Origin of the sequence: Comamonas sp. AG1104, from assembly GCF_003350425.1 — a bacterium.
Taxonomy (GTDB): Bacteria; Pseudomonadota; Gammaproteobacteria; order Burkholderiales; family Burkholderiaceae_C; genus Comamonas; species Comamonas testosteroni.
In genome coordinates, this window is the sequence record NZ_QQAS01000007.1 from 113,949 (window position 1) to 156,679 (window position 42,731).

Here is a 42,731-nt window from a genome sequence, read left to right on the forward strand (position 1 = left end):
AAAGGAAGGCACTCCCGGCTGGGTCATGTCCACCGTGGGCGCTGAGAAGGGCGTGACCACCGGCCGCTCGCGCCGCTGCGGCTGGTTCGATGCTGCGCTGCTCAAGCGTTCGGCCCAGATCAACGGTCTGTCCGGTCTGTGCATCACCAAGCTGGACGTGCTGGACGGCATCGAAGAGCTGCAACTGTGCGTGGGCTATGAGCTCGACGGCGAGAAGATCGATCTGCTGCCTCTGGGTGCGGACGATATCGAGCGCTGCAAGCCCATCTACGAATCCATCCCCGGCTGGACAGACTCCACCGTGGGTGTGACCGAGTACGACAAGCTGCCCGTGAATGCTCGCCGTTATCTGGACCGTATCGCTGAAGTGACTGGTGTGCCCATTGCCATGGTGTCCACCAGCCCCGACCGCGATCACACCATCCTGATGCACAACCCGTACAGCGCCGCCTGATCGGGCCGGGTTTTACTGAACTTTCAAAGGAACTGTGCCCATGCTGACAGAAGACGGTAAGCACCTGTATGTGAGCTACGACGAGTACCACGGTCTCATCGAAAAGCTCGCCATCAAGATCCACCAGTCCGGCTGGGAATTCGACACCATCCTGTGCCTGGCACGCGGTGGTCTGCGTCCCGGCGACATCCTGAGCCGCATTTTCGACAAGCCCCTGGCCATCATGTCCACCAGCTCCTACCGCGCCGAAGCCGGCACGGTGCAGGGCCATCTGGACATCGGCCGCTTCATCGCGACGCCCAAGGGCGACATTTCCGGCCGCGTGCTGCTGGTGGACGATCTGGCGGACTCGGGCGCCACGCTCAAGGCCGTGATCGCCATGCTCAAGACCAACTACGCACCCATTACGGAGCTGCGCAGCGCCGTGATCTGGACCAAGGGCGTGTCGACCTTCGAGCCTGACTATTCGGTGGACTTCCTGGCCACCAACCCCTGGATTCACCAGCCTTTCGAAGGCTATGACACGCTGAATCCCGAAAAGCTGGCGGAGAAGTGGAAGGTCTGAGGACCCGTCACCGACGTTGGCAAAGGAGCCCTTTTGGGGCTCCTTTTTTTATAGAGCAATGATGTTCATCAATAAATGAGCGTCATGTGCCTTTATTCCAACGGATTCAAGCTTTTTTAAAGCTGTACCGTAATAAAAACAGGAGCTAGCTGCTCCTGTTTTTGAATTGTTGTCATGATGCGGCCTGCGCCGATCAGGCAAGGTTGGCGTGGCATTTCAACAAGCTTTGTAAACCAGAAGGCTTGTGTTGGCAGCGGCTGCATTGACGCAGCTACACTGCATGGATTCTGAGAAGGTGGTGGTTGTGGGACGTCTTTCTATTGGGCGCACTGGCGCTGCTGTGGCATTGGTCGTGGGTGTGGGCGCTGCGGCGTGGTTGGGGGCTTCGGCATTGCCCGGTTTCAAGTCTGCCAAGGCAGCCGCACCGGCGGCCGCTGCCGCTTCTGCGGTTGCTCCTGCGGCCACGCCCGCAGCGCCGCCTGCAAGCAGCGCTGCGCCTGCGTCGCCTGCTGCCGTCAAGCCGGCACAGGCAGCGCGTGCCGTTCAAGGCCCCACGCCCATCTTTGTGCTGAACTCTCTGGATGCGTCCATCAGCGTGATCGATCCGCTCGGCTGGAAGGAGCAGTCGCGCATTCCCACGGGCAAGGAGCCTCATCACCTGTACCTGACGCCGGACGAGAGGTCGCTGGTGGTGGCCAATGCACTGGGCGATTCACTGACCCTGGTTGATCCGCGCACGGGTGCCGTGCAGCGTGTGATCCGCGATATCGTGGACCCGTACCATCTGCGCTTTTCGCCGGACATGAAGTGGTTCGTCACGGCAGCCAACCGCCTCAATCACATCGATTTTTACCGCTGGGATGCGGCCACGCAGACGCCGACCCTTGTCAAGCGTGTCTCCACCGGCAAGACGCCCAGCCATTTGTTCATCGACGCGCAGAGCAAGACGCTGTACTCCACCATGCAGGACAGCGATGCCCTGGTGGCCATCGATATCGCCACCCAGACCATCAAGGCTCGCGTGCCCACCGGCCCCATGCCTGCGGACGTCTACGGCAGCCCTGACGGCAAGAAGCTGTTTGTCGGCCTGACCGGCGGCGATGGCGTCGAGGTGTTCGACATCACCGGCGCTGAGCCCCGCAGCCTGGGCCAGATCAAGACGGCTGCCGGTGCACACGCCTTCCGCGCCGCTGGCGATGACCGCCATCTGTACGTGAGCAACCGCGTGGCCAATACCATCAGCAAGATCGATATGGTCAGCAGCCAGGTCGTAGCTAATTACCCGGCCCCTGGCGGCCCCGACTGCATGGATGTCTCGGCCGACGGCCGCTACATCTTCGTGGCCTCGCGCTGGGCACGCAAGCTGTCGGTGATCGACACGGTGGAGAAGAAGGTGGTCAATCAGGTCAATGTGGGCAAGTCGCCCCACGGGGTCTGGACGCTGTCCCACGCTGCGCGCTAAGGTGCTTGTCCCTGCTGCATCGAAGCGGCAGGTGCGGCTTGGTCTCCGTGTTGACCACCTCAAGGAGGGTGGATGCAAAGACGTTGTTTCATGCTCGGCTCGCTGGCCGGCGGCCTGTCTGCCGCACCTGCCTTCGCTGCCGAAACTTCAAAAAAGATAGCTTCAGGCACATGCTCCAAGGCGGTTTACCTGACCTTCGACACCGGGCATATGGGCATAGCCCAGTGGGTCGCCCAGGTTCTGCAAAAGCACAAGGTTCCCGTCACATTCTTTGCGGCCAATGAGGCCACGAAGGAGGGGGGCAGCAGTCTGGGCGACTTCTGGGTCCCCTGGTGGAAGGCCCGTGCCGACGAAGGTCACCAGCTCGCATCCCATACCTTTGACCATATGTACTGGCTGGCCGATATTCGTGACAAGGCCACGGGCCAGGTCACACATTTCAAGGTCAAGCCCTCGGCCGGACCCAGAGCCGGTCAGAGCTATGTGGTGTCTGCTGATGAATACCGCCAGGAGATTGCCCGCTCCGCTCAGCGGCTGGCGCAGATCACGGGCCGCAAGACCTTGCCGCTGTATCGTGCGCCCGGCGGCAAGACATCGCCCGCGCTGATTGCCGCAGCGCAGCAGGGCGGCTTTCAGCATGTGGGCTGGGCGCCGGCAGGCTTTCTGGGCGATGAGCTGCCCAGCGACAAATATCCGAATGAACGCTTGCTGGCCCAGGCACTCAAAAACATAGGCAGCGGCGATATCTTGCTGGCCCACCTCGGCATCTGGTCGCGCCAGGATCCCTGGGCTCCGGCGGTGCTGGAGCCGCTGATCGTCGGTCTGCTGGATAAGGGTTTTTGCTTTCGTACGCTGGCCGAGCATCCGGCGTATCAGGGCTGGATTGCGCAGCACCGCTGAGTGCTGCAAGAGGAGTGAGTTGTGGATTGGTTGGTTCAGATGTTTGGTGAGGCGCAGCAACGTCTGTTCGAAGGCGTGGTGCAGCCGTTTCTGTTTCATTTCGGCATGGCGAACCTGCTTGAAGATGGCTACACGGCCACCGGCTGGCTGTTGGTGGGGCTGCTGCAGATAGCGGTCATGGTCGCGGTGATCGTGCCGCTGCAGCGCTGGCGGCCGGTCGAGCCTGTGGTGGACCGCCAGGCGATTCGTGTGGACATCCTCTACACGCTGATTCACCGGCTGGGAATTTTCCGGCTGGCATTGTTCTTCACGATCGATCCCTTGTGGGATGCCCTCATGGGCAGGCTTCATGTTTGGGGCATGCCTGGCTTTCATCTAGACGATATCTGGCCGGGCGTGACGGACAATGCCTGGGTCAGTCTGTTGATGTATCTGGTCGTCTTCGATCTGGTCGAGTACTGGATTCATCGCGGTCAGCACGGTTTTACCTGGTGGTGGAAGCTGCATGCCGTGCACCACTCGCAGCGCCAGATGACGGTGTGGAGCGACAACCGCAATCACCTGCTCGACGACGTGATCCATGACGCCATCATCGTGCTGGTAGCACAGCTGATTGGCGTGGCTCCGGGGCAGTTCGTGGCCATCGTGGCCCTGACCCAGCTCAGCGAGAGCTTTCAGCATGCCAATGTGCGCATCTGGTTTGGCCAACTGGGCGAGCGCCTGTGGATCAGTCCGCGCTTTCACCGCCGTCATCACGCCATCGGTATCGGTCACGAACCCATGGCGCCTGTGCGCAACAAGAAGGTGCACGGCAATAACTTCGGCGTATTGTTGCCCTGGTGGGACATATTGTTTGGTACGGCCAACTTTGATCTGCGCTATGACCCCACTGGCATTCGCGATCAGGTGCAAGCGAATGCAAAAGGACAATTGCGCGACTATGGCCGTGGCTTCTGGGCGCAGCAGTGGCTGGCAGTCCTGCGATTGATGGGTCGCGCATAAGTCAATCCTTGAGTATGCTTGCCAGCATGAGCTTGCTACTCGACTCTTTTTGGCGTGCCCTGGCGTATTGCCTGCATAAGCGGGTCATTGTCTGGTCACTCTTGCCGCTTCTGGCCATGGCCTTGATGGCCTGGCTTTTGGGTTACTTCTTCTGGGCCGATGCGGTTCTCAAGGTGCAAAGCCTGCTGGACGGGGTTGGCTGGCTGCATTCCCTGTGGCTATGGCTGCAAGGGCTGGGCCTTGGGTATGCCTCGGAGGTGGTGGCTTCCATTTTTGTGGTGTTGGGAGCAATGCCGGTACTCGTGGTACTGGTATTGCTGCTGGTGGGCCTGTTCATGGCACCAGTGCTCACGCAACTGGTGGCCGAGAAGCGCTTTGTCGGGCTGGAGAAAAAGCATGGCGGCTCTACCGTGGCCAGCCTGGTCTGGTCGGGCGGCTCCACGCTGATTGCGCTGCTGGCCTTGTTTGTCACTTTGCCGCTATGGGTGTTCCCGCCGCTGATGCTGGTGGTGGCGCCCCTGATCTGGGGATGGCTCACCTACAGGGTCATGGCATTTGACGCCTTGTCCGAGCATGCCAGCAAGGATGAGCGCCGGGCCCTGTTTGCCCGTCACCGCATGTCGCTCATTCTGATGGGGGTGATCTGCGGCTATCTGGGCGCAGCACCCGGTGTGGTCTGGATTTCCGGGCTGCTGTTCCTGGCTGCTTTCTGGATTCTGGTTCCGATTGCGATCTGGATTTATGCGCTGGTGTTTGCCTTCTCTGCACTGTGGTTTGCCCACTTCTGTCTGGCGGCGCTGGAGCAGATGAGGGCGCAGACCCTGCCGAGTGCTGCCGACCCACAGGTCCCGTTTGCACCTGGTGCAGATGATTCGGATGGTGCAGCTTCGGTGGCTCGCTGAAAAGCGTCTGCAGCAGGTTGGATCAGGTGTCATGCACCAAAAACAATCCCATTTCAGAATTGCACCATCTTGGTGCAAGTAAATTCACCAAGATGGTGCAATTGTGCTGCGTGCTCTGGCAGTGCGACAATGCGCGTCTGTTTGGTGCAGTTTGCAGATGCAGCTCTGGTAAGTGCTTATGTCTTGTGCCGAATGTCTTTACACCAAGGCTCGGTTTCGGTGCGCAGATGTTGTTGTGAGGCGCCAAGGTCGAGTTGGCACGCAAACTGCTAGATACTATTCATTCTTTATTTGATCAGCCAAAGTTGGCAGGAGAGATCTAATGGCGAAGACCGTTGCAGACGTGATGCAGATGGTGCAGGATAACGAGGTCAAGTTCGTGGACCTGCGCTTTACCGATACCCGCGGCAAGGAACAGCACGTGACCGTGCCCGTGTCGCACTTCGACGAGGACAAGTTCACCTCGGGCCATGCTTTCGACGGTTCTTCCGTTGCCGGCTGGAAGGGTATCGAAGCCTCGGACATGCAGCTGGTTCCCGATCCCAACACTGCCAATATCGATCCCTTCTTCGAAGAAACCACACTGATTCTGCAGTGCGATGTGATCGAACCCGGTGATGGCAAGGCCTATGATCGCGATCCCCGCTCCATCGCCAAGCGTGCCGAAGCCTACCTGAAGGCCTCCGGCCTGGGCGATACCGCTTACTTCGGTCCCGAACCCGAATTCTTCATCTTCGACGGCGTGCGTTGGGGCACGGAGCCTCACAACCCCTTCTTCGAAATCGAAGAATACGAGGCTCCCTGGAACACCGGCACCAAGTTCGAGACCGGTAACCGTGGTCACCGTCCTCGCGTCAAGGGTGGCTACTTCCCCGTGCCTCCCGTTGACAGCACCCAGGACATGCGTGCAGAGATGTCGCTGCTGCTGGAAGCGGTCGGTATTCCCGTCGAAGTGTTCCACCATGAAGTGGCTGGTGCCGGTCAGAACGAAATCGGCACACGCTTCTCGACCCTGGTCGAGCGTGCCGACTGGACACAGCTGCAGAAGTACATCATCTGGAACGTGGCCAACACCTACGGCAAGACGGCAACCTTCATGCCCAAGCCCTACGCTGGCGATAACGGCTCCGGCATGCACGTGCACCAGTCCGTGTGGAAGGATGGCAAGAACCTGTTCGCCGGCGACGGCTATGCCGGTCTGTCCGACTTCGCCCTGTACTACATTGGCGGCATCATCAAGCACGCTCGTGCGCTGAATGCCATCACCAACCCCGGCACCAACAGCTACAAGCGTCTGGTTCCCGGCTTCGAAGCGCCCGTGAAGCTGGCTTACTCGGCCAAGAACCGCTCGGCCTCCATCCGTATTCCTTACGTCAGCAACCCCAAGGCTCGCCGCGTGGAAGCCCGCTTCCCCGATCCTCTGATGAACCCCTACCTGGGTTTCGCAGCTCTGCTGATGGCCGGCCTGGACGGCGTGGAAAACAAGATCCATCCCGGCGAAGCCGCGACCAAGGATCTCTACCACCTGCCTCCCGAGGAAGACAAGCTGGTGCCTACCGTCTGCCACAGCCTGGATCAGGCTCTGGAAGCTCTGGACGCCGACCGTGCGTTCCTGACCAAGGGCGGTGTGTTCTCCGACAGCATGCTGGATGCCTACATCGAGCTGAAGATGGGCGAAGTGACTCGCTATCGCCAGTCGGTGCACCCTGTCGAATACGATATGTACTTCTCGCTGTAAAGCAGAGGTCAAAAAAGGCGGCGCAAGCCGCCTTTTTTATTGAGCGCCCGCTACGGCGGGCGTGGGAGCAAAGGAACCAAACGGGTTGGTGGCGGTCAAGTAGTCAATAAAAGCCGCAGGCTTGGAGCGATACTCAGGGTATTGCGGACTTGCGGCCGCCGTCTGCCTGAGAGGACCGAATGAAGAAGTTTTATGTGTTGTCGTTGCTGTGTCTTGCATCCGGGCTGGTTTCTGCCCAGGATGTGATCTACCGCTGCGGCAATGAGTACACCAACAATGTTTCGCAGGCCAAGGCCAAAGGGTGCAAGCCGGTCGATGGCAGTGGCGTGACGGTGATTCACGGCACCAGACCCTCGGGTAGCAATGCCGCAGCGGCACCGGCCAAGCCCAAGCCGGCAAGTGGCTCTGCATCGAGCGCACCGGCCCCGGCCCGCAGCGACAGTGCCGCTCAGAAAGCGCGTGACTCCGATGCGCGAGCCATCCTGCAAGGCGAGCTGAACAAGGCCCAGGCCAGACTGGCCGAGCTGAAGGCAGAGTACAACGGTGGCAACCCCGTGCGTACGGCGCTGGAGTTGCGCAATCCTCAGGGCTACCCGGAGCGGGTGGCCAAGCTGAAAGCCGATATCACACGCCAGGAAAGTGATATCGCAGGCATCAAGCGAGAGCTGGACCGGCTGCCTGCGGTCAATTAATCCGCCCCCTGGGGCTGGTCATTTTTGGTCTATCGCATGAGTTCCACTGCAGCCCCGCTCCCTGATATCTCCAGGCCTGATACGGATCAGGCCAATGCTCACGGCTACCAATCGCTGGACTGGCTTTGCACCTTGATTGCCGTGCTTGACGAGTACGGCATGGTGCGCTTTGTCAATGCGGCGCTGGAAAACGCCCTGGGTCAGTCGCGCCGCATCATGGTGGGCAGTGACTTCGCTACCTGCTTTGCCGAGCCTGCCTTGCTGGACAAGGCGCTCAGCGGCGCCCGTTCCAACGACTTTGCTGCGCTGCGCTTCGAGGCCAGCCTGCTGCGCCTGGGGCAGGAGCCCTTGCCGATTCACGCGGCCGTTTCGCTGGCCGAGAAGGCCGGCCATGTCATGGTGGAGATGTGGCCGTTGGAGCAGCAGGCCCGTCAGGACCGCGAGGAACGCATCCGAGAGCAGGCGCTGGCGAACAAGGAGCTGATTCGCAATCTGGCGCACGAGATCAAGAATCCGCTGGGCGGCATCCGCGGCGCAGCCCAGCTGCTGCAGATGGATCTGGTCACGCCCGAGCTGCTGGAATACACCACGGTCATCATTCACGAGGCCGATCGCCTGCAGGCGCTGGTGGACAGGTTGCTGGCCCCGCATCGCCACCCGCATGAGGTGGGCGACGTCAACATCCACGAGGTCTGCGAGCGCGTGCGTTCGCTGGTGCTGGTCGAGCACCCCCAGGGACTCAAGATCACGCGTGACTATGACATCTCCATTCCCGAGTTCAGAGGCGACAGCGCACAGCTGATACAGGCACTGCTCAATATCGTTCAGAACGCGGCCCAGGCGCTGGGGCGGCGCATTGCAGAGGGCGATGCCGAGATCATTCTGAGGACGCGTGTGGCCAGACAGGTCACTCTGGGGCGCGAGCGCTACAGATTGGCACTGGAATTGCATGTAATCGACAACGGGTCAGGCGTGCCAGATGCCATCAAGGAACGGATTTTCTATCCTTTGGTCTCGGGCAGAGACGGCGGATCCGGCCTGGGGTTGACGCTGGCTCAGACCTTTGTGCAGCGTCACCATGGCCTGATCGAATGCGAGAGCCAGCCGGGGAGGACGGATTTCCGAATCCTGATACCGCTGCCATAAAGCCTGACATTATCAATATGCAGAAGAAGGGAAGGATGTTGCACGAATGAAGCCAATCTGGATTGTGGACGACGACCCTTCCATCCGCTTTGTGCTTGAAAAAGCATTGGGGCGTGAAGGCTGGCCCATTCGCAGCTTTACCCAGCCGCGCGATGTGCTCAAGGCCCTGGCTGATGTGGACAACAGCGATCCCGAGCGTCAGGCTCCACAGGTGCTGGTCAGCGATATACGCATGCCTGGCGGCTCGGGCCTTGAGCTGCTGGAGCAGGTCAGGGCGCAGCAGCCCGGGCTGCCGATGATCATCATGACGGCCTATTCCGATCTGGACAGTGCAGTCTCGGCATTCCAGCGTGGGGCTTTCGAGTATCTGCCCAAGCCATTTGATGTACCCAAGGCCGTGGAGCTGATCCGGCGCGCTGTGGAGGAAAGCCAGCGCGAGGAGGTGGCCGATGTGCAGGCACCGGTGCAGGCGGAAATGCTGGGCCAGGCACCTGCCATGCAGGACGTGTTTCGTGCCATCGGCAGACTGAGCCAGAGTCATGTCACGGTGCTGATCACCGGGGAGTCCGGTGCCGGCAAGGAGCTGGTGGCACGAGCGCTGCACAAGCATTCTCCCGTTGCTGGTGGACCGTTTGTGGCCATCAATACCGCCGCCATTCCGAAAGACCTGCTGGAGTCCGAACTGTTCGGTCACGAGCGCGGCGCCTTTACCGGCGCGCAGACCCAGCGCAGGGGGCGTTTCGAGCAGGCCGAAGGCGGTACGCTGTTTCTCGATGAAATTGGCGACATGCCGTTCGAGCTGCAGACGCGTCTGCTGCGGGTGCTCTCCGACGGTCATTTCTACCGGGTTGGCGGACATCAGGCCGTCAAGGCCCATGTTCGCGTGATTGCCGCGACCCACCAGGATCTGGAGCTGCGCGTCAAGGACGGCGCTTTCCGCGAGGACTTGTTCCATCGTCTGAATGTGATCCGTCTGCGCCTGCCCGCGCTGCGCGAGCGCAAGGAGGACGTGCCCATGCTGACCCAGCATTTCCTGCAGCAAAGCGCGCGTCAGCTGGGGGTGGAGCCCAAGCGCATGAGCACGGCCGCCATGAGCCGTCTGCAGGCCTTCAACTTTCCGGGCAATGTGCGCCAGCTGGAAAACATCTGTCACTGGTTGACCGTCATGGCGCCGGCCCAGCAGATTGCACTCAAGGACTTGCCGCCCGAAGTGCTGGGCAGCCCTGCATCGGTGAACACGGCAGTCTTTGCCGGCGCATTGAGCAGTGGTGTGGGCCTGGACCAGTCCAGGGCAAACCTGCCTGAGGCGGCGGCCATGTCCGTGCCAGGCGCTGCGGCAACGCCGTTGGCCGAAGCTCCGGCATTGACCGAGGGCTGGCTGCAAGGGCTTGGCAAGCAGGCTGAGGAACTGTTGTCGCAGGGCCACCACGATGTATGGGATCAGCTGTCCCATCAGTTCGAGGCGCAGTTGCTGCGAACGGCTCTGGCCGCCACGCATGGCCGCAGAGTGGAGGCTGCCAGCCGACTGGGGATTGGTCGCAACACCATTACCCGAAAGCTGCAGGAGCTGGGGCTGGAAAACGAGAATTTCGACTGAAACAGTGCAGTGGCCACTCGCTCTCGCGGTGAGAATTATCCGTCCTACATGGTGCAATCACGGTTGACGACATGAGGCAGATGGCGCAGGGATAACAATCAACAGGCCTTTTGTTGATTGGACTGTTTGCGTTGTCTGCCTTGCCTTTATCCATCTCTTTCCCGCCTGCACCGGGGTCTTTCCCGCAGGATGCGAGCGCCTTGTCGCCGTTGCTGCAGATGCCGGAGGCCGAGGAGGCCTTCTGGCACGAGCGCTATACGTGCGAGCCTTACTTCGTTCCGGGGCGTGGCTTTGACCAGTATTACCCCGCCTATCTGCTGGGCTGGCAGGCCGGCAGATATCGGGCTCGGCAGACGGCTTCGGGGGGGAGAAGGAGTTTCGAATCCCTGGAGGCCGAGTTGCGCCAGCAGTGGTCGCTGCATTGCGGGGGCAGTCTGCTGGACTGGTCTCAGGTCAGAGCAGCCGTCAAGGCAGCCTGGCGCCGCGCGATTGTTTCACCCGCGTCCAAGCCTTGCGCGGAGGCCGTATTGGGCCAGATGGCGAAGAACAGTCTTGCTCTGGCGTTACAGGCAGGACTGCGCTTTGCGCAAAGCTCCAGGCTGTTTCTGACGACCGCGGACTCCAGCATGGCTGTCGATGCCCTGCGCCGTTTCTCGCAGGATTCACGCAAGCTGGTTTCCGAGCTGGAGGAGCTGCTTGATGGTGTTGCGGCGGCCCCGCTATCCATGGCCTTGGATGAGGGCGGTCTGCTGCAGCGAGTGCGCAAGACCTGGCTCGACTACCTGGGAGAGGCGGCGGCCGAGACCTGGCTGGATGTGCTGCGTCGCTTGCAGACCTGGCTGGAGCGCACCGAGCACACTGTTCAGCTGGATTTGCCGGTCAAAGTCGCCAAGCTGCTCAAGCGCCATGTGATGCTGCTGCGCGGCCAGTTGCAGGCCTTGCAGTGGCTCAGCCACGGCGCGGCCTGAGCCGTCCGGCTTCACTCAGTCCAGTGTGACAACCACGGGGGCGTGGTCGCTGGGCTGCTTGTTCTTGCGCGGAGCGCGGTCCACGCTGCAGGCGCTGACCTTGCTCTTGAGAGCCTCGCTGACCAGAATGTGGTCGATGCGCAGGCCGCGATTCTTCTGAAAGCCCAGCATGCGGTAATCCCACCAGGAGTAGCTTTTCTCCGGTTGCTCGAACATGCGGAAGGCATCGCTCAGGCCCAGTTGCAGCAGACGCTGGAAATGCTCGCGCTCTTGCACCGTGTGGTGGATCGTGTCCTTGAGGCCGACGGGGTCGTAGGAGTCGCGATCTTCGGGAGCCACGTTGAAGTCCCCCACCAGCACCAGGCGCGGATGCTGGGCCATCTGGTTCTGGATCCAATCGTGCAGTGCCTGCAACCAGCGCATCTTGTAGGCAAATTTTTCCGAGCCAGGTTCCTGGCCGTTGACGAAGTAGCCGTTGATCAGACGAATCTCGCCGTTTGGCGAGTCTATGGTCGTGGCAATGATGCGGGCCTGTTCGTCGTCAAGCCCCGGAATGTTGCGCACCACATCACGGCCCGTCTCGCGCGTGATCCAGGCCACGCCGTTATAGGTCTTCTGGCCGTGGCTGACGGCCTTGTAGCCGGCTTCCTCGAACGCCATGTGCGGGAACTTGTCATCGGTGAGCTTGAGCTCCTGCAGTCCCAGTGCATCGACGGGGTTGGCGGCAAGCCAGTCCAGTACCTGCGGCAGCCGTACGGACAGTGAGTTCACATTCCAGGTGGCAATTTTCATCTTCTTGAACTTTCCTTATTTCATGCGGGTTCCAAGGGGGCGGCTGCCGGTAAAAGGCCTCCAGCTACCAGCCTGGCTACCCAAACAGAGCCCTTGGCGGGCATCTTTCTCGCAGTGGCTGACAGCATAGCAAGCCTGGCCTTCTCTGAAGCCGGCAAGGCTGTGTGTCACGATCCATTCAGTGGCGGCCCCTGGCATTTGCGTCTTTGAAGCCCCATGCGCATGGGCCGGCGTGCAGGGGTTTGCTACATTGAGCCCATGAAACATGCTTCAAGCCTGGCAGGGATGATGATCGTCGTGGCGGCAGTCAGCGGCTGCGCGCAATCGGTTTCCGTCAATTTTGGCAATCCTTCTGAGGCCAACTGCAAGAAACAGGGCGGCGTGCTGCGCACCGAGAAGGGGGCGGATGCTGATCGAAATACCTGCGTGCTGCCTGACGGCTCTGCTTTTGAGGAGTGGGTGCAGCACGCGCGGCAGTCGCCCGCGAAATAGGTCTAGGCCCAGGCCTGGATTCAGGCAGTGGCAAGGCGCTGCTCAGGCCGCAGCTGTCTTGATGCCGCGAGGGCCGGCAGGCGTGGAGGATGGCTTCAATCGCGCAGCGCCACGGAGTGCTCGAAATTTTCCGATATGGCCTGTGTGCCGTCGTCAAAGACCAGTACGCGCTCGGGCCAGCGCATGGCGGCGAGCTTGCTGCGCTGCACGGGGTTGTGGCCGCGCAGGCGGTCCAGCCAGCGCGCTCCTACCGAATAGTCCACACAGAACACATTGCCGCGCAGGCCGTGCCATGAAAGCGGGGGCGTTGCGCCAAACAGGTTTTCAAACTGCGAGCCATGCGCCGGGGCGTCGGCCGGACGCAGGCGGCGCCAGTAGTGGCCGACGATGACGGCGGGCGCTTCTTCATATTCATTCCACCAGCCCACGCGTTCGACAAAACGCCATTTGCCGCCTGCGTAAAAGGGGTTGCGGCATTCGCGCTCCACGCCGGCCGTCAGCACCTTCAGAGGGTTGACCATGGCCTTGTTGAGTTCGTTTTCGCTATGGGCCGGCAGAAACGGCGGCTCATGGCGATAGTCTTCGAGGCTGTAAGGCCAGCTCTGCTCTTCCTGGCGCATGCGCTCGGCCACGCATTGGGCGATGGACTGTTCTTCGGCAATCGTCTCGAAGTGGTCGTAGGCGGCGCGTGCGCTGCCGCTGGGCAGCTGGCGAATCATGGCGATCTGTTCGGGTCGCCAGGCGGCATGAACAATGCGCAGATCCTCGCGCTCCAGCGCAATCGGCAATTGGCCGAGCTGCTCGAGCATGGCGGGAATCTGCTCGGCCGGCATGCGCGCGAAAGGCGCGTACTTGGGCTGATCGGAGTCGATGCGGCTGTCGAAGAACCAGCCCGATCCATCCTTGGCATCTTCGCGCAGCAGATTGATTTCGTGGTTGCCCAGCACCGCATGGGCCGTGCCCGAGGCCAGCATGGCGCCGACCAGCGCGAGCACCGAAGGGCTGTCCGGTCCGCGGTCGCAGAAGTCGCCGACAAACACCAGTCGCCGCCCTTCAGGGTGATGGCCCTGCAGGTCATAACCCAGGTGACCCAGCAATTGCACCAGCGCGGCGTATTCGCCATGGATATCGCCAACGATATCGAGGGCGCCAGGAGGCAGGGGCTGGACTAGGCTCATGATGAAAGGGCGATAGGCTTGCGGGGGTGGAGGGCTCAGGCTGCAGCAGGCTGCCTTGCCATTGTCATACGGCAGTCATGCAGTGAAGCTGACAATTGTTGCAATGCAACACCGCGAGGGCAAGAGAGTTTTGTCTCATGCCGGACTGCCGGCCGATGCCGATGCGATACCGCATGGCATGAGCCCGGAGCAAGGGTCAGCCCTGGCGCTCGAAGCGCACAAAGCTGTAGGGCAGGCCATTGGCAGAGACATGCTCGCTGCGGCTCACGGCCTGCCACTGCTTGCCCAGTTCGGGGGCAAAGGCATCGCCTTCGAAGTCGCGGCCGATTTCGGTCACTTCCACGGCATCGGCCAGCGGCAGGGCCTGGGCATAGATCTGCGCGCCGCCGATGACCCAGACGTCTTGCGAGAGCTTGCGACCCAGCTCCAGTGCTTCGGGCAGGCTGGCGGCGCGCAGGATCTGTTCGGATGCCGGCTCGGCTTGCCAGTCGGCCTGGCGAGTGACGACGATATTGCTGCGGCCCGGCAGGGGGCGGAAGCGCACAGGCAGCGAGTCCCAGGTCTTGCGGCCCATGATGACGGCGCAGCCCCGGGTCAGCTCCTTGAAGTGCGCCATGTCTTCCGGCAGGTGCCAGGGCATGGTGTTGTCCTTGCCGATGACGCCGTTGGCTGCGCGAGCGTAGATGAGTTGAATGGCCATAGCTATCAATAAAGAAGCTGCTGGCGCCTGTCAGTTATGGATTTCAGGTATGAAAATACTTGAAATCGTTTGCAGTCAAACGATGGCAGCTTTGATTTTTATAGTGATCCGAGAGGCAGTAGTCAGACCGCCACAGGCGCCTTGATGCCGGCATGGTGCTGATAGTCCAGCACTTCGAAGTCTTCGTACTCGTAGCCGAAGATGGAGTCGGGCTTGCGCTTGATGTTCAGCGTCGGATAGGCGAAGGGCTGTCGAGACAGCTGGGTCTGCACCTGTTCGAAGTGGTTGTTGTAGATGTGGCAGTCGCCGCCAGTCCAGATGAAGTCGCCCACTTCCAGGCCGCATTGCTGGGCCAGCATATGGGTCAGCAGCGCGTAGCTGGCGATGTTGAAGGGTACGCCCAGGAAGATGTCGGCGCTGCGCTGATAGAGCTGGCAGCTGAGCTTGCCGTCGGCCACATAGAACTGGAAGAAGGAGTGGCAGGGCATGAGGGCCATCTGGTCCAGCTCGGCCACGTTCCAGGCGCTGACGATGATGCGGCGGCTGTCGGGATTGCTCTGGAGCTGTTTGACGACTTCGGCAATCTGGTCGACATGCGTGCCGTCGGCCTTGGGCCAGCTGCGCCATTGCACGCCATACACCGGGCCCAGGTCGCCGGTTTGCTTGTCGGCCCATTCGTCCCAGATGGTGCAGCCGCGCTCCTGCAGCCACTTCACATTGCTGTCGCCGCGCAGAAACCACAGCAGCTCCAGAATGATGGACTTCAGGTGCACCTTCTTGGTGGTGACCAGGGGGAAGCCTTCATTGAGGTTGAAGCGCATCTGATAGCCGAACACGCTGCGCGTTCCCGTGCCCGTGCGGTCGGTTTTGGACGCGCCGTGCTCGAACACATGGCGCATAAAGGTTTCGTACTGGCAGCGCACGGGGCGCAGGGTGCAGGTGCTGGAGTTCATGGTGCAAAAAGCGGTCAAAGACTTGCAAAGACTGGCTGTGCTGGCAGCGTACACAAGGTGCCGCTGCTCTTGAAGAGGGTGGGCCCGCAGGGCCGCGATAGCCCGAGTGTGCCACGGGCCGGGGTATGCCGAGCCGCCTGCAGTCAATGACCCGCTCTGTCGCCCTGTAAGCCTCGAATACTGCCGCAGCTGGATTCACAATGTCATGGAAAACAACCGAGCCGAACAAGGAGAGTGAGTTCATGTCACGCAATTTTGTGAGCACCGCGGCGGTTGCGCTGGCCGCTGCGGCCTTGCTGGTCGCCTGCGACAAGACCAAGGCCCCGTCTCCCACCGCCGCTGCAGAGGATGTCCGGGCAGCGGCTGCTGCGGCGGCGGCTCCGCCCGCTGCCACGGCGCAGATCGAGGAGGCGGCTACGGCCCCCGTCGAGGAAGTGCGCGTTCCCCATGTGGCCAAGGACGGCGAGCCAGGCCTGGACAGCCTCAAGCCGCTGCAGGGCAAGTACCGCTGGGATGGAGTGGACTATGTGAAGGATGGCGTGCTGGCCCAGCGGCTGAAGACGCTGATGGGCCCTCAGTACGACACGCTGCTCAAGAACCTGCAGGCCCTGGGTCCGCTGGAGCCTTCCGCAGCTCTGCTGTACGTGATGGGCAACCGCCAGCATCAGGGCGGCGAGGAAATGGCCGCCGTGGTGATCGACCCGGTGCGCAACGGCCTGCGCGTCTGGCTGCTCAGCGAGGGCAGGCAGACCGTGTTCACCGATGTGGACGGCGCAGATATCCCCTGGCCCAGTGCGGTGCAGAGCATGCTGCGCAATATCGTGGCCACCCAATGAAGCCCTGGCTGCGGCCAGAAAAAAAGCCCTGCCGATCATGGCAGGGCTTTTTTTATCGGCGGCGGCGGGATCAGCCGCGCGTCAGCACCACGCCGGGGTTCATGATGCCCTGCGGGTCCAGTGCCTGCTTGATGGCGCGCATCATCTGCAGGGCAACGGGAGACTGGTATTTTTCGAGCTTGTCGGTCTTGAGTGCCCCCACGCCATGCTCGGCCGAGAACGAGCCGCCGAAGGCGTCCACGGCCTCATAGACCAGGTGGTTGACCAGGGCCTCCTTGTCGCGCAGAAAGGCCTTGCCGTCCTCGCCTTCGGGCACCTGCACGTTGTAGTGCAGATTGCCGTCGCCCAGATGGCCGAAGTTGACCAGCCGCACGCCGGGAATCTCGCGCTTGAGCACGGTGTCGGCATGCTCGACAAAAGCGGGAATGCGCGAGGCGGCGACCGAGATGTCGTGCTTGATGTTCAGGCCTTCCTCGGCCTGGGCCAGGGGAATGCTCTCGCGGATATGCCACAGGTCGTGGGCCTGGGTCAGGTTCTCCGCCACCACGGCGTTGACCACGCAGCCGTCTTCAAAGGCCAGCTCCAGCAGGTGCTCGAAGCGCAGGCGTGCATGCTGTTCAGACTCGCTGTCGCTGTTCTCCAGCAGCACGCAGTAGGGTGCTTCGTCGCCCATGTCGGCAAATGGCACGCGCAGCTGCGGCATGTGCTTGACGACCAGGCTCAGCGCAAACTGGCCCATGACTTCAAAGCCCGTCAGTCCCGCGCCCAGATGCTGGTGCGCCAGACCCAGCAGGCGCACGGCGGCCTCCATGGAGGGCACGGCGGCAAAGGCGGTGAGCTGGGCGGCCGGCTGCGGGAACAGCTTCATGGTGGCGGCGGTGATGATGCCCAGCGTGCCTTCGCTGCCGATGAACAGGTCGCGCAGGTCGTAGCCGGTGTTGTCCTTGCGCAGGCCTTTGAGGCCGTCCCAGATCTCGCCCTGCGGCGTCACCACTTCCAGGCCCAGGCACAGGTCGCGGGTATTGCCATAGCGCACCACCTGTGTGCCGCCGGCGTTGGTGCCCAGATTGCCGCCTATCGTGCAGCTGCCTTCGGCGGCCAGCGACAGCGGAAACAGCAGGCCTTGCTGGTCAGCCAGATCCTGCAGGTTCTGCAAAATGCTGCCGGCTTCGACGGTGAAGGTCAGATTGTCCTTGTCGATGTGGCGCACGGCGTTCAGGCGCGTGAGGCTGAGCACGACCTGCTGGCCGCTGTCGTCGGGGGTGGAGCCCACGGAAAGCCCGGTATTGCCGCCCTGGGGCACGATCTGCACGCCGGCTGCGGCGCAGGCCTTGACCACGCCGGCCACTTCGGCCGTGTTGCCGGGGCGCACCACGGCCAGGGACTTGCCGTGTACGCGCTTGCGCCAGTCCTGTTCGTAGGCGCTGAGGTCGCCATCGGTCAGCACATGGGTGGCGCCCACAATCTGGCGCAGGGATTCAAGCAAAGCGGTGGAAGTCATGGCAAGCAGGCCGCGGCAGGGGCGGCAGAGAGGGAGAACAGACGGAAATCCTAAGCCAGGCACAGCGCTACGGCAGGAAAACCATGAAGCCGCAAGCGTAGAGCATGGCAGACTACGGGACAATCGAAATAAATTGCTTGGTTATGCCAGTTTTTCCGAACAATATCAGCCTGCGCCAGCTGCGTGCCTTTGCCGAGGTGGCGCGCCAGGGCGCGTTTGCCCCGGCAGCCCGCGAGCTGTGCCTGACGCAGTCGGCCCTGTCCGAATCCATTCGTCAGCTGGAAGAGGCCCTGGGCCTGCGGCTTTTTGACCGCACCACCCGAACCGTGGGGCTGACGGCCGCCGGCCAGGCCTTCTTGCTCGATGTGCGCCAGGCCTTCGAGATGCTGGAGCAGGGCTTTCAGAACCTGGGCGATCTGGCCGCGCTGCGCCGCGGCAAGGTGCGCATTGCTGCCGCACCGTCGGTGCTGGCGGTGTTGCTGCTGCCGGTGCTACCGGCCTTGCGGGCCCGGCATCCGGGCATCGAGGTGGATCTGATCGAGGACAGCGCCGAAGGCATCGCCCAGCGCGTGCAGGCCGGCAGCGTGGATTTCGGCGTGGGTGCGGCGCACCCGGCCGGCGGCGATTTGCTGACCCAGCCGCTGATCAGCGATGCCATGGGGCTGGTGGCCAGGCTCGATGAGCCTTTGCTGCAGGCCGGGCGGCTGACGGCGGCCGATCTGGCCGATCTGGCTTTTGTGGGTCTGACCACCGACACCGCCATCAGCCAGTTGCTGGCTTCGGCACCGGGCATGCCGCAGAACCTGCTGCAGACACCACTGCGCCTGTCCAATCCGCAACTGCTGTTCGAGGCCGTGAGCCTGGGTCTGGGGGTCAGCATTGTTCCAGCGCTGACGGCGCGTCACCCTTCGCTGGGCCTGCAGGGCAATCTGGGCTTTCGCCTGCTGGATGAGCCGCGCATTCTGCGCCGCACGCTGCTGATTCAGCGTCCGCGCCGTGCGCTGTCACCGGCCGCGCAGCTGCTGTTCGATGCGCTGGCGGCGCAGGTGCGGACGCTGGCGCAGTTCGAAGGCATCACGCCTGATTGAGCCGGGCTGCCTTGACGGCACGCTGGCGCAGGCGCACATGGGCTGCGCAGGCGATGAAGAGCAGCACGCACAGCGCCACCTCTGCCAGCGCCAGCCAGCGGCTGGGCGCGGCATCGCTCCAGGCCCGCACCACGCCTTCGGTGAAGTACAGCCACACCAGCAGGCTGAGCCAGCGATAGGTGTACATGCGGCGCTTGAGCAGGCCAATCACGGCGAACGCCAGTGGCAGGGCTTTGAGAAACAGCCAGGTGCCGCCTTCGCGCAGCGGGGCCAGCCACAGCTCCCAGGCCACGCACAGCAGCATCAGAGCCAGCAGACTGCCCACGGCCAGCCAGCGCGTGGCGGCCACGTCAGAGCCTGGCTGCTGGATTGGTGAAGAAGTGTTTTTGGCGGCTTGGGGCGAGAGGGCGTCGGTCATAGCAGTGGCATCATATCGGTCATGCCAGCTCTGTTTGAATCCGGTCGTTTTGTTTTGCGTTCTGCGCTTGATGTTGCGCAGCACCCGTCCTCCTTTTGCGTTCATGAAGGAGTGCCGTCATGAAGAAAAACGAGCGTGCCGGCTTCTGGGCCGCGCTGGAAGGCAAGACGCAGCAAGCCAGGCCGGTGACGGCGGATCGGGACAGGCCGATGCAGCCTGCTTCGGTGGAGGCGCCTGCAGCAGCGCAGGCAGCCAGCGCAGGGCCGCTTGATCAGCGCCAGGAACCCAGCCTCGATGGTCCGGGCATGCCGCTGGAGCCGGTGTTCGACCCCATGCCCGATCTTGGCAACGATCTGGCTCGGCCCGAACCCGTGCCAGCTCCTGCCGCATCGCCTGCGGCGGCATTCAGCACGGCAGCTCAGGGTTGGACCAGCTATTGCACGCCGAATACGACACCAGCCGAGGAACAGAAAGCGGTGCATGCTTGCGTTTCAGGAGTGACCGACAGTCCTGTCGACAGCTCGCAGCGCGTTGCCGATAGCCCGCGCAGCCGCAGACTCGACAGAGCCAGGGCGCTGGCGGCCAGCTGCAAGGATCTGGCCGGGCGTATCCCCAAGCCCCTGATGCCCAGCCAGGAGGAGCTCAAGACGGCATTGCGCCGCAGGAGCCGCCGTGCGCAGCAGCGCCTGCGTACCTTCCCCTGGCACAACACGGCCCAGGTGCTGCTGGCGCGCTTCAAGGAGGACCGGCTGGGCGTGACCGCCAGCAGTCTTACCTTCACATCGCTGCTGGCGCTGGTGCCGTTCTTTACCGTGGCTCTGGCCCTGTTCACGGCCTTCCCGATCTTTGGCAAGGCGCAGAAGGTGCTGGAGCGCTGGCTGATGGACAGCCTGATTCCCGAGACCATTGCGCGTCAGGTGCTGGGCTATCTCACGCAGTTTGCCTCCAAGGCCAGTCAGCTGGGCCTGGTCGGCTTCTCCATCCTGATGGTCACGGCCATTGCGCTGATCCTGACCATCGACCGCACGCTCAACAACATCTGGCGCGTGCGCCAGCTCAGGCCGCTGGGCCAGCGGGTGCTGATCTACTGGGCCGCCATCACGCTGGGGCCGCTGCTGCTGGGCCTGAGCCTTGTGCTGTCGTCCTATGTGATGTCGGCATCCAAGGGCCTGGTCAACGCGCTGCCCGGCAGCCTGCGCTTTGTCTTTGATTCCATAGAGTTTGTGGTGCTCGCCGCCGGCATGGCCGGGCTCTACCACTATGTGCCCAACACGCCGGTGCGCTGGCGTCATGCGCTGGTGGGGGGCGTGTTTGTGGCCGTGTTCATGGAAGTGGCCAAGAAGGTGCTGGGCCTCTATCTGTCATCCGTGCCGACTTACTCGGTGATCTACGGCGCGTTTGCCACGCTGCCCATTTTGCTGATCTGGATGTATGTGGCCTGGAGCATTGTGCTGCTGGGGGCCCTGGTCACGGCCTATCTGCCCACGGTGCTTGCCGGGGTGGAGCGGCTGACGGGACATCGGGGCTGGCAGTTCGAGCTGGCGGTGGAGGTGCTGCAATGCCTGGCCAAGGAGCGTGAGCTGCCGCACAAGGGCCTGTATGTGCACCAGCTTTCACGGCGCCTGCGCGTGGAGGCGTCCCAGATTCAGCCCGTGCTGCAGGCGCTGGCCAAGCTGGACTGGGTGGGGGCTGTACAGCCTCCCGATGCCTATGTGTCGCTTGAGAGCACCGAGCCGCGCTATGTGCTGCTGGTCGATCCGCAGGCCACGCGGGTAGAGCCTCTGGTGCAGAGCCTGTTGCTTGAGCCGTCCGAGGCGGTGCGGCCGCTGTGGCAGCGTGCCCAGCTCGATGCCATGACCGTGGCAGAGCTGATTGCTGCCCCGGGCGGAGATATTCATAGAGTTTGATGGAAGTGAGCAGATATCTATGAATATCTGCACTGAAGGCCGGACAGCTGATGGCAGGCGTCGCATGGTCCATGGGCAGCCGATCCGCTGCCCGCAAAGCAGGCCAGCGCAAGCGCTTCAGAGACGGTGTGGCGCTACATCTTGATGCGACCCAGCAAGATGTCGCGCCACATCATCCAGTCGCCCAGAAAACTGTAGAGCGGTCGCTTGAAGCTGGCGGGCTTGTTTTTTTCAAAGCCGAAATGCCCGACCCAGGCGAAGGCATAGCCGCAGATCAGGCCTGCGAGCAAGTACCACCAATCGCCTGTCAAAAACAGCGCCAGCAAGAACACCAGCGACAGGCTGGTGCCGATGAAGTGCAGCCGCCTGCAGGTGAGGTTGCTGTGCTCGCCCAGGTAGAAGGGGTAGAACTCGGCAAAGCTCTTGAACTGGCGCGGGTCCACGCTGGCCTTGGCAGCGCCGTCCGGTTCTGAGGTCGTGGTCTGTGACATGGCAAACCCCGGTGAAGGTGATGCTGTTTTTATACTGCCGACAGCATGGCCAGGCCAGCGGGTTAGCGAGTGCTGGCAAGTTGTGGTCGGAGGTCTTCGTCACCTGAACGACAGGCTATATACGGCAAGACTGCTCAAAATCGGCCAGATTCGCCATCTTTGCGGCCACTCCAGCTTCTGGCCGAGCTGCCATGAGCGCTCTCTTGCTAAGGTGGCAGCACATCTCATCGCCTTCAACCCAGATCCTGCCCATGTTTGACGACACCATGCCGCCTGTTGTGATCAGCTCCAGTGAAACCCGTGTTCAGACGCCCGACGGGCAGCTCCATGTCAAACGCTGGCAACCTCAGCGCGAGGCGGCCAGGGCGCCGCTGGTGCTGATGCACGACTCCCTGGGCAGCGTGGATCTGTGGCGCGAATTTCCCGCGCAACTGGCCGCGGCCACCGGGCGTGAAGTCATTGCCTATGACCGCCTGGGTTTCGGCCATTCAGACCCCAATCCGCATCGGCTTCAACCCAGTTTTGTGGAGAGCGAGGTCGAGGCCGGCTTCACGCCGCTTCACCGGGCGCTGGGCCTGGGTGATTTCGTGATGCTGGGACACAGCGTGGGCGGCGGCATGGCGGCCATGGTGGCGGCGGCCTATGGAAGGCAATGCCAGGCGCTGATTACCGAATCGGCCCAGAGCTTTGTCGAAGACCGCACGCTGCAGGGCATCAGTGCGGCGCGCGACAACTTTGCCCAGCCCGGCCAGCTGGAGCGCCTTGCTCGCTACCATGGCGACAAGGCGGCCTGGGTGCTGTCGGCCTGGGTGGACACCTGGCTGAGCCCGCCTTTTGCGCATTACCGGCTGGATGCAGCCCTGAAGCAGGTGCATTGCCCGGTGCTGGCCATTCACGGCGAGCTCGATGAATTCGGCTCCCTGGTGCATCCCGAGAACATCTGCACCTGGGCGCAGGGCCCTTGCGAGGCGGAAATCATTGCCGGTGGCGGCCATGTGCCGCACCGCGAGCTGCCCGAGCGCATCAGCAGCCGCATCGCGGCTTTTCTGTCAAAAATCGCCTGACTCTGTTTGAGCCAGCCGCCCACGCGCGTAGTCGACCAGATCGGCCGGGTAGTGGGGGCTGGCGCGCAAAGCGCTGTCATCCCAGCCGTAGAGCACGGCCAGGGCGGCCACCTCCAGCGCCCAGTAGCCCGTGCCCAGCCACGGGCTGCCTTTTTTCTGCTGCTTGGGCGAGAGCTTGAGAAACTCCTGGTACTGGGTTTGCAGATAGGGCAGCAGCGGGTCAGGCAGGGCTTCGAGCTGTTCAAAAAATGGCTTCATGGCGCCGTAAGGGCGTTTGTGAAAAAGCTCCTCGCTGACTTGCTGCAGCTGCAGACCGCCTGCGCACAGATAATCCAGCAACTGGTCGGTATCGAAGGCCAGCACATGCTCATCAATCGCCGGTACGTCATCCTGCGCATCCAGCAGTGTGGCCATTGACAGCAGGGTCACGGCAATAGCGTAGTCGTCAGTGCGTGTGTTGATGGGCGCAGCTACGCCGTAGTTCTCGCCAGTTTCCTGCGCCATGCTGGCGTGCGCATGCTCGGCCACCGAGGCGGCATCAATCCACAGCGCGGCCACTTCCTGGTAGATGGGGCGCAGCACATCGCCGCCCAGGCCCAGGTCGATGCCGTAGATCAGCAGCCAGCGCGCCTGCTCGCCCGCTTCCTTCCATTTCCAGTAGTTTTCCAGTGCCGCATGTGCCTTGAAATCCTGGGGTGCTTTATAGCTGTCGCTGCCGGCAAAGCGCTTGAGCGCGCTCAGTGCCTCCTTCCAGTCGGCTTTTTTGTCGCTCAGATTGAGGTTGCGCCGGGGCTGCAGACCATTCAGTGAAATCTTGGCCCATTCGGCGCAGGCGTCAGCCAGTTGGCCGTGGTGCTGGAAGGTTTGGCTCATGTCCCAAGCTTAATGGCTCATGCCGCCAGAAAATCCCGAATCGCAAACAGCGTCGCGTCGGGCGACTCCGTCATCTGGTTGTGGCCGTTGGGGATGATCTGAACCTTGGTAGTCTTGCCTGCGCCCTTGGCTGCATCGATCAGTCCCTTGGCTGCCTTGGGCGGGGTCATCTGGTCTTGCTCGCCCAGCACAAACAGAAGCGGGCAGCTGACCTGGGTCATCGCGGCTTCGCCATCCGCATAGCTGTCGCAGGCCTTGAAGCCAGCATGCAGCAGATTCGTGCCCGTGTTGCTGGCCAGCACGCGGCGGCCCAGTGCCATGCCGGCGCCAAATACCCAGCTGCCTGCACCATTGGGCGGTGCCAGCGTGGCGCGCGAGAAGGTGTTGACCATCTGTATGGCCTTCTCGGGCGTATTCAGCGCCGACTCAAGCAGCGCGGGCGAGACCTTCATGGGAAAGGCCGTGCCCACCAGGACCAGATGGCTGATGCGTTCCCGCAGTCTGGCCGCAGTCTCCATGGCAATCAGACTGCCCCAGCTATGGCCGATCAGCGCAGCTTGCTGCAGGTTTGCCGCATCCATCAGCGCGCCGATGAAGGTCGCAGCTTCTTCGACAGTTTGCGGGGCCTGGCCGCTGCTTTTGCAATGGCCGGGCAAATCGATGGCCAGGACGTTCCAGCCGTGATTGGCCATATAGCGGCTTTGCAGCGCCCAGACGCTGTGATCGCAGAGCACGCCGTGGATGAAAATGGCCGTGGGCTTGGCCGCGTCGAAAGCCTTGCCGCCGGTGTAGGCGTAGATGTCTGCGCCTTGCACATTGATTTGCATGTTTGTCTCCGGTTCTGTTCTTTGTGGTTCAGCAGTGTTCGCTCAGCCATTGCTGAGCCAGCTCGCGGATGTTGTCGCTGGCATCGTGTTCGGCGGCATGCTCAATCGCAGCTCGCTGCGCTGCGCTGGCTTTTTTCCAATACCGAAGGCCCAGCATGGCCTGATAGCGTACGCCTTCGTTGCTGTCGTGACTCAGGGCTTGTGCCAGTACAGGGGTGATGCGCCTGCCAGCGGCGGCACCAAGGCTTCGCTCTCCCATGATGCATGCAGTATGCACGCGCACCAGAGCGTGAACGGACTGCAGAGCGAAGAGGGCTTGCTCCAAATCCTCAACCCGAAGGCTGCAATAACCGGTTCCGGGTGATAGCTCTTCATTCAGCGCCCGGGTCAAGGTCGGGTGCTTGAGGTCGAGCGCTCGCTCCAGTGGCGCGTAGTCAAGGTGCAGAGCCGTGGTTCCAGGCTTGCTGTTCCAGGCGCGGTAGGGGTAGGCAATGCCTTGCGCGATTCTGTCCACAGGCACGGCCGTGTCGCCTATTTGCTGCTGCAGCCATTCCTGGTCGCCTAACGACCCCAAGGCACTGGCGCACCAGCCTCGCTCGCTTTCTTCCCTGGGACTGTGGACGGGGGCCTGAACCTGTTGACGCAGTGCAGTCAGTACCTGTTCGTCCCGGTAAGCGATCTGGGCCAGCAACATGGCCGCACGCCACTGTTTGCCAGGCCGAGTCAGCATGGGCAGCAGCGCATGAGCCACCTGGCTGTGATCCATGGCAAGCAGCGCAGTCTCGGCCTCTTCGCCCAGCAATTGCGCCTCTTTTCGGCTCAGTCCCAGCTCCGTGCACCCGACACCTTCCAGGCAGCTCAGGTGGTATTGCAGCTGTTGAGCGGGGGAGAGTGCGGCAACTCTGGCGCGTCTTTGCGCTTCCTGATCATGGCTGGGAAACAATGCAAGAAAGCGCGCCTGCCCCATGCTCTGGCGCGCCATGGCTTCGCATTCCTGCGTGTCTTCCACGTAGATCAGCACCGTAAACTCTGGAGTGAGCTGGCTGGCCCAGGGCGATTTTTGACAGGCTTTGGTCAGTTGCTTGCAGATGCGGATCAGTGCCTTGATCAGGTGCGCTTCGGTACGCAACCAGTGGGCAGGCGTGCTTTTATTGGCCTCGGCCAGCAAGGCCTGCTCCAGTTGCAGCAACTCCTGAGAGTCCGAGGTCGAATCCAGCTCTTCCCACTCCCAATCCGGCGGGTTCCAGCGCAGAGAGCCCAACTGGCCGGTGTCCAGGTCGAATTCGGACAAACGCCCTTGTGGCTCGGGGGCATTCACCATCTGTGAATAGGCCTGCTCGCTATTGGCAGATAGCGTGGGCAGGTAAATGGGGCCGTCCTCCTCACGGTACAGGCCGTTCAGTGCCAGTGCGTAGATGCTTTCCTGAGGGGTCGCGGCCAGGAACGCCTGAGCATCTTGCCAGTAGATGCTGAATAAAGTCTGTTCAAACTGCTTCCAGTCCAGCGATGCAGAAGTTGTGGCAACCATGTTTGTTCAGGTCTCTCAGGCTGCTTTCTCGGCCGCCTTCAGCGCGCGCTTGAGGTCGTCGATCAGATCGTCAGCATCTTCCAGGCCGATCGACAGGCGGATCGTGCCCTGGCCTATGCCGGCCTGGGCCAGAGCCTCGTCACTCATGCGGAAATGCGTGGTGCTGGCAGGGTGGATCACGAGAGAGCGGCAGTCGCCCACATTGGCCAGATGGCTGAAGACCTTCAGCGTTTCGATGAACTTCTTGCCCTGGTTGCGGTTGCCGGCAATGTCAAAGCTGAACACAGAGCCTGCGCCGCGCGGCAGCAGCTTACTGGCCAAGGCGTGCGAGGGGTGGGTCTCCAGCATCGGGTGGCCCACGCGACTGACCAGCGGGTGGCTGGCGAGGAACTGCACCACTTTTTCGGTATTGCGCATATGGCGCTCCATGCGCAGCGGCAGGGTTTCGATGCCTTGCAGGATCAGCCAGGCGCTGTGCGGGCTCATGCAGGCGCCGAAGTCGCGCAGGCCTTCGCGGCGGGCGCGCAGCAGGAAAGCGCCGGTGGTGGACTCCTCGCTGAACACCATATTGTGAAAGCCGTCATAGGGCTGGGTCAGCTCGGGAAAGCGCCCCGATTTTTCCCAGTCGAAGCTGCCGCCATCGACGACGATGCCACCGATCACCGTGCCGTGGCCGGACAGGAACTTGGTGGCCGAGTGATAGACGATGTCCGCGCCATGCTCGAAAGGCTTGATCAGCCAGGGCGAGGTCAGCGTCGAGTCCACCAGCAGCGGCACGCCGGCTTCGTGGGCGATCTGGCTGACCGTGGGAATGTCCAGCACATCCAGGCCGGGGTTGCCCACGGTCTCGCCGAAGAACAGCTTGGTGTTGGGGCGCACGGCAGCCTTCCAGCCATCGATGTCGCCGGGCTTGACGAAGGTCGTCTCTATGCCGAAGCGCGCCAGCGTGTAGTGCAGCAGGTTCTGCGAGCCGCCATACAGGGCCGTGCTGGCCACGATATGGCTTCCCGCGCCCATCAGCGTGGCAATCGACAGGTGCAGCGCCGCCTGGCCGCTGGCCACGGCAATCGCGCCCACGCCGCCTTCCAGGGCCGAGACGCGTTGCTCGAGCACCGCGTTGGTGGGATTGGAGATGCGGCTGTAGACATGGCCGGGCCGCTCCAGATTGAACAGGCTGGCCGCGTGGTCGCTGGATTCGAAGACAAAGGACGTGGTCAGATGGATGGGTACGGCACGTGCGCCGGTGGCAGGGTCGGGCTGGGCGCCTGCATGCAGGCTCAGGGTGTCAAAGCCGGGGTCAGAGTAGCCGGGCATGTTGTGTCTCCATGGCTGGTTTTGATCGACGCAATGTGTGATCGAGCACGCAATCAAATATCGATTTGGTCGGATAGACGAATGAATATGTAGAAATTCATATGTTTCGTCATTGCTTTAGTTTTTCTCAATGCAAGCCATTGTGGGCTATATTTGTGCACGCACCTGCATTCTGTGTAAAGCGATGCCGCATGTGCTGACACATGCAGGACAAAAGCTGCCACAGCGTGCCAAACAGATTCGGAGAACAGCAATGAAAGTTAGTGACATCCTGCGCGTCAAAGGCAATACCCTGTACACGGTGTCGCCCGACGAAAGCCTGGCCGCGGCGGTGCAGGTGATGTCGGAAAAGGACATTGGCTCGCTGGTCGTGATGGATCACGGCGATGTGGTGGGCATGCTCACCTTCCGTGAAGTGATCCAGGGTTTTGTAAAGACCGGCGGCGTGGAGAACATCTCCGTGCGCGGCGCCATGGACGACGCGCCCATGACCTGCACCATGGAAACCGATATGGACGAGGTGCGCCGCATGATGCTGGACCGCCATGCGCGCTACATGCCCGTGATGGACAAGCGCATGCTGATGGGCGTGATCTCGCTGTATGACGTGGCCAAGGCCGTGGTGGACAGCCAGAACTTCGAGAACCGCATGCTCAAGGCCTATATCCGCGACTGGCCCGAAGGCGAGCGCCAGGGCGCTGAATAAGCCAGCTTTCAAGCCCGGCGTTTTGCTGCAGACCCCGCCGAGGCGGGGTTTTTCATGTCCAGTCTGATGTGTGCTGCAGGTGGCGCAGCGCTGCCTTATGGCTGTCGGTCAGTCAGCCGATGCGGTCCCTGCGATACAGGCTACTAGCGCTGGCGGCTTTACCTTGTGCAGCCCCTTGAGCAGCAGGCCCACAAAGCACGGCAAGACTACACCCAGGCCCACCATCATGCTGATCACGGCCTTGCCGTAGCCGCAGGCATATTGGCCCGCGCAGCGCGACGGTGCAAATTTGAAGAACACCAGACCGCCGATGCCGCCGATCATTGCGGACATCAGGGCCGAGGCCAGAATAAACGCAAGTTTGAGCATGGTGAAAAGACTTTAGGCAGGACAGCGTGCAGCCGTCAATCATCACTTCAACGATAATCGGCAGCCTATGAGCGGCAATACCTTCGGCACAATTTTCACGGTCACCAATTTTGGTGAGTCCCACGGCCCGGCCATTGGCTGTGTGATTGACGGCTGCCCCCCGGGCATGGCCTTGAGCGAGGCGGACATCCAGCATGATCTGGATCGTCGTCGCCCCGGCACCAGCAAGTTCGTCACGCAGCGCAACGAGCCCGATGCGGTGGAGATTCTCTCCGGCGTCTACGAAGGCAGGACCACGGGCACGCCGATTGCCCTGTTGATCCGCAACACCGATCAGCGCAGCAAGGATTACTCCAATATCGCGCAGAGCTTTCGTCCCGGTCATGCCGACTACGCCTACTTCCAGAAGTACGGTATCCGCGATCCGCGCGGTGGCGGCCGCTCCTCGGCACGCCTGACGGCGCCTACCGTGGCCGCGGGTGCCGTGGCCAAGAAATGGCTCAAGGAAAAGTTCGGCACCGAGTTTCGCGCCTGCATGACGCAGATCGGCGAGCTGCCCATCGGTTTCGAGAGCTGGGAGCATGTGCCGCACAACCCCTTTTTCGCGCCCGTGGCCGATGTGAGCCGCTTCGAGGAATACATGGAGCAGCTGCGCAAGAGCGGCGATTCCTGCGGCGCGGCGCTGCGCGTGAACGCCAGCAATATGCCGGTTGGTCTGGGTCAGCCCCTGTATGACCGACTGGATGCCGACATCGCCTACGCGATGATGGGCCTGAACGCCGTCAAGGCCGTGGAGATCGGCGCAGGCTTTGACAGCGTGGCCCAGCGCGGCACCACGCATGGCGATTCGCTGAGCCCCGAGGGTTTCCGAAGCAATAACGCGGGCGGCATCGTGGGCGGCATCAGCACCGGCCAGGATCTGGAAGTGCGCATCGGCATCAAGCCCACCAGCTCCATCATCACGCCGCGTGAATCCATCGACGTGCACGGCCAGAGCACCGAAGTCATCACCAAGGGGCGCCACGACCCCTGCGTGGGCATTCGCGCAGCGCCGATCGCGGAGGCGCTGCTGGCGCTGGTGGTGATGGACCACGCGCTGCGCCACCGTGCGCAGAATGCCGATGTGGATTCCGGCCTGGCCCCGATTCCGGCCTCGGCCAGCTGACATCACCCAGACCGCTTTGTGCGTTAAAACCTCTGACTCAGGAGAGTCCGATGGTTGCAACTGACAAAAAACCGGATCAACGCCAGTCTCGCGCCCTGTCGCCAGGCTGGCGTTGTGCTTTTCACAAGATCTCTGCTCCCCTCTGCGCTGTGCTGCTCGCGCTGGGCTTGAGCGCATGCAGCGGTGGTGTGACAAGGCAGGCCAGCATGGAGATCACCGTGCTGGGTTTCAATGACCTGCACGGCCATCTGGAGCCGCCCGGACTGGCGGTGACGGCGCAGAATGCGCAGGGCCAGAACGTCGCCGTGCCCGCCGGCGGCGTGGCCTATATGGCCCGGGCCATCGCCCAGCGCCGCCAGGCCAGCCGCCATGTGGCGCTGGTCACGGCCGGAGACATGATCGGGGCTTCGCCCATGGTCTCGGCGCTGTTTCTCGATGAGCCGACGATAGAGGTGCTCAACCTCATGCGGGTGGACTTCGCGGCCACCGGCAATCATGAATACGACCAGGGCGTGGCCGAGCTGCTGCGCATGCAAAACGGTGGCTGCGAGAAGTTCACAAGCAAGCAGCCATGCCAGATCAGCCAGCCCTTCAAGGGGGCAGAGTTCCCGTTTCTCGCGGCCAATACGCTGCGCGGCGACGGCCGGCCGCTGTTTCCCGCGACGGGGCTGAAGTTCTTCGAGCAGGACGGTCTGCGCATAGGCGTGGGCTTTATCGGCATGACGCTCAGGAACACGCCGCATATGGTGCGCCCTAGCGGGGTCGAGGGGCTGACGTTTGCCGACGAGGCACAGACGGCCAATGCGCTGATCCCCCAGCTGCGTGCGCAGGGGGCCGATGTGATCGTGGTGCTGATCCATGAGGGCGGAGCCACCACGTCAGGCCTGCAGGACGATAGCTGCAAAGGCCTCTCCGGCGCCATCGTGCCGATTCTGGAGCAGCTCTCCGGCGAGGTCGATGTGGTGATCTCCGGTCATACCCATCGCTCCTATGTGTGCGATTACGCCAGGGTGGATGCCCGCAAGCCGTTTTTGCTGACCAGCGCGGGTCAGTACGGCACGCTGCTGACCGAAGTCAGACTGACGGTGGATGCGCGCACACGTCGCGTGATCGGCAAATCCGCGCACCAGAATATTGTGCAGGGCGAGGCCTATCGCAGCGCCAGCGGCATGGTGGGCCTGCAACCCGAATTCCCCGTCTTTGACGCCGATGCCCCCGTTGCGGCGCTGGTGGCGCGCTACAAGGCTGCGGCCCGGCCGCTGGCCGAGGCCGGAGCAGGGCGGCTGGCCGCAGCTGCCAGCCGCATGCCGCAAGCCAATGGCGAAAGCGTGATGGGGCGCATCGTGGCCGACTCCATACTCGCTGCCACGCGCGATGCCTCAGCGGGTGGGGCGCAACTGGCCTTTGTGAACCCCGGCGGCGTGCGCGCCGATCTGCTGCCTGCGGCCGACGGCAGCGTGACCTATGGACAGTTGTTCAGCGTTCAGCCGTTTGGCAATACGCTGATGGTGATGAGTCTGAGGGGCGAGCAGATTCGCCAGGCACTGGAGCAGCAATTCGACAGCGGCAGCAACACCGTGAGTGCGCCGCGCATCCTGCAGGTGTCCGAGGGCTTCAGCTACCGCTTCGACCGCAGCCAGCCCGCAGGCCGGCGCGTGAGCGAGCTGCGCCTGAACGGCCGGCTGCTCGAGATGCCGCAGCGCTACCGCGTGGGACTGCAGAGCTATCTGGGCAGCGGCGGGGACAATTTCAGCACCTTCACGCAAGGTATCGATGTGGTGGGCGGCATGCTGGATCTGGATGCCCTGGCCGAGCATGTGCGCGAGCAAAGCCGCAGCGGCCCGATGGTGCTACCTTTAAAGGAGCGAATTACGCGCGTTCATTAAGGAAATCAGATAAGAAACTATCTGATTTCTTTTGAAATCATGCGCTAGATGCTCATGAATTAATAGTGTATGCCTGCCGTCAGGCGCGCAAAACAAAAGCCACCCGAGGGTGGCTTTTGGCATGGTACGGCAGGCAGGCCTATGGTTTTTTGGCGGCCTTGGCCTTGGGACTGCGAACCTCATCCATGATGTTCTTGAAGTCGTCCACATCCTCGAAGCTGCGGTAGACGCTGGCAAAGCGGATATAGCCGACCTTGTCCAGGCCCTTGAGCTCGTCCATCACCAGCTCGCCGAGGCGGCTGGAGTCGATTTCGCGCTGGCCCAGATTGAGCAGCCTGTCCTCGATGCGCTCTATGGCTGCATCGATGAGCTCGGTGCTCACGGGGCGCTTGCGCAGCGCGATCTGAAAAGAGCCTTGCAGCTTGGCGCGCTCGTATTCGATGCGCCGGCCGTCTCTCTTGACCACGGTCGGAAAGCTGACCTCGGGGCGTTCGTAGGTCGTGAAGCGCTTGTCGCAGCCGCCACAGCGGCGGCGGCGGCGGATGAAGCCCCCGTCCTCGGACTCGCGGGTTTCAACAACTTGCGTGTCCGGGTGGTTGCAGAAGGGGCACTTCATGACAGCTCAGCGCAGCAGGAATTACTTGCTGTAGACAGGGAACTTGGCGGTCAGTGCGGCCACCTTGGCGCGCACGGCAGCCAGATTGGCTTCGTCTTCGGGCTTGTCCAGCACATCGGCCACCAGATTGGCAGTGATGCGGGCTTCTTCCTCGCCAAAACCACGGGTGGTCATGGCGGGGGTGCCGATACGGATGCCGCTGGTCACGAAGGGCTTCTCGGGGTCGTTGGGGATGGCGTTCTTGTTCACGGTGATGTGAGCCAGACCCAGGGCCGCTTCGGCAGCCTTGCCGGTAATGCCCTTGGCGCGCAGGTCCACCAGCATCACGTGGCTTTCGGTGCGGCCGGAGACGATGCGCAGACCGCGCTCGGTCAGCGTTTCGGCAAACACCTTGGCGTTGTTCACGACCTGTTCCTGGTAGGCCTTGAACTCGGGAGTCAGGGCTTCCTTGAACGCCACGGCCTTGCCGGCGATGACATGCATCAGGGGGCCGCCTTGCAGGCCGGGGAAGATGGCGCTGTTGATGGCCTTCTCGTGCTCGGCCTTCATCAGGATCACGCCGCCACGGGGGCCGCGCAGGCTCTTGTGAGTGGTGGTTGTGACCACGTCGGCGTGGGGCACGGGGTTGGGGTACACGCCTGCAGCAATCAGACCGGCATAGTGGGCCATGTCCACCCAGAAGATGGCGCCGACTTCCTTGGCAATTCTTGCAAAGCGCTCGAAGTCGATGCGCAGGGCATAGGCGGAAGCGCCGGCCACGATGATGCGGGGCTTGTGCTCACGGGCCAGCTCTTCGAGCTTGTCGTAGTCGATGGCTTCGTCGGCATTCAGGCCATAGGAGACGGCCTTGAACCATTTGCCGGACATGTTCAGCGCCATGCCGTGGGTCAGGTGACCGCCTTCGGCCAGGCTCATGCCCAGAATGGTGTCGCCGGGCTTGGCGAAAGCCATCAGCACTGCCTGGTTGGCCTGAGAGCCGGAATTGGGTTGCACGTTGGCGGCTTCGGCGCCAAAGATCTGCTTGATGCGGTCAATGGCCAGCTGCTCGACCACGTCCACATGCTCGCAGCCACCGTAGTAGCGCTTGCCGGGATAGCCTTCGGCGTACTTGTTGGTCAGCTGGGAGCCCTGGGCTTCCATCACTGCGGGCGAGCAGTAGTTCTCGCTGGCAATCAGCTCGATGTGCTCTTGCTGGCGATGGTTTTCAGCTTCAATAGCTGCAAACAGTTCGGGGTCGACTTTCGCGACGGTATCGGTGCGTTGAAACATGGCAGTCCTGTGAACTTAGAAATTCCCTTGAGGCCAAGGGCTGCCCAGGCGAACGGCTGAAACGCTTGCAGGCTGCAGTCGCTGCGACCCTGGGCGGTACGCTCCCCGGTGGTTCACAGACCTTGCAGTCTGCCGGATTCCACGTCAGCGGCAGAAAATTCTGCGCCTATCGCCAGTTGCGTACACCCGCTAGTGTAGCTGAGGCGGCATGGCTGCAGAGCCTATGTCCGTTTTTCCCGCTGGACCTGATCGGGGCATAAAAAAAGCTGGCCGCAGCCAGCTTGAGAAATGCAGGGATCTGCCGCTTAGAGGTTGGAGTTGGCCAGTGCCACTTGCTGAGCGTGAGAGACCTTGGTGGCTTCGTCGGACTTGGCCGTCATCAGCGGGCTGGCCTGCAGACCCACGCCTTGGCGCAGGCGCTGGTGTTCGGCAAGCACCTTGGCCGCATAGCCGCCGTCCGAAGGAAGATTGGCTGCGCCCACGTAATAGCGCAGGCCACCCTCGATGGAGCCGGCGCGGGCAATGCATTCCTTGAGCACCTTGACACCGACCTTGAGGTTGGTAACGGGGTCGAAGGCCGCGTGCTGGCCGCCAAAGCTTTCGTACTTGTCGGTGTGCACGGACGTCATCACCTGCATCAGGCCCTGGGCACCGACCGAACTTTGGGCAAACGGGTTGAAGCTCGACTCAATCGCCATGATGGCCAGAATCAGCGTCGGGTCCAGCTTGTTGGCCTTGCCCTGGGCATAGGCTTCGCTGACCAGGGCGGCAATCGGCTCGGGCGCCACCCGGTATTTTTTGCTGAGCCAGTAGGCGACAGCCGCCTGCTCCTTGGGCAGGTTCTTGGGGTTGACGGCCGTGGCGCGGTCGCTGGCGACGACGATGTTGGCGGAAGCAGGGGCTTCCTCCACTTCGGCGGCAGCCACAACGGTGCTGGCGGGCAGGCGTGTGTCGAGCCACTCGCGCAGTTCGGTGGCGCCGGCCAGACGCAGGTCTGGACGAGAGATCAAAATCAGGGCCGAAATGGCCACGGCCAAGCCCAGCAGGGCGAAACCGTTGTGAGTAAGAGCAAGAAAACCGTGGGCCGTCTTATGGCCCAACGTTCGCGCGGAGGCGATTAATTTTCCTGACGCTGGCATAGCTTGTCCTTTCTTGGCTATCGCCCGAGGTCGCACCGGATCAATCTCGCGGAGCAACCAGGACAACTGGCCGATGAGGTTTGCTGCGGGCCGATTAAAAGCGCCCCTTGGGGCGCCGATCGGTCTGCTCAGTCGTGAGGCAGCGGAAACAAAAAACGCTCATTTCGAGCGCTGGCGGATTCTAGAAGCGCCCTAAATATTCAGTCAACACTAACAAAAATACTTTTTAGATTTTAAAATTATATAAAAACTGTATGAATGTACAGTTTGCTCAAAAAATTACAGCAAAAAATCACGGATTCAAGAGGTGTATACGCTCACATCGTTTTATTTGTCATCAAGGCGAAATAAAGTGCAAAAAGCCTGGTAGCCCTACACGAGCACAGATATAGTGAATCTGCCTGCACGTTGCAGGTGCTTGCCAAAGGAAAGGAAAAGCAAACTCCGCCGAGGCCTTTGATTCCATGGGCTGTTGGCACTTGCTCTTTATCTTCGCTTGAGGCACAAAAGGGAGCAATCGTTGCTTCCAGCGGCAAGGACCACACCCTCCTTGAACCGCGAAAAACGGCCCGGTCTGGTACCGGCCGTAAAGCCCGGAAGTCGGTTTCGCCACTTCCGGGCTTTGTCATTTCCGGCGAGCCTTTTTCTGCGGTGCATTGTTTGCATTTTTTCGTGCTCATCTGCCTCTGGCGGGTATTTCGATAGCGCAAACTTCTCCCTGGAAACGCCTCTTGCCTCTATCTATATATAGAGCGCAATCTAGATACACCAGGGTGCGCTCAAGGTACAGTGGTGTTCCGGGCGCGTGGCGGATCCCGCCCCTGAGAGTCTTGGAAGGCTTTCAATCTCTGCATCAATAACAATTGCCCATGTCCTTGCTCACATCGAATCGCTGGCTTCGTCGGCTGATCTGGTCTGTTCTTGCTCTTTTGCTGTTATGGCTGCTGCTCTGGGCAGTAGTGCCTTGGGTCGCCAAGAGCCAGCTGGAAAAACGGGCTTTCGAGAAGCTGGGGCGTGGCGTCCATGTGGGCAAGATCGAGTTTGCGCCCTGGGCCATGTCCATCACCTTGCATGATCTGGTGATCGATAAAGCTATAAAAAAAGTAGCTGAAACTGCTGATGCAGAGGGTTCTGCGGCTCAGAAAGATCTGAAGTCTGCCGCCGAGCCACAGATACAGATCAAGCGCATCTTCATCAATGCCAGTGCACAGTCCTTGTTCAGACTCGCTCCTGTGCTGGATGCAATCGAGGTCGATGCGCCCGTGGTGCGCCTGACCCAGCATTCATTGGGCAAGCTCGATATTGACGACGTGATTGCCAGGCTCATGCAGCCCGATGACGAAGAGTCGTCCAAGCCCCTGAGCTTTGCGCTGTACAACATTGCATTGCGCGACGGCCGTATCGAGCTCAATGACGAGTTTGTGCAGCGCAGGCACGAGCTCAAGGACTTGCAGTTGAGCATTCCCTTCATCAGCAATCTGGCCTCCAAGCGCGAGATCAAGGTGCTGCCGCATCTGGCTTTCGATCTCAACGGCAGCAAGTTCGACACATCGGGCGAGAGCACGCCGTTCGCCGACACCCGCCAGACGGCGATGCAACTCAAATGGGATCGAATCGATCTGGCTCCCTATCTCGGCTATGTGCCTGCCAGCGTTCCCGTGCAGCCTCTGTCTGGTGTGCTGGACACGGATCTGCAGATCAGCTTCGAGCAAAAAGACCAGCCTGTGGTCAGCATCAGCGGCAAGCTGGCCTTGAGCAATGTCGCGGTGCAAGACCGCCAGAGTGCGCCGCTGCTGAACTTTGAGGCGCTGGAGGTGCAGCTCAAGAATGTTCAGCCTCTGCAGAACCAGATTGCGCTCGAATCGGTGCGCTGGGTCAAGCCCGAGGTTCATGCCAGCCGCAATGCGCAGGGCGTGATCAACTGGCTGGGGTTGAATGCGCCGGCCGTCGCCCCCGCAGCGCCGCTTGAGAAGGCCGTGCCTGAGCCCGCCTCCGCCGAGGCCAGCACTCCGGCCCAGGCAGATGCGAAGGCCGAAAAGCCTGGCAAGCCCCTGGTCGTCGGCGTGCAGCAGTTCGATATTGAAGACGGCATCGTGCATTGGCAGGATGCCGCAACAGGCGCGGCGCCTGCGGCGCTGACCCTGGCTCCTTTGGTGCTGCAGGCCAAGAATCTGGCCTGGCCCATGAATGCGCCTTTGCAACTGACGGCCACTGCAGGCCTGCAAACGGCTGAGCAGGCCCGGGCGGAAGGGGTGGCCAGGCTGATTGTGGACGGAGAAGCCACTGACAAGGCGGGCAAGCTCAATCTCAAGCTCGAGCAGATGCCGCTGCAATGGGTGCAGCCCTATATAGAGGCGCACTTCAAGCCGCAGCTCAGCGCCATGCTGGGCACCGATGCCCGGATCTCCTGGGGTGAGGGCGGGGTAGTGGCAGAGGTGGCCGAGCTGACTGCCGACAAGCTGCAGCTGCAGGACAAGCAGGCCCCTGTCAATATCGAGCAGATCAAGGTCAGCGGCGTTCAGGTCGATCTTGCGGCCCGGCAGGTGCAGGTGGAGGCCATTGCCGTGCAGAAGCCGCAGCTCGCGGCACTGCGTGACGCACAAGGGCACTGGATGTACGAGCGTTGGTTGCCCGTGGCAGCGCCTGCAGCCAAGCCGGCAACGCAGGGCAGCAAGGCGGAGCCGGGTAAGCCCTGGTCGGTCAAGCTGGCAGCGATTGCCGTGGATGGCGGTGCGCTGCAGTTTCGCGATGCAGCACCTGTGCAGGGCGGGAATGCGCGGCCTGTGCAGCTGGATGTGAGCGCCTTGCGCCTACGCCTGGGTGCTTTCGAGCCTCTGGCGGCCAAGGCAGCGCCGACTCCGCTGGAGGTCTCGGCTCAGCTCGCCGCCAGTCGGCGTGTGCAAGCTGGTCATATTCAGTTCAAGGGTCAGTTGGGGCTGACCCCTGTTTCGGCTCAGGGGCAGTTGCAGGCCCGTGGCGTGCCCTTGCATGCGCTGGAGCCGTATTTCGGTCACAAGCTCAATGTGGATCTGGTGCGTGCCGACGGCAACTTCCGGGGCAAGCTCAATTATCTGGCCCATGCCAAGGGGCCGCAGTTGGCGGTGTCGGGGGATGTGGAGCTCAACGACCTGCGCGTACGCTCCACGCTTGCGGCTCCTGTGCAGGAGGAGGTGGGCAAGCCCAGTACTGCCAAGGGCGCGCTGACGGCGGTGCTCAATGACTCCACGGCAGACCGTGCCAAGGCACTGGCTGCGCGCACAGGTCTGGGTCTGGGCGATGATTTGCTGGCCTGGAAAACACTGGTGGTGCGCGGTCTGGACCTGAATATGCAGCCGGCCCAGCCGCTGCGGGTGAGCGTGCGCGAAACCGCGCTGAGCGACTTTTTTGCGCGCGTCATCGTGCAGCGCAACGGCCGCATCAATCTTCAGGACATTGTGAAGACCGAAAAGTCCGAGCAGTCCGTCGCGCAGAACGAAGAGGCGAACGCCCAGGCGGCTGCCGGCGAGAAGCCCGAGCGCAGCAAGCCTGTTGCCGAGCCCGTAAAGCCCGAAGATGCCGGCCCCGCGCCCATCATCAAGGTCGGGCCCATTGTGCTGACGGGCGGCAAGGTGCAGTTCTCTGACTACTTCATTCAGCCCAACTACTCGGCCGATCTGAGTGAGCTGAACGGCCGTCTGAGCGCCTTTTCTTCGCAGGCTCCTGCAGGCCAGGTAGAGCCGCAAATGGCCGATCTTGAAATCAAGGGCAAGGCCCAGGGTACGGCGAAGCTCGATATCAGCGGCAAGGTCAACCCGCTGGCAAAGCCTCTGGCGCTGGATGTACGCGCTCAGATGAATGACCTGGAGCTGTCGCCGCTGTCTCCTTATTCCATCAAGTATGCGGGCTATGGCATAGAGCGCGGCAAGCTCTATATGGATGTGAACTACAAGGTGCAGCCTGATGGGCAGCTCACGGCATCGAACAAGCTGGTGCTGCGCCAACTGACCTTTGGCGACAAGGTGGAAGGCGCGCCCGCATCGCTGCCCGTCAAGCTGGCCGTGGCCCTGCTGTCCGATCGCAACGGCGTGATCGATCTCGATGTGCCTCTGAGCGGATCGCTCAACGACCCGCAGTTCCGTCTGGCGCCCATCATCTTCAAGGTGATCGGCAACATCATCATGAAGGCCGTGACCGCGCCGTTTGCGCTGCTGTCGGGAGCGTTCTCGGGGGGCGACGAGTCGGGTGCAGTCAACTTTGCGCCGGGCAGTGCCAGGCTCGATGGCAAGGCCCGCGAGCAACTGGCCAAGATCGTCAAGGCACTCAACGACCGTCCCGCGCTCAAGATGACGGTGGTGGGGGAGTCGCGTGAGGCCGAAGACAAGGAGGCCTGGAAGACTGAAGAGCTGGATCGTCTGCTGCTGGCCCAAAAGCGCCGCAACGTGATTCGCGAAGGCAAGAGTGGCGACGAGGTGATGGAGTTCAGCGAAGCCGAGCGCCCAGCTCTGCTCAAGGCCGTTTACGGTCGTGCCGATATCAAAAAGCCCCGCAACATGGTCGGAATGGCCAAGGATTTGCCTGCCGACCAGATGACGGCGCTGCTGGTGGCCAGCATCAAGGTGCCTGACGATGCCATGCGCGAGCTGGCTCTGGCGCGCGGCGTGGCTGTGCGGGACTATCTGGCCACGCAACAGCTGCCGCTGGAGCGTCTGTTCCTTGGGGCTCCCAAGCTGGATGTGCAGGACAAAGACTGGACGCCACGTGCCCAGTTGAGCCTGTCTGCGCAGTGATGAAAGTGCTGCAAAACACCTTGCGATTTCGCATTTTTTGGCTTGCCTTTAAATAAAGGCGAAAATACCGGTTTGCCCAGGTGCTCATGTGCCTGGGCTTGCGCTTGGAAAGTCTGCCCTCATGTGGGTTGGCACTGGCCCGTTGCAGCGTTGACTGCGCTGGCTGCCAAGCATTTTCTGACCCTTACATGACATCTATTTCTCCTAGCAGCACCATGTCTGATGCATCTGAAGTGAACCCGGCCTCTGCCAAGAATACTGAGCAACATCCGCTGGATGCATTGACGGGTGGTGCTTTCTCCGCCGAGACGTCGGGTGATCGCGCCGCTCGCATTCGCGACTGGTTGGCGACTCAGCCCACGGTCGAGCAACTCCAGGACGTTCACAAGGAACTGAGCAAGGGCGACAAGAGTGCTGCCCGTGCCGTGCGCGAACGCCTTGACGAAATCCGTCGCACCGCGAATCAGGAAAAAATTTCCGTGGAATGGGCCGAGAAGGCTCAGGCACTGCTGGCTGCAGAGCCCTTTGATGCAGCAGCTGCAGCCGCCTGGCAGCGTGATGCGGCCAAGGCCGGTGCCGCGCTGTCGCGCGAGCCTCTGTCGCAGTTCAAGGCCCGACTGGGCGAGCGCGTGAAGGCTGTGGAAGACCTGCAGCATCGCACCCAGGTGCAGCGCGAAGTGGCGCTGCTGCTGGCGCAGCGTATCGAAGTACTGTCCATCAAGTCCTGGAAGGATGCCAAGGCTGTGCTGGAGGCCCTGGGGGTCGATGTCGCGCGCTGGCAGGAGCAGGCCAAGGAGCTGACCGGCGACGCCAGCTGGAGCAGCGTGGACGGTCGTTTCCCTCCTCAGCTGGAGGCAGCCTCTGCACAACTGGCGCTGGTTTGGGATGCTTTCCAGTCTGCACTGGCACAGACCGAGGCCGCAGCCGCCGACGAAGCAGCGCCGTTGCCCACGGTCCCTGTCTGGGCCGACGAAATCCGTGTGGCCCGTGGTCTGCCTCCCGAAGCTGCTGCCGTGGAAGTGGCCAAGCCCGTTGCACCGCGCGCAGCTGCTGCCAGCCGTGGCAAGCCCACGCCCGAGCAGGTGGAAGCCGCCAAGGCTGGCCTGGGTCAGTCTCTGCAGGCGCTGAAGGCTGAAACTGCAGCTGGCAACAGCAAAGCCGGCTCCGAAGCTGTGCAAGCCATGCGCGCAGCCATCAAGGCCCATGGCCGCTTTGTGGACGAGGCTCTGGTGAGCGAAGTGCATGAGGCTCTGTTGGCCGCCGGTGAAGCCGAGGGCTGGCAGCGCCATCTGGCCGAGAAACTGCGCGAAGACCTGGTGGCCAAGGCTGAAGCCTTGCTCAACCGTCCCGAAGGTCAGGCACTGGGTGGTCGCAAGATCCAGGAAACCCTGCGCAGCCTGCGCGAACAGTGGAAGCAGGCCGACCAGGGCGCCGTGGCCAATCATGCGCTGTGGAAGAAGTTTGACGAGGCCTGCAACGCAGCCTACAAGGTGGTCGAGTCCTGGCACGACAAGATTCGTCAGGACAGCACCCAGGCCAAGGCCCAGCGTCTGGCGCTGATCGAAGAAATCAAGGCTTGGGCCGCAGAGCATTCCGCGAGCCAGGACTGGAAGAACATGCTGCGCGCACTGCGCCAGTTTGGCGAACGCTGGCGCGAAAGCGGGCATATCGGCGAAAAGCTGTTTGCCGAACTGCAACCCCTGTTCAAGCAGGCCATGGCTGCTGCCGAAGCGCCCCTGCAGACGGCGCAGAAGGCTAGCCTGGAGCGTCGCCATGCCATGATCGACGAAGCCACGGCCTTGGGGGCTGCCCCCAGTCTGCGCATCGACGCCGTGAAGGCGCTGCAGCAGCGCTGGCAGGCCGAAGCCCAGGTGGTGCCGCTGGATCGCAAGCATGAGCAAAAGCTCTGGGATGCATTCCGCAAGCCGCTGGACGATGCCTTCAATCGCAAGAGCGTGGAGCGTGGTGGTCGCAGCCAGGCAGCGGTCGAGCTGTCCGAGCATGATCGCCGCGTGCTGGATGCATCCAAGGCGGTCGAGGCGGCCAATGCCAGCGGCGATGTGCAGAAGATTCATGCAGCGCTGGCCGAGCTCGAAGCAGCCATCAAGGCTCAGCCCGCCAAGTCTGATGAAAACCAGCCCCAGGCTCAGACAGAGCAAGCGTCTGACGCTGTTGAGGCGCAAGCGAGCGAAGCCGCTGCAGCGGCCAAGCCGGCACGCCCCGTGGTAGCCGTGCGTGGCGATGACCGCCCTGGCATGAGGAAGGAAGCTGCAGCAGCTGCTGGTGGTCGTCCTGGCGATCGCAAGGATGGCGGCCGTGGTCGTGATGCGGGGCGCGGTGAGCGCGGTGGTCGTGACAGTCGTGATGCTGGCCGTGGCCGTCGCGAGTTCACGCGCGAGGAGCGCGGACCGCGCCTGGCCGATCCGGCCTTCCGCGCCCAGCGTGATGCCGTGGAGCATGCCCAGGAAGCTCTGCGCAAGCTGGCGGCCCAGGCGCACGGCGAAGCGCTGACTCAGCTGCTCGGCGCCTGGCAGGCTCGTGATGCTGCGCAGCTGCCATCGGCTCAGCAACTGGGCAGCAAGGTGACGGCGCCTGTGCGCTCTTCCTGGTCCGGTGCTGTGGCTGCTGCGCCCAAGGGCAATGCTGCTGAGGCCCTGCTGCGCCTGGAAATGGCTGCCGATGTGCACACTCCGGCCGATCAGCTGGCGGCACGCCGTGCGCTGCAGTTGCAGATGCTGACCCGCCGCAACGATCCTTCGCCCCAGCAGACATGGGGTCAGGACGTGGCCACTGTGCTCGGTAGTGTCAGCGATGAGGCATCTGCCCGTCGCCTGCAGACCGCACTCAAGCAATTGCTGCGCAAGTAAGCGACATGTCGCCTCGATGGGAGGCGGTTGCTAAAGAAAAAGGGGAGCCGTTAGGCTCCCTTTTTCATATGTACTGCTGACTGTCGGGGGAGCATCAACAAAAAAGCCGCTGCATTTGCATGCAACGGCTTGTTGTGTTTGGTGCCCAGGAGAGGACTCGAACCTCCACGGAGTTACCCGCTAGTACCTGAAACTAGTGCGTCTACCAATTCCGCCACCTGGGCTTTCAGAGTGAGTCGAATTATATAGCGTTCAAAGTAGCTGCCAGACGAGTTGGGGCACTTTTTTGTGCAAGTTGTCGGCAGAGTTTTATGGGGCTTGAGCTATTTTCCTCGGCCCGCAGGATCGGGAGTGCGGCAGACGAAGGAGCCAGCTTGCGCCAGTGCCTCGCTCCTGGTGTATGTGGCTTAAAGGCACGGTGCAAAAACAAAAAAGCCGCTGCATTTGCATGCAACGGCTTGCCGTGTTTGGTGCCCAGGAGAGGACTCGAACCTCCACGGAGTTACCCGCTAGTACCTGAAACTAGTGCGTCTACCAATTCCGCCACCTGGGCATTTCAG

37 protein-coding genes, 2 tRNA genes and 1 riboswitch (1 of these 40 only partly in view) are annotated in these 42,731 nt (G+C 62.0%); of the genes, 21 read left to right on the top strand and 18 right to left on the bottom strand.

Going from position 1 to position 42,731, the window contains the following annotated elements; all coding sequences use genetic code 11:
* The 11 genes from DFO48_RS19750 to DFO48_RS19800 form a co-directional block, all read left to right on the top strand.
* Nucleotides 1–454, top strand: partial view of an adenylosuccinate synthase gene (locus DFO48_RS19750; RefSeq protein ID WP_003063796.1) — the 3' end only. Its footprint begins 923 nt before the window's first position; the window shows 454 of its 1,377 coding nt (coding positions 924–1,377); the start codon falls outside the window, past its left edge; its stop codon occupies nt 452–454.
* A 40-nt stretch (nt 455–494) separates the two neighbouring features.
* Nucleotides 495–1,019 carry a phosphoribosyltransferase gene (locus tag DFO48_RS19755; RefSeq protein ID WP_003063794.1) on the top strand — a complete coding sequence of 175 codons (525 nt, stop codon included), beginning with the start codon at nt 495–497 and terminating at the stop codon, nt 1,017–1,019.
* A gap of 280 nt (nt 1,020–1,299) precedes the next feature.
* Nucleotides 1,300–2,481 carry a YncE family protein gene (locus DFO48_RS19760; RefSeq protein ID WP_114864529.1) on the top strand — a complete coding sequence of 394 codons (1,182 nt, stop codon included), beginning with the start codon at nt 1,300–1,302 and terminating at the stop codon, nt 2,479–2,481.
* 72 nt (nt 2,482–2,553) lie between these two features.
* On the top strand, nt 2,554–3,381 hold the full coding sequence (locus DFO48_RS19765) for a polysaccharide deacetylase family protein (protein WP_114864530.1): 828 nt from the start codon (nt 2,554–2,556) through the stop codon (nt 3,379–3,381).
* A 21-nt stretch (nt 3,382–3,402) separates the two neighbouring features.
* Nucleotides 3,403–4,383, top strand: coding sequence for a sterol desaturase family protein (locus DFO48_RS19770; protein ID WP_003077523.1), 981 nt, complete (start codon nt 3,403–3,405; stop codon nt 4,381–4,383).
* Nucleotides 4,384–4,397: 14 nt separating this feature from the next.
* The gene (locus DFO48_RS19775; protein ID WP_114864531.1) at nt 4,398–5,285 is read left to right on the top strand and encodes an EI24 domain-containing protein; all 888 of its coding nucleotides are present in this window, start codon (nt 4,398–4,400) and stop codon (nt 5,283–5,285) included.
* Between the two features lie 322 nt (nt 5,286–5,607).
* Nucleotides 5,608–7,023 carry a type I glutamate--ammonia ligase gene (gene glnA, locus DFO48_RS19780; RefSeq protein WP_003077519.1) on the top strand — a complete coding sequence of 472 codons (1,416 nt, stop codon included), beginning with the start codon at nt 5,608–5,610 and terminating at the stop codon, nt 7,021–7,023.
* A gap of 179 nt (nt 7,024–7,202) precedes the next feature.
* Complete coding sequence (locus tag DFO48_RS19785; protein WP_114864532.1) at nt 7,203–7,715, top strand: hypothetical protein; 513 nt, start codon at nt 7,203–7,205, stop codon at nt 7,713–7,715.
* 36 nt (nt 7,716–7,751) lie between these two features.
* On the top strand, nt 7,752–8,861 hold the full coding sequence (glnL, locus tag DFO48_RS19790) for a nitrogen regulation protein NR(II) (RefSeq protein WP_171832532.1): 1,110 nt from the start codon (nt 7,752–7,754) through the stop codon (nt 8,859–8,861).
* A 46-nt stretch (nt 8,862–8,907) separates the two neighbouring features.
* Nucleotides 8,908–10,458 (top strand): nitrogen regulation protein NR(I), encoded by a 1,551-nt coding sequence (ntrC, locus tag DFO48_RS19795; RefSeq protein ID WP_003077513.1) that lies wholly within the window; start codon nt 8,908–8,910, stop codon nt 10,456–10,458.
* 200 nt (nt 10,459–10,658) lie between these two features.
* Nucleotides 10,659–11,426 carry a hypothetical protein gene (locus DFO48_RS19800; protein WP_233506473.1) on the top strand — a complete coding sequence of 256 codons (768 nt, stop codon included), beginning with the start codon at nt 10,659–10,661 and terminating at the stop codon, nt 11,424–11,426.
* A 15-nt stretch (nt 11,427–11,441) separates the two neighbouring features.
* On the opposite strand, the gene xth is transcribed toward DFO48_RS19800, so the two are convergent.
* Nucleotides 11,442–12,218: an exodeoxyribonuclease III gene (gene xth, locus DFO48_RS19805; RefSeq protein WP_114864534.1), complete on the bottom strand. Its 777-nt coding sequence runs from the start codon at nt 12,216–12,218 to the stop codon at nt 11,442–11,444.
* A 258-nt stretch (nt 12,219–12,476) separates the two neighbouring features.
* Between xth and DFO48_RS19810 the strand changes: the two genes are divergently transcribed.
* Nucleotides 12,477–12,710, top strand: coding sequence for a DUF333 domain-containing protein (locus DFO48_RS19810; RefSeq protein WP_233506474.1), 234 nt, complete (start codon nt 12,477–12,479; stop codon nt 12,708–12,710).
* A 95-nt stretch (nt 12,711–12,805) separates the two neighbouring features.
* On the opposite strand, the gene DFO48_RS19815 is transcribed toward DFO48_RS19810, so the two are convergent.
* From DFO48_RS19815 to DFO48_RS19825, 3 genes are all read right to left on the bottom strand, one after another.
* Nucleotides 12,806–13,888: a metallophosphoesterase gene (locus DFO48_RS19815; protein ID WP_003077505.1), complete on the bottom strand. Its 1,083-nt coding sequence runs from the start codon at nt 13,886–13,888 to the stop codon at nt 12,806–12,808.
* A 196-nt stretch (nt 13,889–14,084) separates the two neighbouring features.
* The gene (locus DFO48_RS19820; RefSeq protein WP_114864535.1) at nt 14,085–14,588 is read right to left on the bottom strand and encodes a dihydrofolate reductase; all 504 of its coding nucleotides are present in this window, start codon (nt 14,586–14,588) and stop codon (nt 14,085–14,087) included.
* A gap of 122 nt (nt 14,589–14,710) precedes the next feature.
* On the bottom strand, nt 14,711–15,541 hold the full coding sequence (locus tag DFO48_RS19825; protein ID WP_003077501.1) for a thymidylate synthase: 831 nt from the start codon (nt 15,539–15,541) through the stop codon (nt 14,711–14,713).
* Nucleotides 15,542–15,783: 242 nt separating this feature from the next.
* Here DFO48_RS19825 and DFO48_RS19830 point away from each other — a divergent pair, with 242 nt between their 5' ends.
* Nucleotides 15,784–16,377, top strand: a complete 594-nt coding sequence (locus DFO48_RS19830) for a hypothetical protein (protein WP_003077495.1) — start codon at nt 15,784–15,786, stop codon at nt 16,375–16,377.
* A gap of 70 nt (nt 16,378–16,447) precedes the next feature.
* Here the strand turns inward: DFO48_RS19830 and DFO48_RS19835 are convergent, their stop codons facing one another.
* Nucleotides 16,448–17,878, bottom strand: coding sequence for an FAD-binding oxidoreductase (locus DFO48_RS19835; protein ID WP_114864536.1), 1,431 nt, complete (start codon nt 17,876–17,878; stop codon nt 16,448–16,450).
* A 143-nt stretch (nt 17,879–18,021) separates the two neighbouring features.
* Here DFO48_RS19835 and DFO48_RS19840 point away from each other — a divergent pair, with 143 nt between their 5' ends.
* Nucleotides 18,022–18,966 carry a LysR family transcriptional regulator gene (locus DFO48_RS19840; protein WP_114864537.1) on the top strand — a complete coding sequence of 315 codons (945 nt, stop codon included), beginning with the start codon at nt 18,022–18,024 and terminating at the stop codon, nt 18,964–18,966.
* On the opposite strand, the gene DFO48_RS19845 is transcribed toward DFO48_RS19840, so the two are convergent.
* The gene (locus DFO48_RS19845) at nt 18,953–19,468 is read right to left on the bottom strand and encodes a DUF2069 domain-containing protein (protein ID WP_003076219.1); all 516 of its coding nucleotides are present in this window, start codon (nt 19,466–19,468) and stop codon (nt 18,953–18,955) included. The genes DFO48_RS19840 and DFO48_RS19845 overlap by 14 nt on opposite strands.
* Before the next feature lie 539 nt (nt 19,469–20,007).
* Here DFO48_RS19845 and DFO48_RS19850 point away from each other — a divergent pair.
* Entirely contained in the window at nt 20,008–21,291 is a 1,284-nt protein-coding gene (locus tag DFO48_RS19850) for a YhjD/YihY/BrkB family envelope integrity protein (protein WP_233506476.1), read from the top strand.
* A 134-nt stretch (nt 21,292–21,425) separates the two neighbouring features.
* Here DFO48_RS19850 and DFO48_RS19855 read toward each other — a convergent pair whose 3' ends face one another.
* Nucleotides 21,426–21,782, bottom strand: a complete 357-nt coding sequence (locus DFO48_RS19855; RefSeq protein ID WP_003076222.1) for a DUF962 domain-containing protein — start codon at nt 21,780–21,782, stop codon at nt 21,426–21,428.
* Nucleotides 21,783–22,033: 251 nt separating this feature from the next.
* On the opposite strand from DFO48_RS19855, the gene DFO48_RS19860 reads away from it, so the two are divergent.
* Nucleotides 22,034–22,846: an alpha/beta fold hydrolase gene (locus DFO48_RS19860; protein ID WP_003076223.1), complete on the top strand. Its 813-nt coding sequence runs from the start codon at nt 22,034–22,036 to the stop codon at nt 22,844–22,846.
* Here the strand turns inward: DFO48_RS19860 and DFO48_RS19865 are convergent.
* From DFO48_RS19865 to DFO48_RS19880, 4 genes are read right to left on the bottom strand one after another with little or no spacing between them, the layout of a single operon-like run.
* Nucleotides 22,832–23,719, bottom strand: a complete 888-nt coding sequence (locus DFO48_RS19865; RefSeq protein WP_114864539.1) for a PoNe immunity protein domain-containing protein — start codon at nt 23,717–23,719, stop codon at nt 22,832–22,834. The two genes, DFO48_RS19860 and DFO48_RS19865, sit on opposite strands and share 15 nt — an antisense overlap.
* A gap of 17 nt (nt 23,720–23,736) precedes the next feature.
* Nucleotides 23,737–24,546, bottom strand: coding sequence for an alpha/beta fold hydrolase (locus tag DFO48_RS19870; protein WP_114864540.1), 810 nt, complete (start codon nt 24,544–24,546; stop codon nt 23,737–23,739).
* A gap of 28 nt (nt 24,547–24,574) precedes the next feature.
* Entirely contained in the window at nt 24,575–26,074 is a 1,500-nt protein-coding gene (locus DFO48_RS19875; protein ID WP_114864541.1) for a DUF4303 domain-containing protein, read from the bottom strand.
* A 15-nt stretch (nt 26,075–26,089) separates the two neighbouring features.
* Nucleotides 26,090–27,388, bottom strand: coding sequence for an O-acetylhomoserine aminocarboxypropyltransferase (locus DFO48_RS19880; protein ID WP_114864542.1), 1,299 nt, complete (start codon nt 27,386–27,388; stop codon nt 26,090–26,092).
* A gap of 253 nt (nt 27,389–27,641) precedes the next feature.
* On the opposite strand from DFO48_RS19880, the gene DFO48_RS19885 reads away from it, so the two are divergent.
* Nucleotides 27,642–28,094, top strand: a complete 453-nt coding sequence (locus DFO48_RS19885) for a CBS domain-containing protein (RefSeq protein ID WP_003053381.1) — start codon at nt 27,642–27,644, stop codon at nt 28,092–28,094.
* 108 nt (nt 28,095–28,202) lie between these two features.
* Here DFO48_RS19885 and DFO48_RS19890 read toward each other — a convergent pair whose 3' ends face one another.
* Entirely contained in the window at nt 28,203–28,463 is a 261-nt protein-coding gene (locus DFO48_RS19890) for a hypothetical protein (RefSeq protein ID WP_114864543.1), read from the bottom strand.
* A 67-nt stretch (nt 28,464–28,530) separates the two neighbouring features.
* On the opposite strand from DFO48_RS19890, the gene aroC reads away from it, so the two are divergent.
* The gene (aroC, locus tag DFO48_RS19895; RefSeq protein WP_003076229.1) at nt 28,531–29,628 is read left to right on the top strand and encodes a chorismate synthase; all 1,098 of its coding nucleotides are present in this window, start codon (nt 28,531–28,533) and stop codon (nt 29,626–29,628) included.
* A gap of 50 nt (nt 29,629–29,678) precedes the next feature.
* Nucleotides 29,679–31,514 (top strand): bifunctional UDP-sugar hydrolase/5'-nucleotidase, encoded by a 1,836-nt coding sequence (locus DFO48_RS19900; RefSeq protein WP_114864544.1) that lies wholly within the window; start codon nt 29,679–29,681, stop codon nt 31,512–31,514.
* A 139-nt stretch (nt 31,515–31,653) separates the two neighbouring features.
* Here DFO48_RS19900 and nrdR read toward each other — a convergent pair whose 3' ends face one another.
* From nrdR to DFO48_RS25225, 4 genes are all read right to left on the bottom strand, one after another.
* Complete coding sequence (gene nrdR, locus DFO48_RS19905) at nt 31,654–32,130, bottom strand: transcriptional regulator NrdR (RefSeq protein ID WP_003053388.1); 477 nt, start codon at nt 32,128–32,130, stop codon at nt 31,654–31,656.
* Nucleotides 32,131–32,151: 21 nt separating this feature from the next.
* Nucleotides 32,152–33,399, bottom strand: coding sequence for a serine hydroxymethyltransferase (glyA, locus tag DFO48_RS19910; RefSeq protein WP_003063740.1), 1,248 nt, complete (start codon nt 33,397–33,399; stop codon nt 32,152–32,154).
* 35 nt (nt 33,400–33,434) lie between these two features.
* Nucleotides 33,435–33,589: riboswitch (ZMP/ZTP riboswitch) on the bottom strand.
* Between the two features lie 115 nt (nt 33,590–33,704).
* The gene (locus tag DFO48_RS19915) at nt 33,705–34,538 is read right to left on the bottom strand and encodes a lytic transglycosylase domain-containing protein (protein ID WP_034348900.1); all 834 of its coding nucleotides are present in this window, start codon (nt 34,536–34,538) and stop codon (nt 33,705–33,707) included.
* A 317-nt stretch (nt 34,539–34,855) separates the two neighbouring features.
* Nucleotides 34,856–35,218, bottom strand: a complete 363-nt coding sequence (locus DFO48_RS25225) for a hypothetical protein (protein ID WP_138983855.1) — start codon at nt 35,216–35,218, stop codon at nt 34,856–34,858.
* A 189-nt stretch (nt 35,219–35,407) separates the two neighbouring features.
* Between DFO48_RS25225 and DFO48_RS19920 the strand changes: the two genes are divergently transcribed.
* Both DFO48_RS19920 and DFO48_RS19925 read left to right on the top strand, forming a co-directional pair.
* Nucleotides 35,408–39,304 carry a DUF748 domain-containing protein gene (locus DFO48_RS19920; RefSeq protein ID WP_114864545.1) on the top strand — a complete coding sequence of 1,299 codons (3,897 nt, stop codon included), beginning with the start codon at nt 35,408–35,410 and terminating at the stop codon, nt 39,302–39,304.
* Between the two features lie 215 nt (nt 39,305–39,519).
* A complete protein-coding gene (locus DFO48_RS19925) occupies nt 39,520–42,171 on the top strand; it encodes a DUF349 domain-containing protein (RefSeq protein WP_003076234.1) in 2,652 nt (883 codons plus the stop codon).
* Between the two features lie 139 nt (nt 42,172–42,310).
* On the opposite strand, the gene DFO48_RS19930 is transcribed toward DFO48_RS19925, so the two are convergent.
* Together DFO48_RS19930 and DFO48_RS19935 are read right to left on the bottom strand one after the other, a co-directional pair.
* Nucleotides 42,311–42,395: transfer RNA gene (locus DFO48_RS19930), tRNA-Leu, on the bottom strand.
* 244 nt (nt 42,396–42,639) lie between these two features.
* Nucleotides 42,640–42,724: transfer RNA gene (locus DFO48_RS19935), tRNA-Leu, on the bottom strand.
* Nucleotides 42,725–42,731 lie beyond the last annotated feature (7 nt).

Coding starts and splice junctions, on each gene's coding strand:
- ntrC (WP_003077513.1), top strand. CDS start 8,908: ATGAAGCCAATCTGGATTGTGGACGACGACCCTTCCATCCGCTTTGTG.
- DFO48_RS19915 (WP_034348900.1), bottom strand. CDS start 34,538: ATGCCAGCGTCAGGAAAATTAATCGCCTCCGCGCGAACGTTGGGCCAT.
- DFO48_RS19890 (WP_114864543.1), bottom strand. CDS start 28,463: ATGCTCAAACTTGCGTTTATTCTGGCCTCGGCCCTGATGTCCGCAATG.
- DFO48_RS19920 (WP_114864545.1), top strand. CDS start 35,408: ATGTCCTTGCTCACATCGAATCGCTGGCTTCGTCGGCTGATCTGGTCT.
- nrdR (WP_003053388.1), bottom strand. CDS start 32,130: ATGAAGTGCCCCTTCTGCAACCACCCGGACACGCAAGTTGTTGAAACC.
- glnA (WP_003077519.1), top strand. CDS start 5,608: ATGGCGAAGACCGTTGCAGACGTGATGCAGATGGTGCAGGATAACGAG.
- DFO48_RS19860 (WP_003076223.1), top strand. CDS start 22,034: ATGTTTGACGACACCATGCCGCCTGTTGTGATCAGCTCCAGTGAAACC.
- DFO48_RS19880 (WP_114864542.1), bottom strand. CDS start 27,388: ATGCCCGGCTACTCTGACCCCGGCTTTGACACCCTGAGCCTGCATGCA.
- DFO48_RS19855 (WP_003076222.1), bottom strand. CDS start 21,782: ATGTCACAGACCACGACCTCAGAACCGGACGGCGCTGCCAAGGCCAGC.
- DFO48_RS19830 (WP_003077495.1), top strand. CDS start 15,784: ATGTCACGCAATTTTGTGAGCACCGCGGCGGTTGCGCTGGCCGCTGCG.
- DFO48_RS25225 (WP_138983855.1), bottom strand. CDS start 35,218: ATGAGCACGAAAAAATGCAAACAATGCACCGCAGAAAAAGGCTCGCCG.
- DFO48_RS19900 (WP_114864544.1), top strand. CDS start 29,679: ATGGTTGCAACTGACAAAAAACCGGATCAACGCCAGTCTCGCGCCCTG.
- DFO48_RS19815 (WP_003077505.1), bottom strand. CDS start 13,888: ATGAGCCTAGTCCAGCCCCTGCCTCCTGGCGCCCTCGATATCGTTGGC.
- DFO48_RS19765 (WP_114864530.1), top strand. CDS start 2,554: ATGCAAAGACGTTGTTTCATGCTCGGCTCGCTGGCCGGCGGCCTGTCT.
- DFO48_RS19785 (WP_114864532.1), top strand. CDS start 7,203: ATGAAGAAGTTTTATGTGTTGTCGTTGCTGTGTCTTGCATCCGGGCTG.
- DFO48_RS19925 (WP_003076234.1), top strand. CDS start 39,520: ATGTCTGATGCATCTGAAGTGAACCCGGCCTCTGCCAAGAATACTGAG.
- DFO48_RS19875 (WP_114864541.1), bottom strand. CDS start 26,074: ATGGTTGCCACAACTTCTGCATCGCTGGACTGGAAGCAGTTTGAACAG.
- glyA (WP_003063740.1), bottom strand. CDS start 33,399: ATGTTTCAACGCACCGATACCGTCGCGAAAGTCGACCCCGAACTGTTT.
- DFO48_RS19840 (WP_114864537.1), top strand. CDS start 18,022: ATGCCAGTTTTTCCGAACAATATCAGCCTGCGCCAGCTGCGTGCCTTT.
- glnL (WP_171832532.1), top strand. CDS start 7,752: ATGAGTTCCACTGCAGCCCCGCTCCCTGATATCTCCAGGCCTGATACG.
- DFO48_RS19870 (WP_114864540.1), bottom strand. CDS start 24,546: ATGCAAATCAATGTGCAAGGCGCAGACATCTACGCCTACACCGGCGGC.
- DFO48_RS19850 (WP_233506476.1), top strand. CDS start 20,008: ATGCCCAGCCAGGAGGAGCTCAAGACGGCATTGCGCCGCAGGAGCCGC.
- DFO48_RS19885 (WP_003053381.1), top strand. CDS start 27,642: ATGAAAGTTAGTGACATCCTGCGCGTCAAAGGCAATACCCTGTACACG.
- aroC (WP_003076229.1), top strand. CDS start 28,531: ATGAGCGGCAATACCTTCGGCACAATTTTCACGGTCACCAATTTTGGT.
- DFO48_RS19775 (WP_114864531.1), top strand. CDS start 4,398: ATGCTTGCCAGCATGAGCTTGCTACTCGACTCTTTTTGGCGTGCCCTG.
- DFO48_RS19755 (WP_003063794.1), top strand. CDS start 495: ATGCTGACAGAAGACGGTAAGCACCTGTATGTGAGCTACGACGAGTAC.
- DFO48_RS19865 (WP_114864539.1), bottom strand. CDS start 23,719: ATGAGCCAAACCTTCCAGCACCACGGCCAACTGGCTGACGCCTGCGCC.
- DFO48_RS19760 (WP_114864529.1), top strand. CDS start 1,300: ATGGATTCTGAGAAGGTGGTGGTTGTGGGACGTCTTTCTATTGGGCGC.
- DFO48_RS19820 (WP_114864535.1), bottom strand. CDS start 14,588: ATGGCCATTCAACTCATCTACGCTCGCGCAGCCAACGGCGTCATCGGC.
- DFO48_RS19810 (WP_233506474.1), top strand. CDS start 12,477: ATGAAACATGCTTCAAGCCTGGCAGGGATGATGATCGTCGTGGCGGCA.
- DFO48_RS19835 (WP_114864536.1), bottom strand. CDS start 17,878: ATGACTTCCACCGCTTTGCTTGAATCCCTGCGCCAGATTGTGGGCGCC.
- DFO48_RS19825 (WP_003077501.1), bottom strand. CDS start 15,541: ATGAACTCCAGCACCTGCACCCTGCGCCCCGTGCGCTGCCAGTACGAA.
- xth (WP_114864534.1), bottom strand. CDS start 12,218: ATGAAAATTGCCACCTGGAATGTGAACTCACTGTCCGTACGGCTGCCG.